The 56,760-nt window shown below is 66.6% G+C and carries 50 protein-coding genes (1 of these 50 only partly in view); 22 read left to right on the top strand and 28 right to left on the bottom strand.

Going from position 1 to position 56,760, the window contains the following annotated elements:
- Window positions 1–120: 120 nt before the first annotated feature.
- Entirely contained in the window at window positions 121–657 is a 537-nt protein-coding gene (locus ACQR1X_RS30340) for a hypothetical protein (protein WP_434900200.1), read from the bottom strand.
- Between the two features lies 1 nt (window position 658).
- Entirely contained in the window at window positions 659–1,384 is a 726-nt protein-coding gene (locus ACQR1X_RS30345) for a hypothetical protein (RefSeq protein ID WP_315802156.1), read from the bottom strand.
- 253 nt (window positions 1,385–1,637) lie between these two features.
- On the opposite strand from ACQR1X_RS30345, the gene ACQR1X_RS30350 reads away from it, so the two are divergent.
- The 3 genes from ACQR1X_RS30350 (at window position 1,638) to ACQR1X_RS30360 (ending at window position 4,301) form a co-directional block, all read left to right on the top strand.
- Window positions 1,638–3,335: a SulP family inorganic anion transporter gene (locus ACQR1X_RS30350; RefSeq protein ID WP_434900201.1), complete on the top strand. Its 1,698-nt coding sequence runs from the start codon at window positions 1,638–1,640 to the stop codon at window positions 3,333–3,335.
- 195 nt (window positions 3,336–3,530) lie between these two features.
- Window positions 3,531–3,761, top strand: coding sequence for a hypothetical protein (locus ACQR1X_RS30355; RefSeq protein ID WP_434880299.1), 231 nt, complete (start codon window positions 3,531–3,533; stop codon window positions 3,759–3,761).
- Window positions 3,762–4,028: 267 nt separating this feature from the next.
- Window positions 4,029–4,301 (top strand): GCG_CRPN prefix-to-repeats domain-containing protein, encoded by a 273-nt coding sequence (locus ACQR1X_RS30360; protein WP_315802153.1) that lies wholly within the window; start codon window positions 4,029–4,031, stop codon window positions 4,299–4,301.
- 176 nt (window positions 4,302–4,477) lie between these two features.
- On the opposite strand, the gene ACQR1X_RS30365 is transcribed toward ACQR1X_RS30360, so the two are convergent.
- Window positions 4,478–5,896: an FAD-binding oxidoreductase gene (locus tag ACQR1X_RS30365; RefSeq protein ID WP_316217705.1), complete on the bottom strand. Its 1,419-nt coding sequence runs from the start codon at window positions 5,894–5,896 to the stop codon at window positions 4,478–4,480.
- A gap of 72 nt (window positions 5,897–5,968) precedes the next feature.
- Between ACQR1X_RS30365 and ACQR1X_RS30370 the strand changes: the two genes are divergently transcribed.
- Window positions 5,969–6,475, top strand: coding sequence for a thioesterase family protein (locus tag ACQR1X_RS30370; protein ID WP_316181756.1), 507 nt, complete (start codon window positions 5,969–5,971; stop codon window positions 6,473–6,475).
- Between the two features lie 37 nt (window positions 6,476–6,512).
- On the opposite strand, the gene ACQR1X_RS30375 is transcribed toward ACQR1X_RS30370, so the two are convergent.
- Both ACQR1X_RS30375 and ACQR1X_RS30380 read right to left on the bottom strand, forming a co-directional pair.
- Window positions 6,513–7,730, bottom strand: coding sequence for an alpha/beta hydrolase (locus ACQR1X_RS30375; protein WP_316181754.1), 1,218 nt, complete (start codon window positions 7,728–7,730; stop codon window positions 6,513–6,515).
- Between the two features lie 282 nt (window positions 7,731–8,012).
- Window positions 8,013–9,512, bottom strand: coding sequence for an amidase (locus tag ACQR1X_RS30380; RefSeq protein WP_434880302.1), 1,500 nt, complete (start codon window positions 9,510–9,512; stop codon window positions 8,013–8,015).
- Between the two features lie 260 nt (window positions 9,513–9,772).
- Here ACQR1X_RS30380 and ACQR1X_RS30385 point away from each other — a divergent pair, with 260 nt between their 5' ends.
- From ACQR1X_RS30385 to ACQR1X_RS30400, 4 genes are read left to right on the top strand one after another with little or no spacing between them, the layout of a single operon-like run.
- On the top strand, window positions 9,773–10,612 hold the full coding sequence (locus ACQR1X_RS30385; protein ID WP_434900202.1) for a roadblock/LC7 domain-containing protein: 840 nt from the start codon (window positions 9,773–9,775) through the stop codon (window positions 10,610–10,612).
- Between the two features lie 60 nt (window positions 10,613–10,672).
- Window positions 10,673–11,434, top strand: a complete 762-nt coding sequence (locus ACQR1X_RS30390; protein ID WP_315802147.1) for an MBL fold metallo-hydrolase — start codon at window positions 10,673–10,675, stop codon at window positions 11,432–11,434.
- A 1-nt stretch (window position 11,435) separates the two neighbouring features.
- The gene (locus tag ACQR1X_RS30395; protein WP_434900203.1) at window positions 11,436–12,194 is read left to right on the top strand and encodes an OmpA family protein; all 759 of its coding nucleotides are present in this window, start codon (window positions 11,436–11,438) and stop codon (window positions 12,192–12,194) included.
- Window positions 12,191–12,835, top strand: coding sequence for a hypothetical protein (locus tag ACQR1X_RS30400; protein WP_315713402.1), 645 nt, complete (start codon window positions 12,191–12,193; stop codon window positions 12,833–12,835). The genes ACQR1X_RS30395 and ACQR1X_RS30400 overlap by 4 nt, the downstream gene beginning before the upstream one ends.
- Before the next feature lie 83 nt (window positions 12,836–12,918).
- Here ACQR1X_RS30400 and ACQR1X_RS30405 read toward each other — a convergent pair whose 3' ends face one another.
- Window positions 12,919–13,092 (bottom strand): DUF1328 domain-containing protein, encoded by a 174-nt coding sequence (locus ACQR1X_RS30405; protein WP_315802178.1) that lies wholly within the window; start codon window positions 13,090–13,092, stop codon window positions 12,919–12,921.
- 291 nt (window positions 13,093–13,383) lie between these two features.
- On the opposite strand from ACQR1X_RS30405, the gene ACQR1X_RS30410 reads away from it, so the two are divergent.
- The 6 genes from ACQR1X_RS30410 to ACQR1X_RS30435 all read left to right on the top strand — a co-directional run bounded on the left by ACQR1X_RS30410 (window position 13,384) and on the right by ACQR1X_RS30435 (window position 19,613).
- A complete protein-coding gene (locus tag ACQR1X_RS30410; protein ID WP_434880305.1) occupies window positions 13,384–15,966 on the top strand; it encodes an ATP-dependent helicase in 2,583 nt (860 codons plus the stop codon).
- A 75-nt stretch (window positions 15,967–16,041) separates the two neighbouring features.
- Window positions 16,042–16,458 carry a hypothetical protein gene (locus ACQR1X_RS30415; RefSeq protein WP_315802144.1) on the top strand — a complete coding sequence of 139 codons (417 nt, stop codon included), beginning with the start codon at window positions 16,042–16,044 and terminating at the stop codon, window positions 16,456–16,458.
- Window positions 16,458–17,129 (top strand): OmpA family protein, encoded by a 672-nt coding sequence (locus tag ACQR1X_RS30420; RefSeq protein ID WP_434839301.1) that lies wholly within the window; start codon window positions 16,458–16,460, stop codon window positions 17,127–17,129. Before ACQR1X_RS30415 ends, ACQR1X_RS30420 begins: the two co-directional genes overlap by 1 nt.
- Window positions 17,130–17,371: 242 nt before the next feature.
- Window positions 17,372–17,923, top strand: coding sequence for an Mpo1-like protein (locus ACQR1X_RS30425; RefSeq protein WP_315802142.1), 552 nt, complete (start codon window positions 17,372–17,374; stop codon window positions 17,921–17,923).
- Window positions 17,923–18,948: an NAD-dependent epimerase/dehydratase family protein gene (locus ACQR1X_RS30430; protein ID WP_434900204.1), complete on the top strand. Its 1,026-nt coding sequence runs from the start codon at window positions 17,923–17,925 to the stop codon at window positions 18,946–18,948. Before ACQR1X_RS30425 ends, ACQR1X_RS30430 begins: the two co-directional genes overlap by 1 nt.
- A 41-nt stretch (window positions 18,949–18,989) precedes the next feature.
- Window positions 18,990–19,613, top strand: coding sequence for a methyltransferase family protein (locus tag ACQR1X_RS30435; RefSeq protein WP_315752449.1), 624 nt, complete (start codon window positions 18,990–18,992; stop codon window positions 19,611–19,613).
- Between the two features lie 6 nt (window positions 19,614–19,619).
- Here ACQR1X_RS30435 and ACQR1X_RS30440 read toward each other — a convergent pair whose 3' ends face one another.
- Window positions 19,620–20,666 carry an alpha/beta fold hydrolase gene (locus ACQR1X_RS30440; RefSeq protein WP_434900205.1) on the bottom strand — a complete coding sequence of 349 codons (1,047 nt, stop codon included), beginning with the start codon at window positions 20,664–20,666 and terminating at the stop codon, window positions 19,620–19,622.
- A 121-nt stretch (window positions 20,667–20,787) separates the two neighbouring features.
- A complete protein-coding gene (locus ACQR1X_RS30445; protein WP_316217714.1) occupies window positions 20,788–21,522 on the bottom strand; it encodes a hypothetical protein in 735 nt (244 codons plus the stop codon).
- Between the two features lie 282 nt (window positions 21,523–21,804).
- Here ACQR1X_RS30445 and ACQR1X_RS30450 point away from each other — a divergent pair, with 282 nt between their 5' ends.
- Both ACQR1X_RS30450 and ACQR1X_RS30455 read left to right on the top strand, forming a co-directional pair.
- Entirely contained in the window at window positions 21,805–22,725 is a 921-nt protein-coding gene (locus ACQR1X_RS30450; protein WP_316181743.1) for an ABC transporter ATP-binding protein, read from the top strand.
- Window positions 22,722–23,483: an ABC transporter permease gene (locus tag ACQR1X_RS30455; RefSeq protein WP_316181742.1), complete on the top strand. Its 762-nt coding sequence runs from the start codon at window positions 22,722–22,724 to the stop codon at window positions 23,481–23,483. Before ACQR1X_RS30450 ends, ACQR1X_RS30455 begins: the two co-directional genes overlap by 4 nt.
- A gap of 28 nt (window positions 23,484–23,511) precedes the next feature.
- Here ACQR1X_RS30455 and ACQR1X_RS30460 read toward each other — a convergent pair whose 3' ends face one another.
- Window positions 23,512–23,862 carry a hypothetical protein gene (locus ACQR1X_RS30460; RefSeq protein ID WP_315802135.1) on the bottom strand — a complete coding sequence of 117 codons (351 nt, stop codon included), beginning with the start codon at window positions 23,860–23,862 and terminating at the stop codon, window positions 23,512–23,514.
- Between the two features lie 316 nt (window positions 23,863–24,178).
- On the opposite strand from ACQR1X_RS30460, the gene ACQR1X_RS30465 reads away from it, so the two are divergent.
- Window positions 24,179–24,973, top strand: a complete 795-nt coding sequence (locus tag ACQR1X_RS30465; protein ID WP_316181738.1) for a L,D-transpeptidase — start codon at window positions 24,179–24,181, stop codon at window positions 24,971–24,973.
- A gap of 63 nt (window positions 24,974–25,036) precedes the next feature.
- On the opposite strand, the gene ACQR1X_RS30470 is transcribed toward ACQR1X_RS30465, so the two are convergent.
- The 4 genes from ACQR1X_RS30470 to ACQR1X_RS30485 form a co-directional block, all read right to left on the bottom strand.
- Window positions 25,037–26,062 (bottom strand): ABC transporter permease, encoded by a 1,026-nt coding sequence (locus ACQR1X_RS30470; RefSeq protein ID WP_315802133.1) that lies wholly within the window; start codon window positions 26,060–26,062, stop codon window positions 25,037–25,039.
- A 12-nt stretch (window positions 26,063–26,074) separates the two neighbouring features.
- Window positions 26,075–27,577, bottom strand: coding sequence for a sugar ABC transporter ATP-binding protein (locus ACQR1X_RS30475; protein WP_434900206.1), 1,503 nt, complete (start codon window positions 27,575–27,577; stop codon window positions 26,075–26,077).
- 13 nt (window positions 27,578–27,590) lie between these two features.
- On the bottom strand, window positions 27,591–28,544 hold the full coding sequence (locus ACQR1X_RS30480) for a sugar-binding protein (RefSeq protein WP_410051968.1): 954 nt from the start codon (window positions 28,542–28,544) through the stop codon (window positions 27,591–27,593).
- Between the two features lie 514 nt (window positions 28,545–29,058).
- Entirely contained in the window at window positions 29,059–31,338 is a 2,280-nt protein-coding gene (locus ACQR1X_RS30485; RefSeq protein WP_434900207.1) for a spermidine synthase, read from the bottom strand.
- Between the two features lie 200 nt (window positions 31,339–31,538).
- On the opposite strand from ACQR1X_RS30485, the gene ACQR1X_RS30490 reads away from it, so the two are divergent.
- Window positions 31,539–33,140, top strand: a complete 1,602-nt coding sequence (locus ACQR1X_RS30490; RefSeq protein ID WP_434900208.1) for a phytoene desaturase family protein — start codon at window positions 31,539–31,541, stop codon at window positions 33,138–33,140.
- A gap of 181 nt (window positions 33,141–33,321) precedes the next feature.
- Here ACQR1X_RS30490 and ACQR1X_RS30495 read toward each other — a convergent pair whose 3' ends face one another.
- Window positions 33,322–33,486: a Flp family type IVb pilin gene (locus ACQR1X_RS30495; RefSeq protein WP_315802129.1), complete on the bottom strand. Its 165-nt coding sequence runs from the start codon at window positions 33,484–33,486 to the stop codon at window positions 33,322–33,324.
- A 267-nt stretch (window positions 33,487–33,753) separates the two neighbouring features.
- Here ACQR1X_RS30495 and ACQR1X_RS30500 point away from each other — a divergent pair, with 267 nt between their 5' ends.
- The gene (locus ACQR1X_RS30500) at window positions 33,754–34,650 is read left to right on the top strand and encodes a 50S ribosomal protein L11 methyltransferase (protein ID WP_434900209.1); all 897 of its coding nucleotides are present in this window, start codon (window positions 33,754–33,756) and stop codon (window positions 34,648–34,650) included.
- Between the two features lie 100 nt (window positions 34,651–34,750).
- Here the strand turns inward: ACQR1X_RS30500 and ACQR1X_RS30505 are convergent, their stop codons facing one another.
- Window positions 34,751–34,975 carry a hypothetical protein gene (locus ACQR1X_RS30505; RefSeq protein WP_434900210.1) on the bottom strand — a complete coding sequence of 75 codons (225 nt, stop codon included), beginning with the start codon at window positions 34,973–34,975 and terminating at the stop codon, window positions 34,751–34,753.
- Window positions 34,976–35,129: 154 nt separating this feature from the next.
- Here ACQR1X_RS30505 and ACQR1X_RS30510 point away from each other — a divergent pair, with 154 nt between their 5' ends.
- Window positions 35,130–36,953 (top strand): aminopeptidase P family protein, encoded by a 1,824-nt coding sequence (locus ACQR1X_RS30510; protein ID WP_434900211.1) that lies wholly within the window; start codon window positions 35,130–35,132, stop codon window positions 36,951–36,953.
- A 121-nt stretch (window positions 36,954–37,074) separates the two neighbouring features.
- On the top strand, window positions 37,075–38,352 hold the full coding sequence (locus ACQR1X_RS30515) for a multidrug effflux MFS transporter (RefSeq protein ID WP_434900212.1): 1,278 nt from the start codon (window positions 37,075–37,077) through the stop codon (window positions 38,350–38,352).
- Between the two features lie 181 nt (window positions 38,353–38,533).
- Here the strand turns inward: ACQR1X_RS30515 and ligA are convergent, their stop codons facing one another.
- From ligA to murC, 10 genes are all read right to left on the bottom strand, one after another.
- Window positions 38,534–40,681 (bottom strand): NAD-dependent DNA ligase LigA, encoded by a 2,148-nt coding sequence (ligA, locus tag ACQR1X_RS30520; protein ID WP_434900213.1) that lies wholly within the window; start codon window positions 40,679–40,681, stop codon window positions 38,534–38,536.
- Between the two features lie 106 nt (window positions 40,682–40,787).
- Window positions 40,788–42,461 carry a DNA repair protein RecN gene (gene recN / locus ACQR1X_RS30525; RefSeq protein WP_315802125.1) on the bottom strand — a complete coding sequence of 558 codons (1,674 nt, stop codon included), beginning with the start codon at window positions 42,459–42,461 and terminating at the stop codon, window positions 40,788–40,790.
- A 125-nt stretch (window positions 42,462–42,586) separates the two neighbouring features.
- Window positions 42,587–43,477: an outer membrane protein assembly factor BamD gene (locus ACQR1X_RS30530; RefSeq protein WP_315802124.1), complete on the bottom strand. Its 891-nt coding sequence runs from the start codon at window positions 43,475–43,477 to the stop codon at window positions 42,587–42,589.
- Window positions 43,478–43,870: 393 nt separating this feature from the next.
- Entirely contained in the window at window positions 43,871–44,830 is a 960-nt protein-coding gene (lpxC, locus tag ACQR1X_RS30535; RefSeq protein ID WP_315802123.1) for a UDP-3-O-acyl-N-acetylglucosamine deacetylase, read from the bottom strand.
- 345 nt (window positions 44,831–45,175) lie between these two features.
- Window positions 45,176–47,011, bottom strand: a complete 1,836-nt coding sequence (ftsZ, locus tag ACQR1X_RS30540; protein WP_315802122.1) for a cell division protein FtsZ — start codon at window positions 47,009–47,011, stop codon at window positions 45,176–45,178.
- 90 nt (window positions 47,012–47,101) lie between these two features.
- The gene (ftsA, locus tag ACQR1X_RS30545; protein ID WP_008964399.1) at window positions 47,102–48,421 is read right to left on the bottom strand and encodes a cell division protein FtsA; all 1,320 of its coding nucleotides are present in this window, start codon (window positions 48,419–48,421) and stop codon (window positions 47,102–47,104) included.
- A complete protein-coding gene (locus ACQR1X_RS30550; protein ID WP_434900214.1) occupies window positions 48,418–49,464 on the bottom strand; it encodes a cell division protein FtsQ/DivIB in 1,047 nt (348 codons plus the stop codon). Before ACQR1X_RS30550 ends, ftsA begins: the two co-directional genes overlap by 4 nt.
- A gap of 297 nt (window positions 49,465–49,761) precedes the next feature.
- Window positions 49,762–50,763 (bottom strand): D-alanine--D-alanine ligase family protein, encoded by a 1,002-nt coding sequence (locus ACQR1X_RS30555; protein ID WP_434900215.1) that lies wholly within the window; start codon window positions 50,761–50,763, stop codon window positions 49,762–49,764.
- 70 nt (window positions 50,764–50,833) lie between these two features.
- The gene (gene murB, locus ACQR1X_RS30560) at window positions 50,834–51,757 is read right to left on the bottom strand and encodes a UDP-N-acetylmuramate dehydrogenase (protein WP_434900216.1); all 924 of its coding nucleotides are present in this window, start codon (window positions 51,755–51,757) and stop codon (window positions 50,834–50,836) included.
- A gap of 214 nt (window positions 51,758–51,971) precedes the next feature.
- Window positions 51,972–53,375 carry a UDP-N-acetylmuramate--L-alanine ligase gene (murC, locus tag ACQR1X_RS30565; RefSeq protein ID WP_315802118.1) on the bottom strand — a complete coding sequence of 468 codons (1,404 nt, stop codon included), beginning with the start codon at window positions 53,373–53,375 and terminating at the stop codon, window positions 51,972–51,974.
- A 360-nt stretch (window positions 53,376–53,735) separates the two neighbouring features.
- On the opposite strand from murC, the gene ACQR1X_RS30570 reads away from it, so the two are divergent.
- Window positions 53,736–54,473: a carbonic anhydrase gene (locus ACQR1X_RS30570; protein WP_434900217.1), complete on the top strand. Its 738-nt coding sequence runs from the start codon at window positions 53,736–53,738 to the stop codon at window positions 54,471–54,473.
- A gap of 4 nt (window positions 54,474–54,477) precedes the next feature.
- On the opposite strand, the gene ACQR1X_RS30575 is transcribed toward ACQR1X_RS30570, so the two are convergent.
- The 3 genes from ACQR1X_RS30575 to ftsW form a co-directional block, all read right to left on the bottom strand.
- Window positions 54,478–55,200, bottom strand: a complete 723-nt coding sequence (locus tag ACQR1X_RS30575; protein ID WP_434900218.1) for a helix-turn-helix domain-containing protein — start codon at window positions 55,198–55,200, stop codon at window positions 54,478–54,480.
- A 161-nt stretch (window positions 55,201–55,361) separates the two neighbouring features.
- Window positions 55,362–56,465, bottom strand: coding sequence for an undecaprenyldiphospho-muramoylpentapeptide beta-N-acetylglucosaminyltransferase (gene murG, locus ACQR1X_RS30580; RefSeq protein WP_434900219.1), 1,104 nt, complete (start codon window positions 56,463–56,465; stop codon window positions 55,362–55,364).
- Between the two features lie 47 nt (window positions 56,466–56,512).
- Window positions 56,513–56,760: the 3' end of a putative lipid II flippase FtsW gene (gene ftsW / locus ACQR1X_RS30585; protein ID WP_315802115.1), read on the bottom strand. 904 nt of this gene lie beyond the right edge of the window; 248 of the gene's 1,152 nt are visible here — the last part of the coding sequence; its start codon lies off the right edge, out of view; its stop codon occupies window positions 56,513–56,515.

Here is a 56,760-nt window from a genome sequence, read left to right on the forward strand (position 1 = left end):
CGGCCCTTCGGACCGAGCGTGACCTTCACGGCATTGGCGAGAATGTCCACGCCGCGCAGCATGCGGTCGCGGGCTTCACCGGCGAATTTGATGTCCTTGGCTGCCATTCTCGACGACCTCCTAGGGCTTCAACATCGGCAGACTGATCGCTTTCTGCATATGCCTGATGTTGACGAGACGCAGCTTGGATATCTTGGTCAGGCAAGCCTGGTCGCTGACGACATCGACCCTGAGCCGGTCAGGATCGAAGCCTGCCAGGATCAGCCTGTCCTTGAACTCCATGGCACGATCGAGATCGCATTCCGGCTCCTGGTCGGAGGCCACGATGTAGATCTCGAATCCCAATATCGCGATTTTCTCCCTGTCCAGGCGGTTGCTGAACTCGACGAACTGGCCGTCGATGTAGCGCCTGTTCTCCGGCTTCAGGTATTTTGCGTCGATCAGACACCCGATGGTCTGCGACAGCGCTTCGTCCGGGATGGCTTCGTGCTTCTCGCACAAGATGGAGACGCTGAAATGCTTCAAATTGGAGTACTTCGACTGCACGATCTCCTTCGTGCAATCCTGCATCTGCCGCATCGGAACGCCGAAGGGGGACCAGGCACATGGCTGCTCGCCGTCGAGCGTGGCGAAATAGAGAGGAATGACTTCGCGCATCTTATCTAAGCCCCTGATTCAACACCGTCAGAGTTTCGACGAGCGACTCCTGACCTTGCGTCGCAGCCGCCATGAAGTCGGCATGGCTGGCCATCTTGCTGTAGGCAATGAAGGATCGGAGCTTCTTTTCCACCCCCCTGGGCAACCCCGGCTCGACAAGCTGCGAGGCGGCCTCCTTCAGCTCCTTGGCGAGCGACTCCACGTCTTCGACCAGCTCCGCCCGCTTCACCTTGAAATCCGTCTTTTGGACGTCCGTATCCTTGAGACGGCGGACATGGGCCTTTGCCCGTCGCCAGAGCACCCCGATTTTTCCGAGATCCGGTCCGCCCGACTGCACGAGCCGGCCGATCAGCGACAGGGCGGCGAATGCTGATACGCTGGCCTGCATCAGCGCGGCGTTCATGTCCGATCTGGGCCAGGTTCCGAGCAAGCTCAGCACAGTGACCACCAAGACCGTGACGAGGCAGGGAATGATCGCCGCGACGACCGAGATGTAGTCCGCTCTTGCGGCGTTGATGCATACGACCAGGCACAGGAGTAAGACGACGACCGTGATGCGCGCTTCGTGCCCCGCGGCCTGCGTGCCGAGCGAGGTGAAAATATCGATGGCCTTGATTGCTCCGGTTGCGGCCACCAAGAACAGCAGCGCCATCAGCAGCGGCCCCACCAGCGCATGCTCGGGGCGATACGGAAACCAGATCAGCCGGTGGAAGACGACCTTGTACAATGGCGTATCCCGTCGTGAGACGAAGCCCCGTCTCGCAGGCTGCAGGCAATGGAGACCTCGGGGGCCTCAAATCGAGTATCCAAACCAATCCGAATTAGAGAATAATGATGCCAACTCCAACGTTCTTGCAAGTCCGTCCTGCCGTGCGGGCAATTGCACCTGCGCTGTTGCGCTGCCCGATCCAGCCGTGCCATCGAGGATGATCGGGCTGTGGCTCTGCCGCCTGCAGCGACGTCCGGAGACGTAGAAACTCATGACAGACCAGACTGCGGCCGGGCGTCCATGGACGCTGCTCCGCTCCCTGCAATCCTACCGGTTGAGCGCCCTGCCCGCCGATCTCGCCGCCGGACTGACGCTGGCGGCGATCGCGATCCCCGAGCAGATGGCGACCGCCAAGCTCGGCGGCTTCGCGCCCGAGATCGGATTCTTCGCGTTCATGGCGGGCTCGCTCGGGTTTGCGCTGTTCGGCGCCAACCGCTTCCTGTCCTGCGGCGCCGATTCCACGATCACGCCGATCTTCGCCGGCGGCCTGGCGCTGCTTGCGGCCGGCGGCACGCCCGAATACGGCAGCCTGGCCGCGGCGCTGGCGCTGCTGGTCGGGGTCATGCTGGTGCTGGCCGGCGGCTTCAAGCTCGGCGGCATCGCCAACCTGCTGTCGGTGCCGATCACCGTGGGCTTCCTCGCCGGCATTGCCGTGCATATCATCGTCTCACAATTGCCGGGCGTGCTCGGACTGCCGTCACCGAGCGGGCCGACGCTGGCGCGGATCGCGACCCTCGCGGGCGAGCTCGGCAAGTCCAACGCGTACACGATGCTCATCGGCTTCGGCGTGCTCGCGACCATCACGGTCTGCGAGCGGATCAGCGCCCGCATACCCGGCGCGCTGATCGCGCTGACGGCCGCGACCCTGTTCGTGATGTCGGCCGGGCTGCAGGGCGGTGGCGTGCCCGTCATCGGCGAGATCGCCGGCACGGTGCCGATGCCGTCCGTGCCGCTGATCGGACCGGAACAATGGGCGAAGCTGGTCCCCCTCGCCTTCCTGATCGCCGTCGTGGTGATGGTGCAGACCTCGGCGACGACGCGCTCGTTCCCCTCCGATCCCGACCGGCCGGCCGACGTCGACCGCGACTTCCTCGGCGCCGGCGCCGGCAGCCTGCTGGCCGGATTGTTCGGCGCCTTCCCCGTCAATGCCAGCCCGCCGCGCACCGGCATCGTGGTCGAGACCGGCGGCCGGTCGCAGGTCGCGGGCCTGCTCGCCGCCGCGATCGTCCTGCTGCTCGTGCTGTTCGGCGCCCGGCTGCTTGCGAATGTGCCGGAGGCGGCGCTCGGCGGCGTGCTGCTGTTCGTGGCCTTGCGCATCATCCGCGTCGCGCAGATCACCAGCGTCTATCGTGCGTCGAAGGGCGAGTTCCTGCTCATCCTCGCCACCGCGGTGGCGATCATCGCGCTGCCGATCGAGCAGGGCGTCGCGATCGGCATCGCGCTGTCGCTGCTGCACGGCATCTGGAGCACGACGCGCGCCCACCTCATCGCCTTCGAACGCGTGCCGGACACGACGATCTGGTGGCCGGCGCATCCGCAGATCAGAGGCGAGGAGCTGTCCGACATTGCCGTGGTCGGCTTCCAGGCTCCGCTCAGCTTCCTCAATGCGGCGACGTTCCGCGCCGACATGCAGCGCCTGCTGCGCAGCCGCAAGCCGCGGCTGGTGGTGTTCGAGGCCAGTGCCATCGTCGAGATCGATTTCACCGCCGCGCAGACCCTGCGCGACATGATCCATATCTGCAACGAGACCGGCATCGTGTTCGCGGTGGCGCGGCTGGAGTCGCTGCGGGCCCAGGCGGCCTTCGAACGGTTCGGCCTGTACGACGTGCTGCCGCGGGAGCGCGTGTTCCACAGCGTCGATCACGCGCTGCAGAAGCTGCGCGGCAGTGCCTCGGATATGCACGCTTGAGGGAATGGCGGCACGAGCACCGCCGTGGTCGAACGACGTCTCCGGGACCAAGCGCACGCTTGCGCGCGGTGACCTCGTGATACAAACCGTTACACGTTGCGGCGACGCTCGACATATGCCTGCTAAATTGATCGGCGAGACAGCAGCCTCACAAGGCCCGGCGCGTCGGCCGCGGCAAGAGAGGAATCATCGATCATGCACAAGCTGTTTCCGCTGCTGTTGATAGTCATCTTCAGCGCTGCCGCCCAGGCTCAGGACAGGAGCGCGATGCGCCAGGCGTGCGGCGACGACGTGCGCACGCTTTGTACGGGAATCATGCCGGGCGGCGGCCGCATCAAGCAATGCATGATCGAGAAGTTCGATAAGCTCTCCGACGGCTGCAAGGCGGCGCTGAAGGACGCGAAGGCGCAGCCTGGCGGCAAATGATGCCGGCTGCGACGAAAGCCGGCGGCAGACGTCGCTCGTCGTTCATGTTCCTTGCAGCGAATGTCTGCTAGAATATCCTAAGATGGCGACGATGCCGTAGCGATGCGCTCCATGATCAGCAGAGCTGCATCGCGCGATCGGTGTCGTGGAGGTCTCTATGGTACTAGGAAGAGGTTTCGCGGCGTCGAAAAAATTGCGAAACCAAATCCTGTCCGAGGACGTCTAAGGACTGCACTGCTTCGAAACCAACGAGAGGACCGCACTGCAATGCGCAATCTGTTCACCTCCGCCCTGCTCGCCGCGACCGTCATGCTGGGCGCGTCGGCCGCGCAGGCCTTCACGCTGCCGGCCCAGCCGGCTGCTCCGGACGGCAATGTCGAGCGCGTCGCCGGCGGCTGCGGTCCCGGCTGGTTCCCCGACCGTTGGGGCCGTTGCCGGCCCGCCCCGCGCGTCTATCGCCCCTATGGTTATGGCGGCTTCGGCCCGCGCACCTGCTGGGTCCGGCCGACCCCGTGGGGGCCGCGCCGCGTCTGTCGTTGATCTGCACGGAAACAAAGCGCCGCCGCGTGTCGAACGCGGCGGCGTTTTTATGTAATGCTCTGCTGAAGAAGTGATCTCGTAGCTGTCGCCGCGCCGACAGTGCGCTCCCTCTCCCCGTAAGAACGGGGAGAGGGAGCGCAGCGTGATCGAGGAGAGAGTTGAGGCCTGATGCGGCTTCAGGCCGGGATGATCTTGCCGGGGTTGAAGATGTTGTGCGGATCGAGCGCGGCCTTCACCGCGCGCATCGCGTCCAGCGCTTCCTCGCCGAGCTCGGACTTGAGGTATTTCTGCTTGCCCTGGCCGATGCCGTGCTCGCCGGTGCAGGTGCCGTCCATGGCCTGGGCGCGCTCGACCAGGCGGTGCATGAACTCGTCGCCGCGCGCCATCTCGTCGGCATCGTCGACGTCGCACATCAAGGAGCAGTGGAAGTTGCCGTCGCCGACATGGCCGACGATCGGCGAGGTCAGCCGCAGACGCGCGAGATCCTCCTCGGTCTCGGTGACGCAGTCCGCCAGCCGCGAGATCGGCACGCAGACATCGGTCGCGACCACGCCGACGCCGGGCCGGATCGCCTTCACCGACCAATAGGCGTCGTGACGCGCCTGCCACAGCTTGGTGCGGTCCTCCGGCTTGGTGGTCCAGGCGAAGTCGCCGCCGCCGCACTCCCTGGCGATCTCGGCAAAGTTCTTCGACTGCTCGGCGACCTCGGCCTCACTGCCATGAAATTCGAGGAGCAGCAGCGGCGTCTCCGGCAGGGTCAGCTTGGAATAGGCGTTGCAGGCCTTCACCTGCGCCGCATTGAGCAGCTCGATGCGCGCCATCGGAATGCCGGTCTGAATCGCGAGGATCGTCGCCTGGCAGGCGCCGCGCACCGTCTCGAACGAGCACGACGCCGCCGCGATGGTCTCGGGAATGCCGCGCAGACGGATCGTCATCTCGCAGATGATGCCGAGCGTGCCCTCGGCGCCGATGAACAGGTGCGTCAAATCGTAGCCGGCCGCGGACTTCTTGGCACGGGTGCCGGTCTTGATGATCTCGCCGTCGCCGCGCACCACCTTCAGCGCCAGCACGTTCTCGCGGATGGTACCGTAGCGCACCGCATTGGTGCCGGAGGCCCGGGTCGAGGCCATGCCGCCGAGCGAAGCGTCGGCACCGGGATCGATCGGGAAGAACAGGCCCTGGTCGCGCAGATATTCGTTGAGGGTCTTGCGGGTGATGCCGGGCTGGATCACGCAGTCGAGGTCCTCGGCATGCACCTCCAGCACCTTGTTCATGTCGCGCATGTCGATGCAGATGCCGCCCGCGGGGGCGTTGACCTGGCCCTCCAGCGAGGTGCCGGTGCCGAACGGAATGATCGGCACGCCTCGGGGGGCGCAGATGCGGACGACGTCCTGGATGTCGGCGGTCTCCTGCGCCAGCACCACGCCATCCGGCGGCTGCGTCGGCAGCCAGGTCGTGGTATGGCCATGCTGCTCGCGCACGGCCTGCGAGGTGATGAGCCGGTTGCCGAAGCGGGCTGCGAGCGCGTCGAGCGCGCTTTTCAGCGCCTCCGGCGCGGGCCGCTTCAAATCGTGATGGGGGATCGTCGTCGCCACTGCTTCCTCCGAAAGTTGGGCGGACCGTGGCAAAGGACGCATCAGGGGTCAAGGGAGCAAACGGAAGAGCCGATGAGCGATAATGCAGTGCCCACGACGCAAGAGGCCGGGCCGTTCCTGTCACAGGTCATGCAGATCGAGCCGCAATGGATCGACTACAACGGCCATCTCAACATGGCCTACTACAACGTGATGTTCGACCGCGCGATCGACCAGATCTGGGCCGAGCTCGGTATCGGCCCCGCCTATATGAAGGAGCGCCAGGGCTCGACCTTCACCGCCGAATGCCACGTGCGCTATCTGCGCGAGATCCATCTCGGCGATCCCGTCCAGGTCGCGGTCTGGCTGATCGCGGCCGACGAGAAGCGGCTGCACACCTTCGAGGAGCTGCGCCATGCCGAGGAAGGCTGGGTCTCGGCGACCTCGGAGAACATGTCGGTGCACATCGACATGACCAAGCGCAAGGTCGCGCCGTTTCCGCCGGACATCCAGGCCAACATCGCCCGCGTGCTGCAGGCGCATGCCGCGCTGCCGCAGCCCGACGGGCTCGGCCGCGCCATCGGCATGCCGCGCAAGTAGGACCAGCGGGCCATGCGGGCGCGCCGGCGTCCCGCGCTCAGCTCCCGCCGGCCGCCCTCTTCTTCGCAGCACCTGACTTGGCGACGCGCGCCTTCGCGGCGCGCGGCTTGGGACTGGTGGCCCTGACCGCCAAGCGGGCCTGCGGCCGGATGCGGTAGCGCCCCGACCCGGCCGGATCGCGGTTGCCGACCTGGTTCTGCGGCACGCCGCTCAGGACCTGGACGATGTCGTCACGGACGACCGGAAAGATGCGATAATACTGGTGCTCCTGCGGGTCCTGCGCGAACGACGTGACGTCAGAGCAATCCACCGCGGTGACCTTGTCGCTGATGCTGCCCATGTTGTCGGGGCCGTCATTGCCGAGCCGCGGACCGTTGAATTTCGTGCCCGCGCTCAGCGTGTTCAGCACCCAATCCTTGGTCGAGTGATAGACCGTGACGCTGCTCGCGGTGCGCGGCAGATATTTCAGCTTCGCCGGGTCGTCGAACGCATCCGCGTCCTCGTCGGCTGCCGCGAGCACGATCTTGTCGAACGTCCTGCGCAGTCCGGTCAGCGCCGGCTGCGTGCCGTCCATCCGCACCATCGCCGGCACGCTGCCAGCCATGGCCGCGCCGGCCGCGGGATCCGGCATCTGCATCAAGGCCTGCAGCGCGCCGCGCAGGACATAGACGCCCATGCTGTGACAGATGAGATGAATGCTCTGGTTGCAGCGCTCGCTCTCCGGCAGCCCGTCGACGAAATCATAGAGACGCCGCAGCGTGCGTGCCACGGCCGGGCCGGATGCCGCCGCCGTCTTGCGATCGTGCTGGTAGTCCACAAAGGGCAGCGGCACGCCGACCGGCGAGGCCACCGACGGCCAACTGAACACGAACATGTTGGCGTCGATCCCGTAGAACGCCGATATCCACCCGGCGCGTTCGATCGAGTCGACGAAGCTGTTGCTGAAGCCGTGAATGAACGCGATCGTCGGCCGCGCCTTCGCCAGCATGTCGGTACGCAGGGCGCCGAAGATCGTATTGCTGCCGAGGACGGCTCGGGAGCCTTGCGGAAAGATCAGTTGCTCGTCCTCGACATGAAGCGATCCAGGCACCAGGCCATAGCTCGATGCCTGCAGATCGACGGCGATCTCGGCCCGGCCATACCTGATGTTCAAGCCGTTGACGGGACCGAGCTCGGAGCTGAACCCGGTAATCTGATTCGTGCCTTCAGCCGTGATCGGTTGCCTGTTGGTCGCGAAATAGACCGTGACGTTCATGATCCCGCCCTCTGAGAATATCGCCAGCAAGCATGGCACGGCACCGGACGAGCGGATCGTCGGAAGCGGCGCGAAATGGCTTCCGCACCACGGCAGTCACGCGCGATGGGCCGGATCCGAACAACGTCGCCGTCTGAACAACGTCGCCGAACCGGCGCGGCTTCCGCAACCGCGCTCCACCTCAGATAGAACACCACAAACAGCGCGCACGCAATCGCGATGGATGCGCACGGCGTCTTGCGACGCACGACCGCGCTGCGCAAACCGGCCCATCTCGTCTGGTCAGCCCTGCATCACCCAGTCGGGCAAGCGCGCGAACCAGGGCTGCGCCTGCTCGAGCTGGCGGGCGAGCTGCAACAGTCTCGTCTCGTCGCCGAGCCGGCCTGTGAACTGCACGCCGAGCGGCAGGCCGTCGGCGGTCCAGTGCAGCGGCACGCTCATCGCCGGCGTTCCCGTCAGATTGGCGAGCTGCGTGAACGGGACATATTGCAGGCTGTCGCGGGCGATCTTGTCGATCATGCCGTCGAGCAGGCCCCAGCGCGTCAGCAGCCCGAGCAGGCCGATGCGGTCGAGCATGTCGAGCAGGGTCTGTTCGGCCGTGCTCGGATCGCCCTCGCCGTGCCGGATCGGAGGGTGTGCGAGCGTCGGTGTCAGCAGCAGGTCGTAGCGCGCATGGAAGCGCGCGAGCGCGCGAGCGAACTCGTTCCATTTGAGCAGCTGCGTCGTCAGCGCGCCGGCCGAGATCGCGCCGCCCAGCGTCGACAGCACCCGCGTCAGCAGCTCGAACTCCTCGCGCCTGGCGCCCTTGCCGCGCGCGTCGGCGACCAGCGCCGCGACCTGGCCGAAATAGATGTGCAGGAACGAGGTCGCGAGCGCGGCGCCGTCGATGTCGGGGGTGGCCTCCTCGACCTCGTGACCGAGGCCCCGCAGCAGCTTCACGGCGTTGTCGACCGCAAGCTTCGCCTCGGCATGCACCTCGGTCCCGATCGGCGACGCCGCCGTGTAGCCGATGCGCAGGCGGCCGGGATCGCGGGCGACCGCATTGGCATAGACCACGCCGGGCTCGGCGGTGAGAAAGGGATCGCCGGGCTCGCTGCCCGCGATGACGTCGAGCGCGAGCGCGGTGTCGCGAACGCTGCGCGACAGCACGCCCTCGCTCGAGGCGCCGAACCAATACTCACCGAAGCCCGGGCCCGACGAGATCAGGCCGCGCGACGGCTTCAGCCCGAACAGGCCGCAGCAGGCGGCAGGAATGCGGATCGAGCCGCCGCCATCATTGCCGGCGGCCATCGGCACGACGCCCGAGGCGACCGCCGCTGCAGCGCCGCCGCTGGAGCCACCCGGCGTATGCGCGGGATTCCAGGGGTTGCCGACGCGGCCGAAAGCGCGGGAGTCGCTGACGCCCTTCAGCGCGAGCTCCGGCAGGTTGGTCTTGCCGAAAATCACGAGGCCGGCTTCGAGATACCGCCTGACGACCGAGGCATGCTCGGCGGCGGCGAAGCCGGACAGCGCCTTGCTGCCATAGGCCGTCGGCAGGCCCGCATAGTCCTGGGCACAATCCTTGATCAGGAACGGTACGCCGGTGAGCGGGCCGGTGGCGAGCTTGGCAAGCTGCGCACGGGCCTCGCCCTCCATCAGCCTGCAGACGGCGTTGGTCCGCGGCTGGGCCCGCTCGTTCTGTACCAGCGCGAGCTGCAGCAGCTCCGCCGCATGGGTCTCGCCGCCCTTCACCGCGGCGGCAAGCGCCGTTGCATCTCGCTGCACATAGTCCCCGAAGTTCACGCCGCCCTCCCCGCACCGCATTCGTTGCCGTGATCGTAGCTGATTCTGGCTGCAACCGAGGCGCAGTTGCGCCGAACGCGGCGTCAATGCGGCCCCATCGGGGCGATCATGGCGACATGATGATCAACCCCGGTCGACTCGAGGGCCGGATTGCGCAGCTTGGTCCCGATTTTAGTTAATTTGATTCAGATCATTCGTCGCGTCTCTTGTGCCGACCTAACCTTACGCATCGTTAGTTGCGTAGAGTTGACGAGAGAGCGATGGGACGCCTCGCAAGCCTGCTGAGCCGAGCGCACGGTCCGCATGAGGATGCGGCGGCCCTGCCCGTGACCACCGCCGACTACTTCATCCTGCTGTCGCGCGCGATGGAGAACCTGCCGGACTCATCCCCCGAACGCCGAGCCGAAGTCTACCAGTCGGCCCGCCAGGCGCTGGTGACCCAGTTGCAGGCGATGGATCCGCCGGTCTCGCGATCACGCATCAAGGCCGAGCAGCGCGCGCTCGACGACGCGGTTGATACGATCGAGACGCGCGCGCTGACGACACCGGACGGCAGTCCGGAACAGACGACGACGCTGGTCCCGGATGACCCGCTGTATCCCTCCGCCGTTACTGCACAGATCGACATTCCCGCCGTTTCCGTTTCAACAGCTCAAGATGATGACCAGGACCCCGCCATGGCTCAAAGTCAGTTTCATTCCAAGTTTGCCCCGCGCGCCGTCGAGGAGAAGCCGATGTCACGACTCGATGAAATCAACCGCGTCCTGCGCAAGCTGCAGAGCGACTCGTTCGGGGTCGAGGCCTGCGCGCTGATCTCGGAGGACGGGCTGATGATCGCGAGCGTGCTCGCGGCCGACATGGAGGAGACGCGGGTCGCCGGCATGACCGCGACCTTGCTGTCGCTGGGCGGCCGCGCCGCCATGGAGCTCGGCCGCAGCCATCTGCAGGAGGTCATCATCCGCGGCGAGTCCGGCTACGCCGTGCTGGTCAGCGCCGGCCGCGGCGCGCTGCTGCTCGCGCTCACCAACGAGAACAGCAAGCTGGGCTTAACCTTCTTCGACATGCGCGAAGCCGTCCGGTCGCTGCAGAAGGTGCTGTAGCGCATCGTCGTCAATGAGCCGGCGCGCGGCGATCGCGCGGCGCCGGCGGGGAGTCATTTCATGGCCAATACCGTCCTCTATGACGACGGCGTTCACAAGAACATCCTGCTGGAGGATTTCGGCGCCGGCGACCTCGCGGTGCAGGCGAACCAGCATCTGATCATCCACGACCGCATCGGCATGCTGCTCGATCCGGGCGGCCACAAGGTCTATTCCAGAGTGCTCAGCGAGACCTTCAGCGAGCTCGCGGGCGGGCGGCTGAAATATCTGTTCCTGTCGCACCAGGATCCCGACATCGTCGCGGCGATCAACGGCTGGCTGATGACGACCGACGCCGACGCCTACATCTCGGAGCTGTGGACCCGCTTCGTGCCGCATTTCGGCTTCGACCACATCGTCGCCGACCGGCTGAAGCCGATCCCCGATGAAGGCATGGTGTTCGATCTCGCCGGCAGCAGGCTGTATGCGCTGCCGGCGCACTTCCTGCACAGCGAGGGCAATTTCCAGCTCTACGATCCGATCTCGAAGATCCTCTACAGCGGCGACCTCGGCGCTTCGATCGGCGTCGACTACACCGTCGTGCGCGACTTCAAGGCGCATACGCGCTTCATGGAAGGCTTTCACCGCCGCTACATGGTCTCCAACCGCGTCATGAAGGCGTGGGCGCAGATGGTGAGCACGCTCGACATCGAGATCATCGCCCCACAGCACGGCGCGCTGTTTCCGGATGCTGCAATGTCGCGCCAGTTCATCGCCTGGTGCGCGGGGCTCGAATGCGGCATCGACCTGATCACGCCGAAGTTCAAGGTGCCCGTGGGCTGAGATGCTGGCGCCCTCCCCGAACTCCGTTCCGCCCTCGCCCGCGATGCGCGTCGATGCGTGCACCGTGGCCGGCGAGGAGGCGCCGATCTGGCTCGCCGCGGCCTTCGCCGTCGCCGGCACCCTGATCGCCGTCATGTCGGCAGCGCTCTGGCAGCAAGGCAGCGCTACGCCGCCGGTCGCGACGGCGGCAATGCCGGTGATGGCCGTGCCGCAGCGCGACGACCGCATTGCCGACGCGGCGCCCAAGCGACGGGAGGCGCGGATCGTCGACCCGGCACCGGTCGCGGCGCCGCCGACGCCGCCCGCTCCCGTCGTAATCGCGCCACCGGCTCCGCCCGTCGTTCCCGCAGCGATTCCTGAGCCCCAGAGCCCCGCGAAGCCTTCCGCCGAGTGCTTCGCCCCGCTGGCGGTCGGCTTCGAGCGCGGCAGCGCCCGACCGAACCCTGCCGACATGAAGCGGTCGCTGGCGATCCTGCAACGCACGCTCGCGCGCCACGGCGATGCGACCATCATCATCGAGGGCCATACCGACGCCAGCGGCACCGAGGATCTGAACGTGCTGCTCAGCTATTCGCGCGCCAAGGAGATCGCGGCCCAATTGAAGCGCGAGGGTCTCCCGGCGCAGCGGATGTCGGTGCGCGCCGCCGGCGCCGGCGAGGCGCGCGGCGATGCCCTGGCGGTCGCGGGCGACCGCAAGGCCGTGCTGCGCATTGCGGGCGTCGATGATTGCAGTCAACTCACAGCGACGAAGCGACCATGACGATCTATGCCATCGTGAGCGGCCTCGGCGCCGCCATCCTGCTGCTGACCTCGGGCTATCTGTTCGGCGCCCGCCAGGGCGCGCTGTCCCGCGAGCTGCTGCGGCGGCAGGTGCAGATGCAGGCGGCCAGCCTCGACCAGTTGCAGGAGCAGAGCAGCCACGACGCCATTGAGCGGGAGACCAGCCTGCGCAGCGCGATCGAGGACGTGCTGGCGCCGCTGGTCGAGCGCGAGCGCATCTCGCTGGATCTCGCGCAGCTCGCGAGCCGGCCGGGCCGGCGCCGCGAGCTGGTGCCGCTGCTCGACCGCATCGCCGAGGTCGGCCGCTTCCAGACCGTGCTGCTCACCAACGAAGAAGGCCTGCCGCTCGCGGCCAATACGACCGCCCACCGCACCGAGCAGCTTGCGGCGGCGGCGACCCGACTTGCGCTGGTGGCGGAGAAGATCGCCGACGAGACCCACATCGCGCCGTTGTCGGTGATGCTGCGCGACGCCTCCGAGGCGACGACGCTGTGCCGGATCTTCCGCGTGCAGGACCAGACGCTCACTCTGACCGCGCTCTCCAACGATACGCGCCTCGCCTCCGTGGCGCTCGATCCGGCGCTCGCCAAGGTGCAGGTCGCGCTGACGGCGCCGGCCTGACACCTCCTCAAAACGCAAAGAGCGCCGCACCTCTTGCGAGGCACTGCGCCCTTCGCCGACCTCATTGTCAGGGATGAGGCCGACTACACGCGGCTGCGGCCGCGGGCGAGGCCCACGACGGCCGAAACCAGAAACAGCACGACGGCGATGAAGAAGATGATCTTGGCGATCTCGATGGAGGCACCGGCGACGCCGCCGAAGCCGAGAATGCCGGCGATCAATGCGATAACCAGGAAGGTGACAACCCAGCCTAACATGACACGACCTCTGTCTCTCGATTGCGGTTCAAAGCGACGCGGAGCTTGCGCCGTTGCCAGGACAATCGTGGCTCGGAACAAAGGTTCCGGCCGCGCGGGCCGGTAAAAATTCGCCATTTGCCGGAACAAATGCCCACCGAGGCTGGAGCGGCGTCCGTCTGCCCCGATTTAGGGCTGTAAAACGCCGCCGCCGGCCCCATATAGCCGTCAATCCCTGCTATGAGGGCTCCTTCCTGCAGACCTCGTGATGCCGTCATATGATGCCATCCGAGGGACGAGACTGATTCGCTGATGACCGAGCCCAACCGCGTGAGCCCTTTTCCTGCGCCCGACCACCAGCCCGTTGCCGGCGGCATTGCCGCGCGCGCCCGCGCCGCCGCGACCGGTGGTGCGCGCTATCTGGCGGGTCTCAATCCGGAGCAGCGCGAGGCGGTCGAGACGCTCGATGGCCCGGTGCTGGTGCTCGCCGGCGCGGGCACCGGCAAGACCCGCGTGCTGACCACGCGCATCGCGCATATTCTGAGCCAGGGCCGCGCGAGGCCGAGTGAGATTCTGTCGGTGACCTTCACCAACAAGGCCGCGCGCGAGATGAAGACGCGGCTGGCCGAGATGCTCGGACAGGCGGTCGAGGGCATGCCGTGGCTCGGCACCTTCCACTCGATCTCGGGCCGCATCCTGCGCAGCCATGCCGAGCTGGTGCAGCTCAAGTCCAATTTCACCGTGCTCGACGTCGATGATCAGATCCGCCTGCTCAAGCAATTGCTGCAGGCCGAGAACATCGACGACAAGCGCTGGCCGGCGCGCATGCTGGCCGGGCTGATCGACGGCTGGAAGAATCGCGGCCTGGCGCCGTCCCAGGTGCCCTCGGGCGAGGCCGCGGTGTTCGCCAACGGCAAGGGCGGCAAGCTCTATGCGAGCTATCAGGAGCGGCTGAAGATTCTCAACGCCGCCGATTTCGGCGACCTGCTGCTCGAGAGCATCCGGCTGTTCCGCGAGAACCCGGACGTGCTCAGGCAATATCAGAGTCGCTTCAAGTTCATCCTGGTCGACGAGTATCAGGACACCAACGTGGCGCAATATCTCTGGCTGCGGCTGCTGTCGCAGGCGCCCTCGTCCTCCGGCTCGTCATTGCCGGGCTCGACCCGGCAATCCATCACGTCTTCGGAAGAAGATGGATCACCGGGTCTCGACGCTGCGCGTCGGCCCGGCGATGACGACAGAAGTGTTGCCGCGCCTAGCTCCGCCCCCGCCCTCAAGAACATCTGCTGCGTCGGCGACGACGACCAGTCGATCTATGGCTGGCGCGGCGCCGAGGTCGACAACATCCTGCGCTTCGAGCACGACTTTCCCGGCGCCAAGGTCATCCGCCTCGAGCGCAACTACCGCTCCACGGGGCACATCCTCGCCGCCGCCTCGCATCTGATCACGCACAACGAAGGCCGGCTCGGCAAGACCTTGCACACCGAGGACGTCGAGGGCGAGAAGGTCACCGTCACCGGCGCCTGGGATTCGGAAGAGGAAGCGCGCGGCATCGGTGAGGAGATCGAGGAGCTGCAGCGCAAGGGCGAGCATCTCAACGACATCGCGATCCTGGTGCGCGCGTCCTACCAGATGCGCGAGTTCGAGGACCGCTTCGTCACGCTCGGCCTGCCCTATCGCGTCATCGGCGGTCCGCGCTTCTACGAGCGCGCCGAGATTCGCGATGCGCTGGCCTATCTGCGCGTCATCAACTCGCCGGCCGACGATCTCGCCTTCGAGCGCATCGTCAACGTGCCGAAGCGCGGGCTCGGCGATGCCACCGTGCAGATGCTGCACGACCACGCCCGCAAGCGCCGCATCCCGCTGTTCGAGGCGGCGCGCGCGGTGGTCGAGACCGACGAGCTGAAGCCGAAGGCACGCGGCTCGCTGCGCGGGCTGATCCTGCAGTTCGAGCGCTGGCGCGCCCAGCGCGAGGTGACGCCACATACCGAGCTCGCCGAGATCGTGCTCGACGAGAGCGGCTACACCGAGATGTGGCAGAAGGACCGCTCGGCCGATGCCGCCGGCCGCCTCGACAACCTCAAGGAGCTCGTCCGCTCGATGGAGGAGTTCGAGAACCTGCACGGCTTCCTCGAGCACATCTCGCTGGTGATGGACCGCGAGGGCGCAGCCGACGAGGAAGCGGTGTCGCTGATGACGTTGCACTCGGCCAAGGGGCTGGAGTTCGACAACGTGTTCCTGCCGGGCTGGGAGGAAGGCCTGTTCCCGAGCCAGCGCACGCTCGACGAACAGGGCCGCGCCGGGCTGGAAGAGGAGCGCCGCCTCGCCCATGTCGGCCTGACCCGCGCGCGGCGTCGCGCCAAGATTTATTTCGCCACCAACCGCCGCATCCACGGCACCTGGACCACGACCATTCCGTCGCGCTTTCTCGACGAGCTGCCCGCGGCGAGCGTCGAGATCACCGAATCGAAGGGCGGCTCGGGCTGGGGCGGTGCTGGCGGCTACGGTCCGTCGCGCTTCGACAACGTCGAATCGTTCGGATCGAGCTATTCCACGCCGGGCTGGCAGCGCGCACAGGCGCGTCGGCCGGGCGCGGCACGCGGTTCGTCGGAGAGCGGCTTCAAGGAAGAGCCGTCGCCGTTCTCGGGCCGTGATCCGTTCGGCAGCGGCTTCGGCGGTAATTTCGGCCGCGGCAAGCGCGGACCGATGACCATCGAGGGCGAGCTGGTGGCGAAATCCACCGGCACGACGTCGGAATTTGCCCTCGACGACCGCGTCTTCCATCAGAAGTTCGGCTATGGCCACGTCGTCAAGATCGACGGCAACAAGCTGACCATCGCGTTCGACAAGGCCGGCGAGAAACACGTCGTCGACAGCTTCGTGCAGCGGGCGTGACCCGGCGGCCACGCCGCCGCACTTCGCCTTGGTTAGGCCTTGACCATGGCAGCGTGCATCGTATGAGATGCAATCATGGTCCGAGGATACATTCTGTTGAGTGTTGCGGTCGCGCTGTGTGTGCCCTCGCTGGCGGCGGCGCAGACGATGAGCTTTGGCGATTCCGCGGGGCTGATCGCCTCGAGCTGCGGCGCAGACATCACCGCCAATTGCCGCGGCGTCAACCTCGACTCCAACCGCCTCAAGGAATGCCTCTCGCGCAACCAGGACGTGGTCTCCGCGCAGTGCAAGGCGACCTATTTCAAGGCGTTCGAGGCGATCCAGAAGCGCATCGCGGCGCGGGTCACGGTCGCCAATGCCTGCCAGCGCGAGATCGTCAAGCTGTGCGGCGGCTCCACGAAGGAAACGAGCAAATCGATCCCGTGCCTGTTGACGGCCAATGGCGTGAGCGCGCGGTGTCAGCAGGCGATGGGCGAAGCGGGGTATCGCTGATGCGGCGGACCGCGAGATCACTGCTGTCGGGGCTGATCGCTGCTTCGCTGGTGGCCGCGAGCGCGCCCGCGTGGTCGCAGGAGCTGAGTCGCGAGGACATCGTGCGCCAGCTCGGCCGCTTCGAAACCGCGCCTGCGCTGGATCTTCCGGCGCTGAAGCAGCAGACGCAGGAGCGTTCCAGGTCGCGCGGGCGCAACGAGCCGCCGCCGCAGAAGCGCCCGCCGATCGCGCCGGAGCTGGTGAATCTGCCGGCCTTCAACGTCGACATCCAGTTCGACGTGGACACGCCGATCGTGCGTCCGGAATCCTACCAGACCGTCGGGCGGATCGCCGATGCGATGGTGTATTCCGACCTGCTGCCCTACACGTTCCTGATCGTCGGCCATGTCGAAGCCAACGGCAAGCGCGAGTCCAACGTCATCCTGAGCCAGCGCCGCGCCGACGCGATCCGCGACATCCTGGCAAACACCTTCAAGATCTCGGTCAAGCGGTTGCAATCGATCGGACTTGGCGAGGAGCAGTTGCTCGACCCGTCCAAGCCGACCGCCGCCGTCAATCAGCAGATCCAGATCATCCCGATCGCAAAAACCGTCGAAGAGGCCGCAGCGCCGCCTTCGCCCCCTGCTCCGACGACGCCCGGCAAGCAGGGCCCCCGCAAGCATCGCAATTGATGCAATTGGGACCCGCGCGCAGGCCATGAACCCGGAGCGCTGCGGGCGCGACTGTTGTTTCAGCAGGTACCGATGCGCTCTTCCCGACAGGCGCGAATGGAACCGGTTTTCAAGTCGGGTTGCGCGGCCATGCGGATGGGCCGCGATTGCCGGGTTTGTCGATGCAGCCGCTTGATGGTATAGCCCCCTCTTTGCGGCCGTCGATTGAGCGGCGGTGGATCTCATTGACGAGCGAGCCAGCCATGAACGCCATGTTCCGACGCCAGATGGTCGACTACGTCGAATATCATCGCGATCCGCGCAACGGCCTGATGCATGTGTTCGGGATCATCCTGTTGTTCCTGGGCGCCGTGCTGCCGCTGAGCTTGTGGCATTTCGACGCGTTCGGCATCCGGATCGGCCTCGGCGCCGTGCTGGCGCTGCCCGTCCTGCTCTACTGGCTGCTGCTCGATGCCGCACTCGGGGCCGGCATCCTGGCCTTCGCGGTACTGTTCCTTGCTGCGGCCATGATGATCGCCGATCACGTCCATGGTGTCGCCTTCTGGGCGCTGTTTGCCGCGCTCATCATCTTCGGCTTCGTCTCGCAGGCCGTGGGCCACAAGGTGTTCGAACGCAACAATCCGTCTTTGCTGGATCATCCGGCGCATCTCTTTCTCGGTCCGATGTTCGTGATGGCGAAATTGTACATGGCGTTGGGTCTGCGGCCTTCGGTGGCCGACCTCATCGCGCCGAATTGGTCGCCGGATCGGCTTGCATCGGACCGGCTTCAAGGCGATCAGCACTCGCGTCCCTAATGAAGATCCTCGTCACCGGCGGCAGCGGTTTCATCGGCCATCACCTCGTCTCTGCGCTCGTGACGCGGGGCGCCGAGGTGCGTGTGCTCGATATTCGCTGCCCCAGCCACATGATCGCTGACGTCGAGTACATCGAAGGCTCGGTGCTCGATGCGGGCCTGGTGAAGCAGGCGGTCGCCGGCGTCGATCAGGTCTATCATCTCGCCGGACTGCCCGGCATGTGGATGCCTGACCGCGAGGACTTCTATCGCGTCAACTGCATCGGCACGGAAACGGTGCTGGCGGCCGCACGCGCCGGCCGGGTGCGCCGGTTCCTGCACTGCTCGACCGAATCCATCCTGTTCGACTATCCCCGCTCGACCGGTGCCGCATCGGCGCCAACAGCACCGCCGGCCGAGGCGATGCCCGGGGCCTATACGCGCTCCAAGGCGCTGGCCGAGGCGCGCGCCATGACAGCCGCCGCGGAGGGCTTCCCCGTCGTGGTGGGCACGCCGACGATGCCGATCGGGCCGCATGACAGCAATCTGACACCGCCGTCGCAGATGCTGCGGCATTTCCTGGACAGCCGGGTCCAGCTCTATCTAGACTTCATCGTCAACCTGGTCGACGTCCGCGACGTCGCGGCCGGCCTGATCCTGGCGATGGAGCGCGGCAAGGTCGGTGGCCGCTACGTGTTCGGCGGCGAGAGCCTGCGCCTCAGCCGCATCCTCGATCTCATGGCGGCGATCAGCGGCAGCAAGCATGTCGCAGTCGCCGTGCCCGGCCGGCTGGCCGAGCTGTCGGCGGGCATGCTGGAGTTCGTCTCCGATCACCTCACCAAGCGCTGCCCGTCCGGCACCGCCGAGGGGGTGCGGATCGCCCGCGCGGCCTCGGATCTGTCGATCGACAGGGCCAAGCGCGAGCTCGGCTACGTCCCGCGCCCGATCGAGCCGACCTTGCGCGAGACCATCGCCTTCCTGCTCGGTTCCGAGCCGGGAAAGCGGCTCGACGGCAAACAACACCCTTTTCGCACCGCGGCCGAATAGCTAAGAGCAGCCGGTCCCAGGTCTCATAACGGTTCCAAGACATGTCCGGCGATGCCAGCCCCATCTCGTCGTTTGCGTTCAGCGGATGGACCACCACTTGGCCCACCTCGCTGCTGGCCATCATCTGGCTGATCTGGCTCGCGAGCTGGGTCGGCGCCTCATTCTGGTCGGGGCAGACCCGCAAGCATGTGACGGTGATCAAGACCAGCCGCTATCACGCGCTGATCGTGCTCGGCGGCATCCTGTTCACGCCGTGGACCTCGCGCTTGCTCGGCGAGAAGCCGTTCTGGACTCCCGGCGAGACCGGCGTCTACCTGCTGACCGTCGTGACCCTGGCCGGCATCGCCTTCACCTGGTGGGCGCGCATCCATCTCGGCCGCTTCTGGTCCAACGCGATCACCCACAAGGAGGGCCACAAGGTCATCGACACCGGCCCCTACGGCATGGTCCGTCACCCGATCTATACCGGGCTGATCCTCGGCATGATCGCCACCGGCATCGCGGTGGGCACGGTGACCGCCGTGCTCGGCGCCGTCCTGATCTCGCTCGGGATGGCCTGGAAGGCGAAGATGGAAGAGGTCTTCCTCGCTCAGGAGCTCGGGCCGGATTACGTCACCTACCGGCAGCGCGTGCCGATGATCATTCCGTTCCTGCCGCCGGGCTAAGGCCGCTCAGCGCCTGGCCTGGGCTGCCGAAGGCGGCTGCGGCGCCTGGTTTGCCGCCTGCGGCAACAGGTGGCGCGGCAGGATGACGCGCTGGCCCGGGACCAACGGCTGGGTGGCGAGGCCACGGTTGGATTGCTGGAGCGCCCAGAGCGGCACGTGATAATTGGCGGCGATCTGGTCCAGGGTCTCGCCCGGCCGCACCGCCAGAGCAGTGCCGCTGTCCCACAGCTCCACGGAGGCTGTCGGCGGCACCAGATATCGCAGCGGCACCGGATCCGCGTCGGCAGTAGCCGAGGTCTGCGACAACTGGCTGATCATGGTGACCAGCTGGGCGTGCACATCCTCCATCTTGTCGATGTTGATGTGCGTGACCTCGTCATGATCCTTCATGTCGAAGCTGGCGTAGTGACCGCGAAAGCCGGGCACCGGCTTGACGTCGCCGCCGCCGAGAATGTTGTCGGACAGGAACAGGTTGATGAAGCGCTGCACGTTGGACGGCACGCTCTTGGTCGCATGCGCCGGATCGACGGTGACGACGAGGGCGACCGGGATGTTCTGCTCCTGCAGCGTGATCGCGATGCGCACGCTGCACAGCCCGCCCATCGAATGGCCGATCAGCACGATCGGGCCCGGCTCCTGGCGGTAATTCTTGGCCACCTGGAGCGCGATCAGGTCGCACAGCGTGAATTCATAGACACTGGCCCGGTAGCCGGCCGCCTCGATCTTTTCGGCCAGACGATCCATCCCGGTCGAGAACAGCGGCCCGAGCGCGCCGCGGAACAGGTACACCCGCGGCGGCGGCAGCGGCTGGCTGATCTCGGGCGGCGCAGCGGGTACGGCGCGGATCGCCGCGGGGGTTACTGCCGGGGATGCCTTCGCGGATCTGGTCGGCGCAGGGGCGGAAGCAGCGCCGGGCTGGGCGGCCTGCGAGATGCTCGGCGCCGCAAGTCCGGCGAGGAAAGGTGCGGCGAGGAGGATCGCAAGCCGTCTCCTGCCGGCAGCCGCCTTGGCTGGGCCGAGCCACCGTCTCGCGATTCGCGCCACGCTGGTCATTCGCGCTCCCGGAAAGCTCACAAGCTCAGATCGAGCAGGGTCTCATCTCCCCCCTGCCATACCGCTTGTCGCCACTGAATGGGAGCATTTTGGGGCGCGCGCCCAGTGGCGCGGTCGTCGATTACCGGTAGCCGGCGACGTTCGCAGCGCGCTGCGGAGCGGCCATGCGGGTCGGCGGCGCCGCCGCCGGGCGGCCCCGCCCGCCGAACACCACGCCATCGATGGCACCGATCACCTTCTGCTGCATGATCTGGTTCTTCTCGATCGTGACGTGGCCAACACCGGGAACCGATTGGACGTCGACATTCTCGAGCTTGCCGCGGAAGCCGTCGTCGCGGCGGACCGGCTCGCCGGCGCCGCTGGCGATGTAGAAATTGATGTAGCGCTCGGCGTTGCCGCCGACGAGCTTGGTCTTGAACACCGAGTCCAGACCGATCGCGAGCTTCACGGGCACGCCGAGCTGGCCGAGCTTGTTGATCATGTCCGGCAGCGCGGTCGCGCCCGAGGAATGCCCCACCAGGATGATGGTCTTGATCCGGCCGGCGCGGTAGGCCGCCGCCGCCTCGTCGGCAAGCGACGACCACGACACGAAATTGGCGACCGTGTTCGGAATGCCCTGCGAATCCAGCTTGGCGGCGATGTCGTCGAGCCCGAGCGAGAAGATGTTGAGCACGCCGCGCAGCAGATAGACATGCGTCGTGCTGGCGGTGCTTGCGGCCGCCGGGCTCGGTGCCGCCCTGACCGATCCGGTGCCGAGCGGCAGAGCCAGCGCAACGGCCAGGGCCACCATGCCAAAGCAGCGCGCCGACAGGCTGCGCTTGAAGGTGGGTCGAACGGTGCTGGCGCGTGGCGTCATCGGTCCTTCTCCGCGGCGGAAATGTCGAGACGGCGCGACCGTACCCAAGATGCTCGCGGACGCAACATTGTCGGACATCGCGAGGCGGCGATCCTCGCCAGCCGTGGCTGAGCGGCAACACCTAACCATATTGGCCACGGAAAAGCCCAACAAGCGACACGATCGAGGGTCGCGCGCATGATTGCGCGAACGCCCCCCCGTTCCTATCTGAGCGCTTCGCCTGCGCCCCTCCTCCGCGCAGCTCCCCCGCTCTTTTCGAATCCCTCGCATCGAATCCCCGTGATGGCTCCCGTCATTTCCGTTACCGGCCTGTCGAAGACCTATTCCTCGGGCTTCACCTCGCTCAACAATGTCGATCTCGCGATCGAGCGGGGCGAGATCTTCGCGCTGCTCGGGCCCAACGGCGCCGGCAAGACGACGCTGATCAGCATCATCTGCGGCATCGTCAATGCGTCCAAGGGCAAGGTCGCGGTCGGCGGCCACGACATCAACCGCGGCTATCGCGCCGCGCGGGCGCTGATCGGACTGGTGCCCCAGGAGCTGCACACCGATTCATTCGAGACCGTATGGGCCACGGTCAGCTTCAGCCGGGGGCTGTTCGGCAAGCCGAAGAACCCGGCGCTGATCGAGAAGATCCTCAAGGACCTGTCGCTCTGGGACAAGAAGGACGCCAAGATCATCACGCTGTCCGGCGGCATGAAGCGCCGCGTGATGATTGCGAAAGCGCTGTCGCACGAGCCGCAGGTGCTGTTCCTGGACGAGCCGACCGCGGGCGTCGACGTCGAGCTGCGCAAGGGCATGTGGGACGTCGTGCGCGAGCTCAAGGCCGCCGGCGTCACCATCATTCTCACCACGCATTACATCGAGGAAGCCGAGGAGATGGCCGATCGCGTCGGCGTCATCAACAAGGGCGAGATCGTCCTGGTCGAGGACAAGGCCAAGCTGATGGCGAAGCTCGGCCGGAAGCGGCTGAGCCTGCATCTGCAGCACCGGATCGAGACCATCCCCGAGGCGCTCGCGCCCTATCAGCTCGCGCTGTCCGACGACGGCTGGCGGCTCGCCTACGACTACGACACCAAGGGCGAGCGCACCGGAATCACCAGCCTGCTCGGCGATCTCAGGACTGCCGGCATCCGCTTCGTCGATCTCGAGACCAAGCAATCATCCCTTGAAGACATCTTCGTGAGCCTGGTGCGGCAATGAATTTTCGCGCAGTCGCCGCAATCTACAAGTTCGAGATGGCCCGCACCTGGCGCACGCTGCTGCAGAGCATCGTGTCGCCGGTGGTGTCGACCTCGCTCTATTTCGTCGTGTTCGGCGCCGCGATCGGCTCGCGCATCAGCGAAGTGGACGGCGTGAGCTACGGCACCTTCATCGTGCCCGGCCTCGTGATGCTGTCGGTGCTGACCCAGAGCATCTCCAACGCCTCGTTCGGGATCTACTTCCCGAAGTTCATCGGCACGATCTACGAGATCCTGTCGGCGCCGATCTCGCATTTCGAGATCGTGCTCGGCTATGTCGGCGCGGCCGCGACGAAATCCATTATTCTCGGGCTGATCATCCTCGCCACCGCCGGGCTGTTCGTGCCGCTGCACGTCCAGCACCCGGTGTGGATGCTGTCGTTCCTGGTGCTGACGGCCGTGACCTTCAGCCTGTTCGGCTTCATCATCGGCATCTGGGCCGACGGCTTCGAGAAGCTGCAGATGGTCCCGATGCTGGTGGTGACGCCGCTCACGTTCCTCGGCGGCAGCTTCTACTCGGTCAACATGCTGCCGCCGACCTGGCACTCGATCGCGCTGCTCAACCCGGTGGTCTACCTGATCTCCGGCTTTCGCTGGAGCTTCTATGAGATCGCCGACGTCAGGGTGGAAATCAGCGTCGGCGTGACGCTGCTGTTCCTGGCGATCTGCATGGCGATCATCTGGTGGATCTTCAAGACCGGCTACCGGCTCAAGCATTGAGCCGGCGCCTCAGCTTGGTGGTGACCGCTCAGCGGTAGCAGTGAAAGCGGCCGTAGCCGTCGCGATATCCGCGGCAGTGATAGTGCCGGTGGTAATACGAGCGGTGCGGGACGCCGAGCACGCCTTCGACGGCGCCCACGGCTCCGCCGACACCGGCACCGACCGCGCCGCCGACGACGCCGCCCACCGGGCCGGCGATACGGTTGCCTTCGTGGGCCCCCTCATGGGCGCCACGGATGATGCCCTGGGCGTGGGCGAATTGCGGCAGCGCCAGCCAGGCCAACGCCAGGATGAACAGTGCGAGCGCAGCCAGCAGATAGGTCAGCTTATGCGGCGCGCGATCGTCGAGCACCGCCGTCTTGGCCTTCATCGTCAACATTTTGAGTCCTGGGAACCGCATGGAGGAATCCTTGAAACGCGGATGCGGCCAAAAAGTTGCGCGGTCATGACAAATTGGACCGATTAGAGAAGTCCCAAACGCCGGAATGAAAGACCGTCCGCGGTCGCGAAAATGTCAGCGCGGATGAACAGGCCGAGCCTTTGTCCGGCCCCCGCCCGCCATTAAGGTTGAAGCCGCCCTTGGCTGGAACAAAGCGCGCTATTCCGACATAGTGCATGCCGAGGCGATGACCTGGGCGTTGAAGTCCCGTTTTGAGGTCTCTCCACAGTCGAGAGCCCTGGAGGCCAGAGGTTAGATGCGTACCATCCTTTTTGCCGTTGCCGGCTTCGCCTTTCTGTCGGCCACGCCGGCTCTGGCCAAGATCGACATCACCGTCGACAAGAACAACCAGATCATGACGGTCGCCGTCGATGGCGTCGAACGCTATCGCTGGCCGGTCTCGACCGGCATTCCCTCACGGGAAACGCCGAATGGCTCGTTCCGCGCCTTCCGCATGGAAGCCGATCATTTTTCCAAGGAATTCGACGACGCGCCGATGCCGCATTCGATCTTCTTCACGAAGGTCGGTCACGCGATTCACGGCACGGATTCGGAAAGCCGCCTCGGGACCCCGGCGTCCCACGGCTGCGTCCGGCTGTCCAAGGCCAACGCGACGACGCTCTATGACTTGGTACAGAAAGACGGCGTACTGAACACCACGGTGACGCTGACCGGATCGGCCGAGGTGGCGCTGGCGCGCAATCCACGCCGCGGCACCGCTGTTGCCCGGCGCGAGGCGCCGCAGCAGTATGATGACAGTGGCGAGCCGGTCGTGCTGACGCCGCAGCCGCAGATGCTGCCGGGACGCCCGGTCGTTCCGCAGCAGCGGCCCGATGACGGCTACATCTATCCCGCCGACGGCAGCGACAACGGTGCGCGCTATCCGGCACCGCCCGGCACGGCCCGCCGCGTCTATGACGCCCAGGCCTATCCGCAGCAGCAGCCGCAGCAGTACTATTACGACAACGGCAATCCGAGCTACGCCCAGCCGCGCTATTACCAGCCGCGCTCCTACTACCAGCCGCGCGGCTATTACACCTATCAGGACTGATCGCGCACTGATCCCAGCAACCGGGCGTCGCCACCAGGCGGCGCTCGGTCCGTTGCGATCTTCTCACTCGGCGTTGACGCGCCCGAGCGAGGCCGACGCGCGATCGGCGCTGGCCTGCCCGCGGGCCGTTGGCATGCGCTTGCGCCGCTGCACGAGATACTGGTCGGCCAGCACGCCGATCAGGATCACCGTGCCCATCACGGCGAAATTGAGCGAGCTGGGGATGCCCAGCAGGTTGACCAGGTTCTGCAACACTTGCAGCAGGACCGTGCCGAGCACGACGCCGATGATCGAGCCTTCGCCGCCGCGCAGCGAGCAGCCGCCGAGCACCGCGGCGGCGATCGCATAGAGCTCGTAGAACGAGCCGTGCACCGCCGGCGAGATCGAACGGGTATACATCGCCAGCAGGACCGCGGCGAGCGCGGTCAGGGCCCCGCAGATCACATAGGCCGCGATCGTCACCCGGTCGGACCGGATGCCGGAATAGCGCGCCGCCTCCTCGTTCTTGCCGACGGCGTAGAAATAGCGGCCGTACACCGACCGGTGCAGCACCAGCCAGGCGATGCCGGCGACGATCGCGAGGGCCACGACGCTGTGCGGCAGCGGAAAGCCGAGGACATCGGTGCGGCCGGCGGCCAGCCATTCCAGCGCCGGGAAGCTCGCGCCATAGCCGAAGCCGGCCGTGGCATCCTCGGTGTAGTAGCGCGCCGCGCCGCGATAGATCAGAAGTCCGCACAGGGTCACCACGAAGGGCTGGATGCGCATCTTGGTGACCAGCGTGCCATGGACCAAGCCGATGGCGATGCCGCCGGCGAGGATGAGGAACAAGGCAGCGACCCAGTCGACGTCGCGGTTGACGATGAGGTCGATGAACAGCACGCCGAGCAGCGCGATCACCGACCCCACCGCGAGCTCGATGCCGCCGACAATGATGACGAAGGCCTCGGCGATCGAGAAGATGCCGAACATGCCAACCTGGTTGGCGGTGTTGGAGAGGTTGCCGACCAAGAGGAAACGTGGGTTGATGAAGGCCACGACGGCGCCGACCACCAGGATCAGGATCAGCAGGCTGAGATCTTTCTTCTGCACGGGCGCCCTCGCTCAGACGGTATGGCCGACGGCGAGCTGAAGCACGTTGTGCTCGCTGAACTCGTCTCTCGCCAGGAAACCTGAAATCATGCCTTCATGCATCACGGCGATCCGGTCGCTCACCCCGATCACCTCCTCCATGTCGCTCGAGATCATCAGGATCGCGACACCGGAATCCGCCAGCCGCCGCAGCATGTCGTAGATCTCCTGCTTGGCGCCAACATCGATGCCCCGGGTCGGCTCGTCGAAGATCAGGACCTTCGGCCGCATCGACAGCCATTTGGCGAGCACGACCTTCTGCTGATTGCCGCCCGACAAGGTGCCGACCGACACCTTGACGTCGGACGCCCGGATCTTGAGCCGTTCGCGCTGTCGATCGGCATTCTCGGCCTCGCGCCTGATGTCGACAAGTCCGAAGCTCAGATAGGAGGCGAGATCCGGCAGCGAGACGTTCTCGGCGATCGACAGGTCGAGCAAGAGGCCGCAGGCCTTGCGGTCTTCCGGAATGAGATAGATGCCGCGATCGATCGCCGCGCGCGGCGTCGAGATGCGGATCGGCTCGCCCTCCAGGCTGAGGCCCCCGGCCAGCAGCGGCTCGACGCCGAAGATGGCGCGCGCGAGCTCGGTACGGCCGGAGCCGACGAGGCCGGCAAGTCCGAGGATCTCGCCGCGCCGGAGTTGCAGGCTGACGGCCTGGTTGGGATAGGTCGCGGTCACGGCCTCCATGACGTCGAGCACGGCCTCGCCAGGCGGCGCGGCCGGCGGCACGTAGAGCGACCGCAGGTCCCGGCCGATCATCAGCCGGATCATCGCTGCAGGATTGAGCTGGTCTCGCGTCAGCGCGCCAACCATGCGACCGTCGCGCAGCACGATGGCGCGATCGGCGCATTGCATCACTTCGTTCAGGCGATGCGTGATGAAGATGACGCTGACCCCGTCCGACTTCAGGCCGCCGATGACATGCATCAGCCGCTCGGTTTCCGACAAGGTGAGGCTGGAGGTCGGCTCGTCCATGATGACGCAGCGCGCATCGAGCGACAAAGCCTTCATGATCTCGACCAGCTGGCGCTGCGCCAGGGACAGTTCGGCAAGCGGCGTATCCGGCTCGAAATCGGCCCCGAGACGCGCGATCAGCGGGCGCACCCTGGTCCGCAGCGTCGCGCGGTCGATCAGCCGCAGCGGCCCGCCATAGACCGGCTCGCGCCCGATGAAGACGTTGCCCGCGACGTCGAGATTGTCGAACAGGTTCAGCTCCTGGTGGACGAAGGCGATGCCGGCCGCGATCGCGTCCGCCACCGCATAGCTGGCCCGCGCCACGCCATCGATCCGGATCGTGCCGCTGCTCGGCTCCACCACGCCGCCGAGCACGCGCATCAGGGTCGACTTGCCGGCGCCGTTCTCGCCGACCAAGGCGATCACCTCGCCGGGCGCGACCGACAGGCTGGCGTGGTCGAGCGCGACCACGCCAGGATAGGTCTTGCCGATGTCGATCAGCTCGAGGAAGGGCTCGCGCACGCCGGCCGTCGCGTCACTTCTTCAGCATCTGCTTCATCTGCGCCATGAAGTCGTCGACGTTCGACTTCTCGATCACCTTGCCGGGCACGATGATGATGCCGTTGGCCGGCACACCCGACTTGTCGCCCTCAACGACCTTCGCCATCAGCTTCATGCCCTGATAGCCCCATTCGAACGGCTGCTGCACCACCGTGCCCTCGATCGCGCCGTCCTTCACGCCGCCGAGCGTGATCGGATCCTCGTCGAAGCCGATGATCTTGATCTTGCCGAGCTTGCCGGCTTCCTTCAGCACCTCGTAGATGCGCGGTGTGTTGTAGGAGTAGAAGCCGACCAGGCAGCTCACATCGGGCATCGCCGCCAGGATGTCCTCGACATTGCGCTTGGCCCGGGTCTGGTCGATCTCGTCGCCGCGCACGTCGACCAGCTCGACCTTCGAGCCCTTGATGGTCTCCTTCACGCCCTCGATGCGCTCGCGGGCGTTGTCGGCGCCGAGCAGGCCGACAAAGCCGACGCACTTGCCCCCGTTCGGCAGCGCCTTCAGCATCAGCTTGCCGGCGTCCTTGCCGAGCTCGGTATTGGAGGAGCCGATATAGGCGATGCGCTTCGATTGCGGCGCGTCGCTGTCGGTGGTGAAGAGCACCGTCTGTGCCGCGATCTTGTTGAGGTGCTCGGTCTGGTTCTTCGGATCGACGGCGCTCACCATGATTCCGGCGGCGCCGGCCGCGACGAGGTCATCCAGCATCCGCTGCTGCACGGCGGCGGCCGCCTGCTCGGGATATTTGAGCTGCAGGTTGTAGTTGGGCAGCTCGCCCTGCGCCTTCTTCACGCCGGCCTCGGCGATCTTCCAGAAGTCGGACGCGCCGTTGACGACGAAGGCGAGGACCTTCTTGTCGGCCGCTCCCGCCGAGCCCACACCGAGCGCCATCGCCAACAGAGCAGACGCGCCGACCATCCAAAGACGCTTCATCAAACCCCTCCCATGTCAGCCGGCCTGCTTGATGCGACCGGCGTTTTGTACTCATTGAAGACACGTTCCGCGCCCGGGACGAGGCCTGCACCCGCACGGCACCGCAGGTCTCGACGTGAACTCGACAAAACCCGAGGCGCACGGGCGTCGCCAAAATCGACGTCACCCCTCGAGTCGTGAAGATGTCGTGTGAGACTTACCGCGCCGCGTACCGAGCCGCCGCTTTCCTCCCGAGAGCCTCATCGTCGTGGAACCTTTATGAGGCACGCACCTCAAGGTAGCATGATCGTGACAGCTCCGCAACAAAGCCGCTGAAGAAAGCAGATCGTGCTATGTTCTGCGATGCAATATCGCTCCATCGCGATGAACCAAGCGGCGAACATTTGACGCGACGCAACCGGCGCCGATTCGGAATCGAGGAGCGCACCTCTTTCCGAACGCGCATGCCGCATGGCGCGCGCCACCCGAATCCTGACGGCCGCCCAACCGGCGGGAACGCGGCGTGCGCCCTCGCCTACTCGCCGTCGCGAAGCCGCCGATACACCGCGCCGAGAATATTCGAATAGTCGTCGGTCCAGACCCGCTCGCCGTCGGTCGGCTCGGTCTCGGTCCACTTGTCCGAGGAGGCGAGCTTGCCGACATCGGCATCGTCGCGCGCGCTGACGACGACGTCGGTCGGGAAGATGTACTCGTCGTCGCGGCCGGAGTCCTCGTTGTAGACCCAGCTCTTCAGGTCGTTGGCGTCGGCGATGCCGACCACGACGCTCTCCAGCTCCAGATGGCGATTGGAGACGTGCATCACGACAGCGCCCTGTGGCGCCAGCTTCGCCTTGTAGATCGCCATCGCCTCCTCCGTCGCGAGGTGGATCGGAATCGCATCAGACGAATAGGCGTCGACAATGATCAGATCGTAGACGCCGTCCGGCTCCTTGGCGAAGGTCAGCCGGGCATCGCCGATGACCGGCTTGAAGTCCGGCGCGCAGCTCTTGATGTAGCTGAAATATTTCGGATCGCTGGCGGTGTCGACCATGGTCTGGTCGATCTCGAAGTAATTCCAGCTCTCGCCGGGCTGGGCCGCGCAGGTCAGCGTGCCCGCGCCGACGCCGATCACGGCGACCTTGAGCGGCGCGCCCTTGCGCTCCCGGATCGCGGTGATGGCGCGGCCGATGCCGCCGTCCTTGTGATAGTAGGTGATCGGCTCGGGACGCCCCGTCACCTTGGAGCCGTCGGCGTTGAGATATTTCTGCGCGCCGTGGATGGTCGTGCCGTGCATCAGCACGTGGTAGTGCCCGTCCGATGTCACCACGATCTTGTGCACGCCGAAGAAGCTGCGCACCGTTTCGACGCGGCCGTCATCGGCCGGATAGGCGCGGATCAGGACGAGCGCGAGTGCGGCCGTCGCGAACACCTTCCAGCGGCCGCCGTTCAGCAGCAGAGCGAGCAGCGCGGCGAGCACGCCCACGGCGCCCGCGACATAGACGCGGTGGTCCTCGAGATAGGTCGTGACCTTGCCGGTCATGCCTGAAGGCACCAGCAGCGCGACCGCAATGACCGCGAGCAGGAGCCAGTACCAGCGCGAGAGCCCGGGCAGGCGCTCATTGGCAGCCGGGCGGCACAACGCCGCCAGCGCCAGCAGGATCGGATACTCGGCGACCCAGGAGAAGGTGAACGGCGCGATCAGCCCGGCGAACAGGCCACCGACCATGCCGCCGAACGACAGCGCGACATAGAAGCCGGTGAGATACTTGGCCGGCGGGCGCGTGCGCGCGAGCTCGCCATGGCAGGCCATGGCGATGATGAAGAAGCAGAGCTGATGACCGCCGAGCGTGAGCGCGAGATTCTGTTCGCCGCCGAAGGCGAGCAGCACGATCACGCCGGCGATCGCCAGCGGCTGCAGCGCCAGCATCCATTTGTGCGGCAGCAGCGGCCGCGACTGGAACACCAGCACCCAGGTGAGCAGATAGAGCGACAGCGGCAGCACCCACAGCAAGGGCGCGGCCGCGACGTCGGTGGAGATGTGCGCGGTCACCGCGATCAGCAGGCCCGAGGGCACCGCGGCCAGGAATATCCAGCGCAGGCGCAGCAGCCAGCGTGGCGCCGGGGCATGGCTGTCGTCGGTGTGCAGCAGGCTCGCGACGATCACCGGCGACCGCAGCAGCAGGACGCCGCAGCCGGCGATCAGCGCGATCAGGAGGCCATAGCCGCCGGTCCAGATCAGGTTCTGCATGCGCAGGCTGAAGATCGGCTCGATCAGCAGCGGATAGGACAGCAGCGCCAGAAAGCTGCCGATGTTCGACGACGCATAGAGGAAGTAAGGGTCGGGCGCGGCTGGATGGCCCGTGCGTACGAACCACGCCTGCAGCAGCGGATTGTTGGCGGCGAGCGCGAAGAACGGCAGGCCGATCGACACGGTGAACAGGCCGAGCAGCCACAGCCCGTAGCCTGAGGTCGGCGGGTCGCCCCAACTGCTCGCGATCGACAACGGCAGCGTCAGCAGAGCGAAACCGAGCAGCAGCAGATGAATCGCGATCGGCAGCACCCGGCTGGGCAACTGGGTGAGAAAATGCGCATAGGCATAACCCGCCAGCAGCAGGGTCTGGAAGAACACCATCGCCACCGACCACACCGCCGGCGAGCCGCCGAGCCGCGGCAGCACCATCTTGGTGAACAGCGGCTGCACCGAGAACAGCAGCAGCGCGCTGACGAAAATGGCGGCGGTATAGACGACGAGCACCGCCCGGTTGCGTGCGGCGGAGGGCTGAGCGACGGCGGCGGGCGAGGCTATTGAGGTCATGACAACTCCGGCAGCAGCGCGGCCGGCATCAGATGCCGAGGCCGGACCGCGATGAGCAGACGAGACATAGCGGATCGCAGGGCGGTATGGCGAGCAGCTGAGGCAAAATGGAGTTTTCCTTGACGTCGCAGCCTTCCGGCGCGACAGCACCAGCCGAGGTTCCCGGTGCGGGTGATTAAACAGGGCTTTTTGAAGCTGACATGAATGAAACCGACGTCATCATCATCGGCGCTGGCCACAACGGCCTGACCTGTGCGGCCTATCTCGCCATGGCGGGCCTGCGCGTGCATGTGGTCGAGCGCCGCAAGGTGGTCGGCGGCGCCGCGGTGACGGAGGAGTTTCATCCGGGCTTCCGCAACTCCGTCGCGTCCTACACGGTGAGCCTGCTCAATCCGCGCGTCGTCTCCGACCTGAAGCTGCATGAGCACGGGCTCGAGATCGTCGAGCGCCGGACGCAGAACTTCCTGCCCTCGCCGGATGGTCGCTATCTGCTGACGGGCGAGGGTCGCACGCTGGCGTCGGTTGCGCGGCTGAGCCCGCGGGACGCCGACGCGATCGGCCCGTTCTCGGCCCGGCTCGAGGCGATCGCGGACGTGCTGCGCAGCCTCGTGCTGCGGGCGCCGCCGAACCTGGTCGCCCAGTTCGGGCTATCGGCGATCCGCGAGGCGTTCAACGCGCTCGGCACCGCCAACACGTTGCGCGCGCTGTCGCTGGAGCAGCAGCGCGACCTGCTCGACCTGTTCACGCGCTCGGCCGGCGAGATGCTCGACGAGATCTTCGAGACCGACCTGGTGAAGGCGCTGTTCGGCTTCGATGCCATCGTTGGCAACTATGCCAGTCCCTACGCCGCCGGCTCGGCCTATGTGATGCTGCATCACGCCTTCGGCGAGGTGAACGGCAAGAAGGGCGTCTGGGGCCATGCGATCGGCGGGATGGGGGCGATCACGCAGGCGATGGCCGGGTGCCTGAAGGAACTGGGCACGCTGGTCGAGCTCGAGGCCGGCGTGCGCGAGGTGATCGTCGAGCGTGACCGCGCCGTCGGCGTCGTGCTCGAGGATGGCCGCACCATCCGCGCCCGCCACGTCGTCGCCAACGTGAACCCGAAGCTGCTCTACACGCGCCTGGTGCCGGCCGGCGCCGTGCCCGAGCCGTTCCTGAACCGCATCCGGAACTGGCGCTGCGGTTCGGGCACGTTCCGCATGAACGTGGCGCTCGACCGGCTGCCCTCGTTCAGCGCACTGCCGGGCGACGGCGACCATCTCTCCGCCGGAATCATCCTCGGCCCGAGCCTCGGCTACATGGACCAGGCCTATCTCGATGCGCGGGCGCATGGCTGGAGCCGCGATCCCGTGGTCGAGCTGCTGATCCCGTCCACGCTCGACCCGACGCTGGCGCCGGCAGGCCGGCACGTCGCCAGCCTGTTCTGCCAGCATGTCGCGCCCGAGCTGCCGGACGGCCGCTCATGGGACAATCACCGCGACGAGGTCGCCGACCTCATGATCGCGACCGTGGACCGCTATGCGCCGGGCTTTGCCGCCAGCGTGCTCGGCCGGCAGGTGCTGTCACCGCTCGATCTCGAGCGCCAGTTCGGGCTGATCGGTGGCGACATCTTCCACGGCGCGCTGACCTTGAACCAGTTGTTCTCGGCCCGCCCCATGCTCGGTCACGCCGACTATCGCTCGCCGCTGAAGGGGCTCTACCATTGCGGCTCGGGCAGCCACCCCGGCGGCGGCGTCACCGGTGCCCCCGGCCACAATGCGGCCCAGGCGATCCTGGCGGACCATCGCGCTCTGTTCGGCTGAGGATAAGGGGTGGAAAGGCGGCGGACGTCCGTGTGGACAAGCTGAGGACGCACTGTGGATCGACTGCCAAAGAATCAGTGCACGGCCGTGTGGATATGCTGTGGACCCGGCGGTTGATATGGCCTCAAGCAGAAAAACCGGGCGCAGGGCCCGGTTCTTCGAGAACGCCGCGTCGGGCGGATTACTTCAGGGACGTGTTGATCGAGTCGAACTTGCTGCTGAGCGAGCTGCCCAGGCCGTTGACGGCGGCGATGATCGCCAGCGAGATGCCGGCTGCGATCAGGCCGTATTCGATGGCGGTGGCGCCGGATTCATCACGCAAGAACTTCGACAGAATGGACTTCATCTGAACCTCGTTTCCCAACCCAGGAACCGAGGATCATCCGGTTCCCATGGCGGGAACATTAGGGGCCAAGACCCTAAAGTCGGGATAATCCCCCCAGGTCAAGTTGCAGAGATTCTTCGCTGCAATTGAACCTCAACTTTTATTCGGATGAGGAAAGGCATTATACAACCGCTGGATGCGCAGATCCGGCAGAATTGCGGTCCTATCGCTTGCGTTAGCAGGCAATTCCCTTAACCACGCCGTCAAATCTCGCCAGGATCCACCTTGATGACCTCAACGACCACGCCCGCCACCCACAAGGCCAGCTTTACGGTTGCCGATGAAGCGACCGCCCGCCCGGCGGTCGACGTCCTGACCGAAGTGTTCTTCGAGGGGGACGCGGCGGTTGCGGCGTTCGAGCGTCCGGACGGGCGCTGGGACGTCACGGTGCATTTTGCCGATCCGCCCGACCAGGCGCTGGTGCGCGAGCTCGTCGGCGGGGCGGCGGGCGCCGACGTGGCCCGGACCCTGACGTTTGAGGTCGTCGAGGCCAAGGACTGGGTCAAGGCCAGCCTGGACGACCTCGTTCCGGTCCCGGCCGGTCGTTTCATGGTCCACGGCAGCCACGACCGTGAGCGCGTACCCGGCAACAAGCTCGGGATCGAGATCGAGGCGGCGCTCGCCTTCGGCACCGGCCATCACGGCACCACCCGGGGCTGCCTGCTGCTGCTCGATCACGTGCTCAAGACGCGCGCGCCGCGGCGCGTGCTGGATCTCGGCACCGGAACCGGCGTGCTCGCCATTGCCGCCGCCAAGGCAACGCGCCGGTCCGTGCTGGCGAGCGACATTGATGCGCCCTCGGTCATGGTGGCGCGGGAAAACGCCCGACTCAACGGCGCCGGCCCCCTGGTCCAGGTGATCCGGGCTACGGGCTTCGCCGCCGCGGAATTTGCCGAAGCCGGCCCGTTCGACCTGGTGCTGGCGAACATCCTGGCCAATCCGCTGCGCCAGTTGGCCGCGCCGATGCAGCGCCATCTCGCGCCCGGGGCCTTCGTGATCCTGTCGGGCCTGTTGACCCCGCAGGCACGCGCCGTCCGCGCCGCCTATCGTGCCCGCGGCCTGGTTCCGATCCGGCATTTGAGAATCGAGGGATGGAGCAGCCTGTTGCTGCAGAAGCAGCAGTGAGGCGGATCAGCTCACGGCATGGATCGAACCCGCACACTGGGTGCGGCAAGCTCGCGATTACGTCTTCGGTTGGCTCTGCTGCGAGGTGGAGTCGGACTGATTACGCGGCGCACGTCGACCGCGCGGCGCGACAAGACGATTGACGAGATCCGCCAGCGCGCTGCGCGGCTTCTCGGCCGGTGCGGACGCCGGTCCGCTCGGCGCGGGCGCCGATAATTTTTCGAAGGTAAAAGCAGGCATCGTGCATCCCCTCGCCGTTGAGTTGAGGCACTCCCCGGATCATGCGACCGTGGATGATCTTTACGATCGTGGTCGTCACGTCCATACGTTTCCTCGCCGCCGCACCTCTTTCGGATGACTGGCATGCGACAGCAAATCTTTTTGCACAGGCGAATGCAAGGAGATTCTTCGTGCACTGCACTGTCTGCTGAAGGAGTATTCGCCGACGCGGCAGGATTCACTTCTAAAGTATGAGACCGATGTTCGAAGCTCTGTTCCAGACGTTCGAAGAACCCGAAACCGGCGTGGCACTGACCGCGCGGCTCGCCGCGCTCCGCGAAGAGCTGGCCAGACGCAAGCTCGCCGGCTTCATCGTGCCGCGCGCCGACCAGCAGCAGAACGAATATGTGCCACCCTCGGAGGAGAGGCTGGCGTGGCTGACCGGCTTCACCGGCTCGGCCGGCCTTGCGATCGTGCTGTCGCAGGCGGCCGCGATCTTCGTCGACGGCCGCTATACGCTGCAGGCCGGCAAGCAGGTCGACGGCAAGGCCTGGATGGTGGAATCACTGATCGAGCCGCCGCCGGAGAGCTGGCTAACGCGCCATTTGCAGAGCGGCGACCGCGTCGGCTTCGATCCGTGGCTGCATACAACGGCCGCGGCCGAACGACTGGCCGCCGCCTGCGCCAAGGCGGGCGCGGAGCTGGTTCCGGTCGAGCGCAACCCGGTCGACAGCATCTGGACCGAACGGCCGCTGCCGCCGCTCGGCGCCGTCGCCATCCACGGCGCGGAATTGTCCGGCGAGAGCGAGGCCGACAAGCTCGGCCGGATCCGCCAGGAGATCGAGCGCCTCGGCGTCGAGGCGCTCGTCCTGTCCGATTCCCACAACGTCGCCTGGACCTTCAACATCCGCGGCGCCGACGTCTCGCACACGCCGCTGCCGCTGTCCTATGCGCTGGTGCCGAAGACCGGACGCCCGACGATCTTCATCGATTCCCGCAAGCTCTCGAACCTGACGCGCGATCATCTCGAGCAGAGCGCCGAGGTGGCGGAGCCGGACGCGCTGACACCGCGCCTGTCCGAGCTCGCGCAATCCGGCGCGGCCGTCGCGCTCGACAGCGCCACGGCCGCCGATGCCCTGACGCGCCTGATTCAGGGCGCCGGCGGCAAGGCGGTGCGCGGCGCCGATCCGGTCAGCCTGCTCAAGGCCGCCAAGAATGCGGTCGAGATCGACGGCACGCGGCGCGCCCATCAGCGCGATGCGGTCGCGCTGGCCCGCTTTCTCGCCTTCATCGATCGCGAGGCGCCGAAGGGCTCGTTGACCGAGATCGATGCGGTCGAGGCGCTGGAGAGCTTTCGCCGCGACACCGGCGCGCTCAAGGATGTGTCGTTCCCGACCATCTCGGGCACCGGTCCCAACGGCGCCATCGTGCATTATCGCGTCACCCGCAAGAGCAACCGCCGCATCATGCCGGGCGATCTGCTGCTGATCGATTCCGGCGCGCAATATCAGGACGGCACCACCGACGTCACCCGCACGATCGCCGTGGGCGCGCCGACCGAGGAGATGCGCGATCGCTTCACCCGCGTGCTGCGCGGCCACCTTGCGATCGCGCGCGCGATCTTCCCCGACGGCACCACCGGCGCCCAGCTCGACACCCTGGCGCGGCAGTTCCTGTGGCAGGCCGGCATCGATTTCGAGCACGGCACCGGCCACGGCGTCGGCAGCTATCTGTCGGTGCACGAGGGACCCGCGCGGATTTCGAAGCTCGGCACCACGCCGCTGAAGCGCGGCATGATCCTGTCCAACGAGCCCGGCTACTACAAGACCGACGCGTTCGGCATCCGCATCGAGAACCTTGAGCTGGTGGTGGCGAAGGACGTCGCGGGCGCCGAGAAGCCGATGAACGGCTTCGAGGCGCTGACCCTGGCGCCGATCGACCGCCGCCTGATCGAGGTCGCGATGCTGAGCGCCGAGGAACGCGCGTGGCTCGACGCCTATCATGCCCGGGTCAGGGACGCCGTCCGAGCGGCGCTCGACGAGGGCGACCAGCGCTGGCTCGATCAGGCGACAGCGCCCCTGTAGTCAGCCGTACGGTCCGGCTGCGCGCCGTCCCGCTGCCTGCATGGGCGCATGCCGAAACAGGCATTTCCGCGAAATGGAAGACCGCTACAGTCAGGACTGTTCACCTGATTTGAGCGGCACCATGCATGGAATGATCAGCAGACCGCCTGGAGCGGCGCCACCGCGCGCCGTTCCGTCGCGCACGATGCTGGTCCTGCTGGTCGTGATGACCGGGCTGGCGCCGATCTCGCTGTACCTGCTGGTACCGGCGCTGCCGATGCTCGCGACCACCTTTGGCCGCGACGCCTCCGTCGTGCAGATGACGGTGTCGTTCTACATGGCCGGCATTGCGATCTCACAACTGCTGCTCGGGCCGCTGTCGGACCGCTTCGGCCGCCGCCCCGTGATGCTCGCCGGGCTTGCGCTGTCGATCGTCGCGAGCGTCAGCTGCATCTTCGCCGACACCCTGCCCCAACTGATCGCGGCACGGTTTTTCCAGGCGCTCGGCGGCGCCAGCGGCATGGTGATCAGCCGCGCCATCATCCGCGATCTCTATCCGCGCGAGCGTATCGGGGCGATGATCAGCCTTGTCGTCGCGGTCATGATGATCGCACAGATGCTGTCGCCGCTGACCGGCGGCCTGATCGAGATCGCGCTCGGCTGGCATGCCATCTTCTATGTCGTCGCCGCGCTGTCGATCGTGATCGCGATCGCCGTGACAATGGCGCTGCCGGAGACCCGCCCTGCACGCATCGAGGGCGCGAGCTTCCGCCGCGACGTCGCGATGCTGGTGAAGAGCCGCGCCTTCCTCGGCTACATGCTGTGCCAGGTGCTGGCGTCGCAGATCATCTTCGCCTTCGCCGGCGGCGGGCCGTATATCGTCGAGGTGCAGATGGGCCGCTCCTCGGCGGAGTATGGCGCGTGGTTTGCGACCACCGGCTTCGCCTATTTCGTCGGCAACCTGTTCTGCGTGCGCTACGCGCCGCGCCATTCGCTCGATCGGCTGATCTGGTTCGGCCTGGGGCTGCAGCTCACCAGCGCCGCGCTGAACTTCACGTGGAGCCTGTTCGGCTTCAACCAGGTGCCCTCGGTGCTGTTCGGCACGCAGATGCTCTTGATGTTCGCCAACGCCGCCGTGATGGCGAACTCCGCGGCCGGCGCGATCAGCGTCCGGCCGGGCGCGGCGGGCACAGCTTCCGGCGCGATGGGGTTCCTGCAGATGGGCGTGGGCGCGCTGACGTCGCAGCTCGGCGCCTATCTCGGCGGCCACTACGCAACGACGCTGCCGCTGACGTCGGCGATGCTCACGTTGTCGCTGGCCTGCGCCTGCAGCATGATCTTTCTGGTTCCTCGCACGCAGATGAAGGTGACGAAGGAGCTGATCGAGACGGCGGAAGAGGATGAGGCCGGGGTGATGTGAAGGGCGGATGTCAGGGATTGTACGCACGCGCGGCACTTTCGCTGTCACGCAGGCGGGTATCCAGTACGCCGAGACGGATCGGTCGTATAACAACTGCCTCTGGAATACTGGATCATCCGCTTTCGCGGATGATGACAGTTGTGGTGCCACAACCACCTTCTGCACCAGACGAGCGCGCGAGCTACTCCCCGATCAGTTGCAGCCACTCGTCCTCGGTCAGCACCTGGACGCCGTGCTTCTGTGCGTCCTTCAGCTTTGAGCCCGCGCCGGGACCGGCGACGACGTAGTCCGTCTTCTTCGACACCGATCCGGAGACTTTCGCACCGAGCCGCTCGGCCGTCGCCTTGGCCTCGTCGCGCGTCATCTTTTCCAGCGTGCCGGTGAACACCACCGTCTTGGTCGCGATCGGCGAATTGCGCTTCGGCTTCTCCGCGTCGAGGATCTTCACCTCTTTCGTCAGCCGCTCGACGATGCCGCGATTGTGGTCCTCGCCGAAATAGGCGGCGACGCTCTTGATCACGGTGTCGCCGATCTGGTCGAGCGCATCCATCTCCGCGATCGCCTCCTCGTCGCCGCTGGCGACCTTGAGACAGGCTTCGTGGAACGCATCCCATGAGCCGTAGCCGCGCGCGAGCGCCAGCGCCGTGGTCTCGCCGACATGGCGCATGCCAAGCGCGTAGATGAAGCGCTCCAGCGCGATCTCGCGCCGGGCGTCGATGGCATTGAAGAGATTGCGCACCGAGGTCTCGCCATAGCCCTCGACCTCCTCGAGCTTCAGCCTGGCGTTGCGCGCGGCCAGCGTGAAGATGTCGGCGGGCTCCTTGACCCAGCCCTGGTCGAAGAAGAACTGGATCTGCTTCTCGCCGAGACCGTCGATATCGAAAGCGCGGCGCGAGGCGAACAGCTTGAGGTGCTCGATCTTCTGGAACGGACAGGCGAACTCGCCGGTGCAGCGGGCGCGCGAGCCCTCCTCGCCGGTCGCGATCTCCTCCCGCACGACGTCGGTATGCAGCGGGCACGGGCATTTCTTCGGGAAATGGAATTCCTTGGCGTGCTTCGGCCGCTTGTCGATGAGGACGTCGACCACCTGGGGGATGACGTCGCCGGCGCGCTGGATCACCACGGTGTCGCCGATCCGGATGTCGCGGCCTTCACGCAACACTTCGCCCTTGTTGCCGATGCCCTTGATGTAGTCCTCATTGTGCAGCGTCACATTCTGCACGATGACGCCGCCGACGCCGACCGGCTCCAGCTTGCCGACCGGCGTGAACGAGCCGGTGCGGCCGACCTGGATCTCGATGTCCTTGAGCACGGTCATGGCGCGCTCGGCCGGAAACTTGTGGGCAATGCCCCAGCGCGGCGTGCGCGACACGAAGCCGAGCCGCTCCTGCCAGTCGATGCGGTCGACCTTGTAGACGACGCCGTCGATGTCGTAGTCGAGCTCGGCGCGCTGCTCCTCGATGTGACGATGGAACGCGATCAGTTCCTCCACCGAGTGGCAGAGCCTCGTGAGCGGGTTGGTCGTGAAGCCGCAGCGTTCGAACCATTTGATCATGCCGCTTTGCGTCTCCGCCGGCATCGCGCTCATCTCGCCCCAGGCGTAGGCAAAGAAGCCCAGGGGACGCGAGGCGGTGATGGTCGGATCCTTTTGCCGCAGCGAGCCGGCGGCGGAATTGCGCGGGTTGGCGAAGATGGTGTCGCCCGCTTCCTTCTGGCGCTCGTTGAGCGCGAGGAAGGCCTGCTTGGTCATGTAGACCTCGCCGCGGACCTCGCAGATGTCGGGCAGGTTGCGGCCGTGCAGCCTGTGCGGTACGTCCTTCAAGGTACGGATGTTGGCGGTGACGTCCTCACCCTCGGCGCCGTCACCGCGGGTCGCGGCGGTGACCAGCTCGCCGCCCTCGTAGCGCAGCGACATCGACAGCCCGTCGATCTTCGGCTCGGCGGAGAAATCGATGCGCTCGTCAGCAAGCTTGAGAAAGCGCGCAATGCGGCCGACGAAGTCGCGCACGTCCTCCTCCGCGAAGGCGTTGTCGAGCGACAGCATCGGCACCGGGTGCCGCACTTTCTTGAACCGGCCGGAGGGCGCAGCGCCGACCTTCTGCGACGGCGACTCGCTGCTGACGAGCTCAGGGAAACGCTTTTCGATCGCATTGAAGCGGCGACGCAGCTCGTCGTAGGCGGCGTCCGAGATCTTCGGCGCGTCATCCTGATAATAGAGCCTGTCGTGGGTCTCGAGCTCCAGCGCCAGCCGCTTCCACTCCACCTTGGCCTGCGCCTTGGTGAGATCGGCAACGTCGACGGGCTGCTTCGGTTTTGCTGTCTTGGGCATGCGTATGATCTGCTCGTCATTGCGGGACGGCCCGGAGGCCGTCCCGAGACGACGGTGTACACAATGCGCGCGCCGGAGCCAAAGCGTTCGGCCGCTCCGTTTCCAGCTATGCCGCCGCAGCCTCCAGCAGGCGGTCGGCGGCGGCGCGGGCTTCGGCGGTGACCTCGGCGCCGGCCAGCATGCGGGCGATTTCCTCGCGGCGGTGCAGGGTGGCCAGCGTATTGACCCGGGTGACGACACGCTTGCCGCGATCGAGCGCATCTTTGGAGATCAGCAGATGCTGGTCCGCCCTGGCCGCGACCTGCGGCGCGTGGGTCACGGCCATCACCTGAACCCCGTGCGCGAGCCGCGCCAGCCGGGCGCCGATGGCGTCGGCGACCGCGCCGCCGACGCCGGTGTCGATCTCGTCGAACACCAAGGTCGGCGCCGAGCCGCGGTCGGACAGCACGACCTTGAGCGCCAGCAGGAACCGCGACAGCTCGCCGCCGGAGGCGACCTTCATCATCGGGCCCGGCCGCGTGCCCGGGTTGGTCTGAACCCAGAACTCGACACGGTCGATGCCTTCCGGCCCCGGCGCCTCGGCGTCGCTGTCGACCTGGGTCATGAACTTGGCCCGCTCGAGCTTGAGCGGGGCGAGCTCCGCATGGACGGCCCGGTTCAGCTTCTCGGCCGACTTGGTCCGCGCTGCCGACAGCTTGGCCGCCGCGGCGGCATAGCGCCCATCGGCTGCCGCCGCCGCTGCTTCCAGCTTCTTCAGCTGCTCGGCGCCGGCATCGATCAGGACGACGTCGGCGGCATATTTGGCAGCCAAGGCAGCCAGACCGTCCACCGGCGTCGAATATTTGCGCGCGGCCGCGCGCAGCGCGAACAACCGCTCCTCGATGCGCTCCAGCTCCAGCGGATCGAAATCGGTGGCCGCGAGTGCCACCGTCAGATGCTGATCGGCCTCCTCCAGGGCGTTGATCGCCGAATCGATCGCCTTGACCGCCGGGTCGACCAGCGCGGGCGAGCTGACCGCGCGGCGCTCCAACCGGCGGACCGCCGCGGCTAGCGCGGCGATCGGCGACTGGTTGCCGCTGACGGCATCCTGCGCGTCGCGCAGATCGCCCGCGATCTTCTCGCCCTGCATCATCGCCGTGCGGCGGGCGGCGAGCTGCGTCTCCTCGCCCTCCTTCGGCGCCAGCTTCTTCAGCTCGTCCGAGGCATGCCGCAGATAATCGGCCTCGCGGGCCGCGCGCTCCATGCTCGCCCGATGCTCGTCGAGCGCCGTGACCGCAGTCCGGCGCGCTGCCCACAGCGCTTCCACCGCGGCGACGTCCTTCTCCAGGCCCGCAAAGGCATCCAGCAGCCGGCGGTGGGTGGCGGCGTCGACCAGCGCACGTTCGTCATGCTGGCCGTGGATTTCGACCAGTGTGGCGCCGATCGCCTTCAGCGTCTGCACGCTGACCGACTGGTCGTTGATGAAGGCGCGGGTGCGGCCATCGCCGAACTGAACGCGGCGCAGGATCATCTCGCCATCGGCATCCAGGCCGTTGGCAGCGAGGATCCGGGCGGCCGGATGATCCTTGCCGATCTCGAACACGGCCGTGACCTGCCCCTGGTCGGCGCCATGGCGCACCAGGCTGGCGTCGCCGCGGCCGCCGAGAGCCAATGCAAACGCATCGAGCAGGATCGACTTGCCGGCTCCGGTCTCGCCGGTCAGCACCGCAAGTCCATTCGAGAATTCGAGATCGAGTCGTTCGATCAGGACGATGTCACGGATCGACAGTCGCGCCAGCATGGAACCGAAGTCCTTCGTAACGGGGCGGATCGCCCCTGAGCGAACGACTCGATGCTAGCAGCAAAAAGAGAACAAAACAAGAATATAGAACAAAGCAAGATCAGACGAGTGATCCGGCCGATCGCTCAGCCCAGGCCGAGCTTCTTGAAGGCGCGCGAGATGTAGGAGCCCTTGTTCTCCTCGGGCTCGACGCCGCCCGACTTCACGAGATTATAGGCGTCCTTGTACCACTTGCTGTCGGGGAAATTGTGCCCGAGCACGGCCGCCGCGGTCTGCGCTTCGCCGACGATACCGATCGTCATGTAGGCCTCGGTCAGGCGATACAGCGCTTCCTCGACGTGCCGCGTGGTCTGGTACTGAGTCACCACCGCCTTGAAGCGGTTGATGGCGGCGGTGTAGTCGCGCTTCTGCATGTAATAGCGGCCGACATCCATCTCCTTGCCGGCGAGCTGGTCGCGGGCGCCCTCCAGCTTGGCCTTCGCATTGGTGGCGTATTCGGAGGTCGGATATTTGCGCACCACCTCTTCGAGCGAGGCAATGGCCTTCTCGGTGCGGCCCTGGTCGCGGCTGATGTCCGGGATCTGGTCGTAATGCGAGGCGGCAATCAGGTACTGCGCATAGGCCGCGTCCGGGCTGCCCGGGTGCAGGGTCACGTAGCGGGTGGCGGCGCCGATGCAGCCGTCGTAGTCGCCGGCCTGATAGGAGGCGTAAGCCGACATCAGCAGCGATTTGCGGGCCCAGTCGGAATAAGGATGCTGGCGATCGACCTCCTCGAACTTCTTGGTCGCGCCTTTGACGTCCTTCTTCTCATTCATCAGGTACAAGCCCTCATTGTAGAGCTTGTCCGCGGGCTCATCGACGAAGGTGTCGTCCTTGGCCAGGAATTTGTCCCAGAGTCCGCCCGTTCCGCAGCCGCTCAGAGGCAGCGCCAGCAGGATCAGCGATGCGGCGAGCCTAAGCCGGCCGATGCTTGCTGCGGGATGACGGAGGTCGCGCGTGAGACGCTGTATCGACATGCTTCTTTGGAACCCGATGCCTGTGATCTGATCTACGCCGCGCACCATGAAGGTCGCTTCATGACCGCGAGGGAAGAGCCCCGCCGGTGGCACGCATCACGCGGCCCCGGCCTCTCTAGCCGAAAACACTTCATCAACCAACCGCATAGGAAGCCAATCCGCCCGGATTAAGGCAACACCGAGGCTGCCGCCACGCATCATGGTTACCGCTGAAGAAGCCGTTGGAAAACATCGAAATGCCGAGGGTCCAGCCGCTGAGAAGGACGCGGCCGGCAACAAACATTGACAAAAAAGCAGACGGAAAAATCTGAACCACGCCGAAAGCAAAGCTCCCGGCGATGTCGCGCGTTGCGTAGGTCAGCCGACGGAATCAGCCGATCGGGGCGACGCCGCTCAGGACACGTCCGGGCCGTAGGCCGGGGCGACCATGCCACCGACCATGCCGCCGACGACCTCCGCGGCCACGCGGGGACGACGCACGGTCTCGCCTTCGACGATCCGCCAAGCGGTGCGATCGGCCATCAGAGCAGTCAGCACCGCATGGTTGAGCTTGTGACCGCCACGGACCGAACGATACGTTCCGAGCATCGGCAGGCCGGCCAGCGCCAGATCGCCGATCGCGTCCAGCACCTTGTGGCGGGCGCATTCGTCGGCGTAGCGCAGACCTTCGGGATTGAGCAGGCGGTCCTCGTCGAACACCAGCGTGTTGTCGAAGGAGGAACCGAGCGCGAAGCCGGCGCTCCACAGCCGCGACACGTCGCTCATGCAGCCGAAGGTGCGGGCGCGGGCGATCTCGCGGCGGAAGCGCTCGGGGCTGAGTTCGAAATGATAGGCTTGGCGGCCGATCACGGGGTTGGTGAAATCGATTTCAGCTTCGACCCGGAAGCCGGAGCTGTTCGGACGCAGCTCGCCCGTGGAGGCGCCCATGGTCACCTGGACCGGCTTGAGCACCTGAAGGTAGCGCCGCGGGGCCGACTGATTGACGATTCCGGCCTGGTCGATGGCAGCGACGAACGGCGCAGCGCTGCCGTCCATGATCGGAACCTCGGGGCCGTCGACCTCGATCAGGGCGTTGTCGACACCCATGCCGCGCAGCGCGGCGAGCACATGCTCGGCAGTGGACACCAGCGCACCGTGGCGGTCACCGAGCACCGTCGCCAACTCGGTGGCGATCACCGAGCCGAAGGACGCCTGGACCTCGCGGTCAGCGCCATCGAGGCCGGTGCGGAGGAACACGATTCCCGCATCGATCGGCGCAGGCCCGATCGTCAGGCTGACAGGCGCGCCAGAGTGGACGCCTACACCGGTGACGGTGGCTTGCGAACGAAGCGTTGTTTGCCGGCTGAATTTCATCGACGATCGCCCAAGACCCCGCCTGATCCCTTATCGGCCGCCCCTCGCGAACCGACTCAGTTTTAGGCATCCCCAAGTCACGGCAGAACTTAACGAGAGCCCCAAAGAGCGCCAACTCACGCTTCTTTACGGATTGTTACCCCATCTCTGCCGTATTCGCGCCAACCCTTAACCAAACTGGAACGTGGCCTTAACCCTCCTGGTTCCCGATCTAAACACCGAAAGAATAATTAATCATTTAAAATCAGTTAGTTGAACGGCGATCAACGAGCCCCGGACAGCCATGGAAAAGGCCCGGCTCTCGCGAGCCGGGCCTGTTCAGCACCATCAGGGCTGTAACAATTCTCAGGTGGCCTGCCGGCGCAGGAAGGCCGGGATATCCAAATGGTCATCTCCCTGTGGCGCCGGGGACACAGGCGCGGGACGGCCATGGACGTCCAGACCCTGGGGTGCGGGACGGCGGGCATATTCCGAGACAGGCGATTCGTGGCTCGCAACCTGCTGAGCAACGTTCCGCTGCGGCTTCCGTTCCGGCAGCGGCGGCATCTGCGGCATGGCAGGACCCGCGGTCCGCACCGGCAGCGGCGGCTCGGCATCCTCGTCGCGGCGGCCGAGACCGACATTGGCGAGACGCTGCAGCAGCGACATCCGGGTCTTCTGCGGATGCTCATCGCCCTCGTCGCCGCGCGCCTGCCGGATCTCGGCCTGGGCCGGCATCGGCAGGTCCTCGAACTTCGGCATGCGCGGCGCGCGCGACGGAACCCGCTCCGCGGCCTGCGGGATGAACGTCTCCGGCGGGGCCGCCGGCTCGATCGGGGCCGCGCGCTGCGCCTCCGGTTCCGGGAACAGCGACGGCTTCTGCGCGATCGGGCGCACCGTCACATCGCCATAGGAGGCGGGCTGGACCGGCGCCGACGCGGGCGCGGGCTCGCTGGCCATTGCGGCGGCAACGGCGGCCAGCGTGTCGCGCTCGAGGTTGGGAGCCGGACGCGGCGCAGGCGCCATCGGCGCGGGCGCGGCGACGGCCGGAGCCTGCGACGCCTGCTGCTCGAGCTTGGCGGCGCGTTCAGCCAGGCGCTGATTGTCGGCGCGCAGGCGCGCAGTCAGATCGGCGAGGCGGCTTTCAGGGAGACCCGCGGCAGCGGTCGGGGCGGCGGCAATCGGAGCGACAGCCGCCGCCGGCTGTGCAGTCGTCGTGACGCCGCGGTTGAACTGCGCCTGCTCGATGCCGGTGGCGACCACCGAGACCCGGATCAGCCCGTCGAGCGATTCGTCGAAGGTGGCGCCGACGATGATGTTGGCGTCCTGGTCGACCTCCTCGCGGATGCGGGTCGCAGCTTCGTCGACCTCGAACAGCGTGAGATCCTTGCCGCCGGTGATCGAGATCAACAGGCCACGCGCGCCCTTCATCGAGGAATCGTCGATCAGCGGGTTGGCGATGGCGGCTTCGGCGGCGGTCAGCGCGCGCTTGTCGCCGGAGGCTTCGCCGGTGCCCATCATCGCCTTGCCCATCTCGCGCATCACGGCGCGAACGTCGGCGAAGTCGAGGTTGATCAGGCCTTCCTTCACCATCAGGTCGGTGATGCAGGCGACGCCGGAATACAGCACCTGGTCGGCCATCGCGAAGGCGTCGGCGAAGGTGGTCTTCTCGTTGGCGACCCGGAACAGGTTCTGGTTCGGGATGATCAGCAAGGTGTCGACGACCTTGTGCAGCTCGGAGATGCCGGACTCCGCGGTGCGCATGCGGCGCGCGCCTTCGAAGTGGAACGGCTTGGTGACGACGCCCACCGTGAGGATGTTCATCTCGCGCGCGGTCTTGGCAATGACCGGGGCTGCACCGGTGCCGGTTCCGCCACCCATGCCGGCGGTCACGAACACCATGTTGGCGCCCGAGAGATGATCGCGGATCTCGTCGATCACCTCCTGCGCGGCGGCAGCTCCAACGTCCGGCTGCGAGCCGGCGCCGAGGCCCTGGGTCACCTGCGTGCCCATCTGAATGATGCGCTGCGCCTTGGACATGGTCAGCGCCTGCGCGTCGGTATTGGCGACGACGAAGTCGACCCCCTGCAGGCCGGCCGTGATCATGTTGTTGACGGCATTGCCGCCCGCGCCGCCGACACCGAACACGGTGATCCGGGGCTTCAGCTCGTGGATATCAGGAGGTGTAATAGTGAGTGCCATGATTGCCTCTCGATCACGCGCGGGTGGGTTCGCCCCGGCCGCCGGCCGCGGTTGGTGTTGTTGAAAATCGCATGGGGTGGAAACCGGTCATCAGAAGCCCTCGCGTAGCCATCGTCCGACCTTTCCGAAGTAGCCGTCGGTTCCTGTCCCGACCTGCCGCGTATGCCGCGGTTCGACGTGTTCGAGGTGCGCGTATTGCGGATAGACCAGCAGCCCCGTCGGCACCGCGAAGGCGGCGTTCTTGGCCTCGTTGGGAAGACGGCCGAAGCCGAGCGGGCGGCCGACGCGCACCGGGCGGTCGAGGATCCGGGTCGCAAGCTCGACCAGCCCCGTCAGCTGAGAGGCGCCTCCGCTGAGGACGACGCGCGCCTTGGGTTCTGCCGCAAAGGGCGAATCCTTCAGCCGGTCGCGGACCATTTCAAAAATCTCCTCTGCGCGGTGCCTGACGATGTTCGCGATGGTGGCGCGGGACACGATCTGCGGAACATCCCGCTCGTTGTCACCGGCCGTCGGAACAGACATCAACTCACGCGCGTCGGACCCGCCAGTCAGCACCGTGCCATATAACGTCTTGATTCGCTCGGCATCTGCAATGCACGCTGATAGTCCGCGCGCAAGATCCATGGTCACGTGATGCCCGCCGAGCGCAAAACCGGAGGCATGGACGAAGCGGCCGCCGGAATAGATCGCGATCGTCGTGGTGCCCGCCCCCATCTCGACCACGGCGGCGCCGAGATCGGCCTCGTCGTCGGTCAGCACCGACAACCCGGCAACATACGGGCTTGCCGCCATCGCCTCGACGTTGAGGTGGCAGCGCTCGACCACGAGCATCAGGTTCTTGGCCACGGTGGCGTCCGTCGTGACGACGTTCATGTCGACGCCGAACTGCCGCGCCAGCATGCCGCGGGGATCCCGGATGCCCTTCACGCCGTCGAGCGTGTAGCCGACGGGCAAGGCATGCAGCACCGCGCGCCCGTCGCCGGTGGCGTGGTGCATGCCGGTCGAGGTGACGCGGCTGACATCGGCCTGGGTGACGGCGCCGCCGCGAATGTCCGAGGTGGCCTCGATCAGGTGGCCCATGACGCGGCCGCCCGCGACCGGCAGCAGCACGGATTCGACCCGCACCTTCGCCATGCGCTCGGCCAGCGCGACCGCCTGCCGCACCGCCTGCTCGCATTCGACGGGATCGACGACGGCGCCGGCCTTGACGCCGCGCGACTGGATCTGGCTGTAGCCGATCAGCTCGACGGCGTGGGTGCGGCCGCGCAGCGCGTCGCTCGGCGGCGCCGGCTTCAGCCGCGCGATCATGCAGGCGATCTTGCTGGTGCCGACGTCGAGCGAGGCCACGAGCGCGGTGCGCTTCTGGCCCATCGGGCGCGTCTTCGGAGTCTGGCGATCGAAGCCGGTCATGCGTCACCGGCCTTCTTCTTGGACTTCTTGTCCTTGAACAGCTCGTCGCGCGCCTTGCCCGCATCCTCGGAGAGCTGCACCGTCAGCCGGTCCGGCAGCCGCAGGTCGATGGCGACGATGTCGCGCGAGAACAGCTTGTCGTCCTGATCGAGCTGGGTCAGGGTCGCGAGCGCGTTGCCGACATCATGTTCGGGCAGGCGAATGTCGAGGCCGTCCTTGGTCCGCAGGTTCCAGCGCCGCTCGCCGACGAACACGGCGGCCTTGGTGATCGCGCGCACCTGCGGGTAGCGGGCGAGCAGCGCCAGGAAATCGCGCGCGCGGCTCTCGGCTCCCTTGCCGACCACGAGCGGCAGCGTCAGGAAGCGGCGCGAGACATATTGCTCGAGCACGGCGCCGTCCTCGGCTATGACCGAGAGGCGGCCGTCCTGCTGCCAGAGCGCGAATGCCTTGCGTTCGACGACGTCGATCTGCAGTTGGTTCGGAAAGAACTTCTGCACCGTGGCGTCGGCGATCCAGGGGTTGGCTTTGAGCCTGTCACGCACTGCGGCGGCATCCAGGAACAGCAACGAGGAGCGGCCGGTAACGCCGCCGACCGCGAGGATCTCGTCCTGGGTAAGCTGCTTCCGGCCGTTGATCGCAACAGCCGTGATGCGGAACCCGGCCGCATTGGCGAGCGCGTTGCGGGTGTCGGACAACGCCACACTGACGTCCTGCGCATGGCCGCCCTTGACGATGCCGAGCCAGACACTGCCGAACAAGAGGACCACCGTCGCCACGGTGCCGAGCCGGCGCGGCAGATAGCGCTCGACGAGTTCGACCACGCGCGGCGGCGCCTCGCGCTCGACCATCGGCGCGAGCGCTGCCTGCGCCGGCGCAAGGTCTCGTCGGATGGATCGCCTGCCTTGCTTCGTGCCTCGCGCAAAGCGGACACGCGGAAGACGGGCCGAGACATACTCGCGCAGCAGGATTGCCGCGCCAAGGGCAGCGGCTTTCAGGTCAGCTTGAGGCCTCTGCGATCGAGCGAGGCGTCCTGCACCATCCATTGCACGAGCTCATCAACTGTTGCGCCCGCAGATACTCGCGGACCCACGCCCACGGTCCCGGCCGACCGGATCCCTTCCGACCATCGCGACGCGGTTCGTCACGATGGCCCGACCTGGCAGCCGAGCACCACTGAGGCGCCAGCGTTAACCTTCGGACGTCCTGGTAAACAAAAAGTAAAATCGGTCCGAGGAGACGAATTTTTTCTCCGATTTATGAGGACCTTGCCCGGAATTCTTAAGCATTTTACGGGTTACAGGAACCACCGGGGGACGCCGGGCCGGGTTCCTCCGGTGCGCCTACCGCACGCCGGATCGGCGGCTGCGCCTCTCGGCCAGGGCGATCTGCTGATTGAGGAAATCGACAATGGCGATGCCCTGGGCCGCCAGAGCCTTCGGGTAGAGCGAGGCGGCCGTCAGGCCCGGCAGGGTATTGGTCTCCAGATAAACCGGACCGTTGGCCGCGACGATGAAGTCGGTGCGCGAGTAGCCACCGCAGGACAGCGCGCGATGCGCCTTGATCGCCTCAGCCTGGAGCGCCGCAGTGATCTCCGCACTGAAGCGGCCCGGACAGATTTCCTTCGTCGCCGCCGCGAGGTACTTCGCGAAATAGTCGAAGGCGCCATCGGCGGGGAGGATCTCGATCGGCGGCAGCGCGATCAGCGAGCCGTCGGCCTGCTCGAGCACGCCGCAGGTCGCCTCGGTCCCGGTGACGAACGGCTCGATCAGATATTCCTCGGTCGCGGCCGCTGCCTTGACGGCGACGAGGTCCTGGCTGGCGTTGACGAAGATGAGGCCGAAGCTCGAGCCATCCTTCACGGGCTTCGCGATCAGCCGGCCGTAGCGCGCGAGCGCAGCCTCGGCATCATCCAGCGCGACACCCTCGGCCGCCGTGACACCGCCGAGCACGGCGAAGCGTTTGGCGGCAACCTTGTCGAAGGCGAGGTGCGAGGCCGCCGAGCTCGAGCCGGTGAACGGCACACCACGAAGCTCGCACATCAGTTGAAGCTCGCCATTCTCCGCCCGGCCGCCATGCAGGCCGAGCACCAGGACCCGACCCTCGGCCCCGGCGCGATCGAGCGCCTCGCCGAGCGCGCCGATCCTGGCGCCATCGGCGGTGAACGGCTCCTCGAACGGCTTGGCATGCGCGGCCAGCGCTTGGCCGCTGGCCTGATGCACGGTGTCATCGACGTCCCAGAACCACAGCTCAGCCTCGGGCAACGCGGCGTGCAGGGCTTTCGCGCTCGCGACCGAGACGAGGCGCTCCTTGTTGGAGCCGCCGAACAAAATCGTGGTGCGCATCAATGTCTTCTCGATTGATCTCACAATCGCGGTCGCGATTGCGCTGACGTCACGTGAGCAGGCGGCTCGATCAGCTCGCCTTGATTCCAATCCGCTTGATCTCCCACTGCAGCTCGATCCCCGAGCCCGCCTTGACCCGCTCGCGGACGGTCTCGCCGAGCGTCTCGATGTCGTCGGCGGTGGCGTTGCCGAGGTTGATCAGGAAGTTGCAGTGCATTTCCGAGACCTGGGCGCCGCCGACCCTGAGTCCACGACAGCCGGCGGCATCGACCAGCTTCCAGGCGGAATGTCCCGGCGGATTCTTGAAGGTCGAGCCGCCCGTCTTCTCGCGGATCGGCTGCGCCGTCTCGCGATGCGCCTGCACCTCCGCCATGCGCGCCCGGATCGCCTCCGGCGCCGAGGGCGTGCCGCGGAAGCGCGCGGCCGTGAAGATCAGCGCCGGATCGACGCCGCTCGCGCGATAGGTGAACTTCATCTCGGCATTGTTGAAGCGGTGCGTCTCGCCGTTTCGGTCGACAGCGATCGCTTCAATGAGAATGTCTTTAGTCTCGCCGCCATTGGCGCCGGCATTCATCCGCAGCGCCCCGCCGATGGTGCCGGGAATGCCGAACAGGAATTCCAGGCCCGCGAGGTTGGCCGACGCGGCGACCTCCGCGACGCGCTTGTCGAGCGCGGCGGTGCCGGCCGTGACGATGTCGCCTTCCGCCTTGACCTCGCCGAACGCGCGCGGCGCCAGCCGGATCACGACACCGGGGACGCCACCATCACGCACGATCAGGTTGGAGCCGACGCCGATGACATAGAGCGGGATATCCGTTGGGAGGTGCTTCAGGAAATAGGCGAGGTCGTCGGCATCCGCCGGCGTGAACAGCACCTGCGCCGGTCCGCCGACACGAAACCAGGTCAGCGGCGCGAGACTCTCATTGGCGAGCAGCCGCCCACGCAGCTCCGGCATGGCCGTTTTGAGATCGGGGGTGATGTCGGAAAAGGTCATGCGGCGGCCTGCCTCGTTTGGGCCGACGTCGTTGCGACGTAGCACGCTCCGTTCCCTCCCCCCTTGTGGGGGAGGGCTAGGGAGGGGGGAACCACGCACTCCGGAGTCTGCGGCTCACCCCCCTCCCTGCCCCTCCCCCACAAGGGGGGAGGGAACGGAGAGGCTACGTCGAGTGGCCTGACTTTCTCGGTGAACCGCTGGTTCAACACCGCCCTCACCCCAGTGCCTTCAACTCGCCGGGCAGCGCGTAGGCCCATTGCGTGATGTTGCCGGCGCCGAGGCACACGACGAGGTCACCGGGCTTGGCGAGGTCCTTGACGATACGAGCGAGATCGGCGGCCTTCGGCAGCGGCACCACGTCGCGATGGCCGTGGGCGCGCAGGCCCAGAACGAAGTGGTCGCGATCGATGCCCTCGATCGGCGCCTCGCCGGCCGGATAGACGTCGGCCACGACGACCGCATCGGCGTCGTTGAAGCAGGTGCAGAACTCCTCGAACAGCGATTGCAGCCGGGTGTAGCGATGCGGCTGCACCACGGCGACGACCTTGCCGTTGGTCGATTCGCGCGCCGCCTTCAGCACGGCGGCGATCTCGACGGGGTGATGCCCGTAGTCGTCGATCACGGTGACGCCGTTCCACTCGCCGGTGCGGGTGAAGCGGCGCTTGACGCCGCCGAAGCCGGCAATCGCCTTGCGGATGGCCTCGTCGGACAGGCCGAGCTCGCGCGCGACCGCAATGGCCGCCGTTGCGTTCGAGGCATTGTGCCGGCCTGGCATCGGCAGCGCGATGTCGGCAATCTCGTGCGTCTCACCGCTCTTGCGGTCGCGGAACACGACCTTGAACGACGAGCCGCCGCCCATCGGCGCGAGGTCGACGAGCCGGACATCGGCCTGCGGGTTCACGCCATAGGTGATGATGCGGCGGTCCTCGATCTTGCCGACCAGCGCCTGCACCACCGGATGATCGATGCACATCACCGCGAAGCCGTAGAACGGCACGTTCTCGACGAAGGCGCGGAACGCGTCCTGCACGGCCTCGAAGGTCTTGAAGTGATCGAGATGCTCGGGATCGACATTGGTGACGATGGCGACATCCGCCGGCAGCTTCAGGAAGGTGCCGTCGCTCTCGTCGGCCTCGACCACCATCCATTCGCCGGCGCCGAGCCGCGCATTGGTGCCGTAGGCATTGATGATGCCGCCATTGATGACGGTCGGATCGAGGCCGCCGGCATCGAGCAGCGCCGCGACCATCGATGTCGTCGTGGTCTTGCCATGGGTGCCGGCGATCGCGACGCAGCTCTTCAGCCGCATCAGCTCGGCCAGCATCTCGGCACGCCGCACGACCGGGATCCGCTGGGCGCGCGCGGCCATCAGCTCCGGATTGTCGCGCTTGATCGCGGTCGAGACCACCACGACGTCGGCGCCCGCGACATTCTCGGCCTTGTGCCCGACGCTGACGGTGATGCCCTTCTCGCGCAGCCGCGCGACATTGGCGTTGTCGGAGGCGTCGGAGCCCTGCACCGTGTAGCCGAGATTGCACAGCACCTCGGCGATGCCGCTCATGCCGATGCCGCCGATCCCGACGAAGTGGATGGGTCCGATCTCGCGCGGCAGTCTCATGGGGCGTCTCGTCTCAAGGGTTCCGGGCGTCCCCACCGGAGGGAGCGGCCGCGAATCATCAGCCCTTCTTGCAAGACATGGCCGACCTGGACAAGTCCGCCCGGGCAGTAAGAAGTGCCAAATTCGCAGGCGTTCGCCCGGTTTTAGCCGATTTTGGCAGCCCGGCCGGCGGCGATCGGCCAGGAGTTCCCGCTCGATCCCTCCCTTCACGAATTATTAAGCGCGATCACATGCCGCCCCCTCCCAACGGGATACCTGCAATTTTTGCGCGCTCACTGCGTCAGTTCGCGTGGCATGAGTAGCCGTGCGGCCGGCGTGCCGGGCACGCATATTTCAATCTTTGATGGAGAACCCTCGCCGATGTGCTCGCTGTGTGAAACGCACCCTCCCGTATTGTCCCGCCGCCGGCTGCTCGGCGGCGGCGCAGTGCTGGCTGCCGCGGCGGTCGGCGCACTTCCGGCGTTTGCCAAGGAAGCCAAGCAGGCGAACGACAGCGCAATGCCGCCCAACGCCATCTCTCCGGATGACGCGATGAAACGCATCGTCGATGGCAATGCGCGCTACGTCGCCGGCAATCTCGACAACAAGGATTTTTCGGCCGGCCGGGCGGCGCGCGCCGCGGCCCAATACCCGATCGCCGCGATCGTGAGCTGCGCAGATTCCCGGGTCGCGCCCGAGCTGGTGTTCGATCAGGCGCCCGGTGAGCTGTTCGTGGTCCGCGTCGCCGGCAATTTCGTCAATGACGACGGCCTCGCCAGCCTCGAATACGGCGTCAAGTTCCTCGGCACGCCTCTCGTGCTGGTGCTCGGTCACAGCGGCTGCGGCGCCATCGATGCGACGATCAAGGTGCTCAAGGACGGCACCAAACTGCCAGGCCACCTGCCCGCATTGATCAATGCGCTCAAACCCGGCGTCGAGGCAGCGATCGCGAAGAAGCCGCAGGATCTGCTGGCCGAAGCCACCGCGGAGAACGTCCGCAACAATGTCCGGCGCCTCTTGACTGCCAAGCCGATCGTCGGCCGCATGGTCGCCGAGGGCAAGGTGAAGATCGTCGGCGGCATCTATGACATCGGCACCGGCCGGGTCACCATGATCTGACGCCTCAAGCCGGCCGCAGCGCGCGATCCGCACGCGCGGCTGCGGCCGCGAGCCAGCATACCTGATGGCAGAACCAGGCTTCCACGGAAGCCACGAAACCCGGCGTCAGCGTCAGATGCCGGCGCCCGTCGCCGAAGCGCAGCAGACCACGGCCCTCCATGGTCGCCAGCAGATTGCGGATATGGGAGCGCGAGACGCCGAGCGAGGTCGCAAGCTCCGCCGTCGAAATCGCGATGGCCTCGCGCCCAACCGCGGACCGGGCGACGAGCGTCAGGGCCAGATGGATGCCGCTGTCGTGCTCGTCGGTCCAGGCGAGATCGGGAAAGCCCGTCAGCGGCCGGTTGTCGCGGCAGAGCCAGCCCGCACATTGCCGGATCGTCTCCGCAAATAACGCGGCGTCGTCCTGCAGACGAAGGCTCAGTCCATCGGACTGCGTCAACCGCGCGTGGCAATCCAGGTGCATGGCAAGCCAGCCTCGCAGTCCCTCGAGGATGACGGGGCCAGGCACCAGATAGCGGATACGAGCGTCCTCGGGATCTCGCTCGACGGTCACCAGCGACAGACCGCGCAACACCGCGACGAACGCCGCCGTCTGCCGCGGACCCGGCAGCCGCATCTGCAGACGCGTCAGTGTCGGCCGCTCGACCGGCTTGCGCGCCGACATATGCATCATCACGATATGCGCAGCGATTTCCGTCGGAGCGCGCTGACCGAACAGCTTGATCATCAGGCGCTGGCCGCGCAGCGGCGCAATCAGCCGGTCGCAGAATTCCACGAGCACAGGCACGAAGGACGGATGCCGCCGCAAGCGCATCGGACGATCGTCGGGCAGGATGCCGCCATCGTCGGAGCTCCGGTTCATCTTGGGATCACCATGCGCTCGCGCGACTAGAGCGCCGCCGTCCTGATCACGAGATCGGCCAGACGTTCCGCGGCATCGAGCCGGCCGGCCGCGCGCGCGGCCTGCGCCATGGCGGCGAGGCGCGCGGGCTCGGCGGCGAGCGCCGAGATCTCGGAGGCCAGCCTGTCGGAGGTGAATTCGGTCTGCACGATCCGGATCGCGGCGCTCGCGTCCGACAGCACGCCGGCATTGGCGAACTGGTCCTGGTCGATGGCGCCGGGCAGCGGCACCAGGATCGAGGGCCGGCCGATCGCGGCGAGCTCGGCCACGGTACCGGCGCCTGAGCGCGAGATCACGAGATGATTGGCGGCGAGGCGCGCCGGCAGGTCGGTGAAGAACGGCTGCAGCTCGGCGTTGATCTTCAGCCGGTCGTAGACCGCGCGCACCCGCGCCATGTCCTCCTGGCGCACCTGCTGGGTCAGCATCAGCCGGCCCCAGAGCGCCGGCTCCAGCCGCTCGATCGCGCCGGGCACGATGTCGCTCATGATGCGCGCGCCCTGGCTGCCGCCGACCACGAGCAGCCGCAGCGGCCTGGCGGTCTCCGGCGGGACATAGGGCACGCCCGCGGCTTCGAGGATGGCAGGTCGCATCGGGGTGCCGACCGTGGTCGTCTTGGCCGACAGCGCGGGATCGCGGTCGAGCACACCCGGCAACGAGGTCGCGATCGCCTTCACATGCGCGGACAGGAAGCGGTTGGCGCGGCCGAGCACGGCATTGGCGTCGTGGATCAGGCTGGGCACGCCGGCGAGGCGTGCCGCCAGCAGCGGCGGCACGGTCGGATAGCCGCCGAAGCCGATCACGGCCGCGGGCTTGAGCCGCCGCATCAGGTTGAAGGCCGCGAGGGTGCCGGTGCCGAGCAGCAGCGCGGTCCGCGCGAGTGCGACCGGCGAGCGGCTGCGCACCGTCTCGCTCGGCACCACGTCGATCATGTCCTTGGTGAACAGGCCACTGTAGCGCAGCGCGCGCGCATCGGTGACGAGACGGACGCGATAGCCGCGCCTGATCAGCTCGACGCCGAGCGCTTCAGCAGGAAACAGATGGCCGCCGGTGCCGCCGGCCGCGAGCAGAATGAGAGGCGCGGTTGAGGTCATGCGGGCTTGTTTACAGGCAATGTGTCGTCATTGCGAGCAAGGCGACCTCAAGCGTAATTGCGCACCGCGCCGGCTGCGTCGCCTGCCTCGACCTCCATCCGCGGCCGCTGCCGGGTCAGCGCCAGCATCATGCCGACGCCATAGGCGAGCGACACGATCGAGGAACCGCCGTAGGAGATGAAGGGCAAGGTCATGCCCTTGGCCGGGATCAGCTGCAGGTTGACGGAGATGTTGATGGCCGCCTGGATGCCGAACAGGATCGCGAGGCCCGACGCTGCGAAACGCGCGAAGCTGT

The sequence above is a fragment of the Bradyrhizobium sp. HKCCYLRH3073 genome (assembly GCF_051167995.1).
GTDB lineage: Bacteria > Pseudomonadota > Alphaproteobacteria > Rhizobiales > Xanthobacteraceae > Bradyrhizobium.

Excerpts from the sequence above, each read along its gene's own strand:
- ACQR1X_RS30340 (WP_434900200.1), bottom strand. The coding sequence starts at position 657 with ATGCGCGAAGTCATTCCTCTCTATTTCGCCACGCTCGACGGCGAGCAG.
- ACQR1X_RS30350 (WP_434900201.1), top strand. The coding sequence starts at position 1,638 with ATGACAGACCAGACTGCGGCCGGGCGTCCATGGACGCTGCTCCGCTCC.
- ACQR1X_RS30355 (WP_434880299.1), top strand. The coding sequence starts at position 3,531 with ATGCACAAGCTGTTTCCGCTGCTGTTGATAGTCATCTTCAGCGCTGCC.
- ACQR1X_RS30360 (WP_315802153.1), top strand. The coding sequence starts at position 4,029 with ATGCGCAATCTGTTCACCTCCGCCCTGCTCGCCGCGACCGTCATGCTG.
- ACQR1X_RS30370 (WP_316181756.1), top strand. The coding sequence starts at position 5,969 with ATGAGCGATAATGCAGTGCCCACGACGCAAGAGGCCGGGCCGTTCCTG.
- ACQR1X_RS30375 (WP_316181754.1), bottom strand. The coding sequence starts at position 7,730 with ATGAACGTCACGGTCTATTTCGCGACCAACAGGCAACCGATCACGGCT.
- ACQR1X_RS30385 (WP_434900202.1), top strand. The coding sequence starts at position 9,773 with ATGGGACGCCTCGCAAGCCTGCTGAGCCGAGCGCACGGTCCGCATGAG.
- ACQR1X_RS30390 (WP_315802147.1), top strand. The coding sequence starts at position 10,673 with ATGGCCAATACCGTCCTCTATGACGACGGCGTTCACAAGAACATCCTG.
- ACQR1X_RS30395 (WP_434900203.1), top strand. The coding sequence starts at position 11,436 with ATGCTGGCGCCCTCCCCGAACTCCGTTCCGCCCTCGCCCGCGATGCGC.
- ACQR1X_RS30400 (WP_315713402.1), top strand. The coding sequence starts at position 12,191 with ATGACGATCTATGCCATCGTGAGCGGCCTCGGCGCCGCCATCCTGCTG.
- ACQR1X_RS30405 (WP_315802178.1), bottom strand. The coding sequence starts at position 13,092 with ATGTTAGGCTGGGTTGTCACCTTCCTGGTTATCGCATTGATCGCCGGC.
- ACQR1X_RS30410 (WP_434880305.1), top strand. The coding sequence starts at position 13,384 with ATGACCGAGCCCAACCGCGTGAGCCCTTTTCCTGCGCCCGACCACCAG.
- ACQR1X_RS30415 (WP_315802144.1), top strand. The coding sequence starts at position 16,042 with ATGGTCCGAGGATACATTCTGTTGAGTGTTGCGGTCGCGCTGTGTGTG.
- ACQR1X_RS30420 (WP_434839301.1), top strand. The coding sequence starts at position 16,458 with ATGCGGCGGACCGCGAGATCACTGCTGTCGGGGCTGATCGCTGCTTCG.
- ACQR1X_RS30425 (WP_315802142.1), top strand. The coding sequence starts at position 17,372 with ATGAACGCCATGTTCCGACGCCAGATGGTCGACTACGTCGAATATCAT.
- ACQR1X_RS30430 (WP_434900204.1), top strand. The coding sequence starts at position 17,923 with ATGAAGATCCTCGTCACCGGCGGCAGCGGTTTCATCGGCCATCACCTC.
- ACQR1X_RS30435 (WP_315752449.1), top strand. The coding sequence starts at position 18,990 with ATGTCCGGCGATGCCAGCCCCATCTCGTCGTTTGCGTTCAGCGGATGG.
- ACQR1X_RS30440 (WP_434900205.1), bottom strand. The coding sequence starts at position 20,666 with ATGACCAGCGTGGCGCGAATCGCGAGACGGTGGCTCGGCCCAGCCAAG.
- ACQR1X_RS30445 (WP_316217714.1), bottom strand. The coding sequence starts at position 21,522 with ATGACGCCACGCGCCAGCACCGTTCGACCCACCTTCAAGCGCAGCCTG.
- ACQR1X_RS30450 (WP_316181743.1), top strand. The coding sequence starts at position 21,805 with ATGGCTCCCGTCATTTCCGTTACCGGCCTGTCGAAGACCTATTCCTCG.
- ACQR1X_RS30455 (WP_316181742.1), top strand. The coding sequence starts at position 22,722 with ATGAATTTTCGCGCAGTCGCCGCAATCTACAAGTTCGAGATGGCCCGC.
- ACQR1X_RS30460 (WP_315802135.1), bottom strand. The coding sequence starts at position 23,862 with ATGTTGACGATGAAGGCCAAGACGGCGGTGCTCGACGATCGCGCGCCG.
- ACQR1X_RS30465 (WP_316181738.1), top strand. The coding sequence starts at position 24,179 with ATGCGTACCATCCTTTTTGCCGTTGCCGGCTTCGCCTTTCTGTCGGCC.
- ACQR1X_RS30480 (WP_410051968.1), bottom strand. The coding sequence starts at position 28,544 with ATGAAGCGTCTTTGGATGGTCGGCGCGTCTGCTCTGTTGGCGATGGCG.
- ACQR1X_RS30485 (WP_434900207.1), bottom strand. The coding sequence starts at position 31,338 with ATGACCTCAATAGCCTCGCCCGCCGCCGTCGCTCAGCCCTCCGCCGCA.
- ACQR1X_RS30490 (WP_434900208.1), top strand. The coding sequence starts at position 31,539 with ATGAATGAAACCGACGTCATCATCATCGGCGCTGGCCACAACGGCCTG.
- ACQR1X_RS30495 (WP_315802129.1), bottom strand. The coding sequence starts at position 33,486 with ATGAAGTCCATTCTGTCGAAGTTCTTGCGTGATGAATCCGGCGCCACC.
- ACQR1X_RS30500 (WP_434900209.1), top strand. The coding sequence starts at position 33,754 with ATGACCTCAACGACCACGCCCGCCACCCACAAGGCCAGCTTTACGGTT.
- ACQR1X_RS30505 (WP_434900210.1), bottom strand. The coding sequence starts at position 34,975 with ATGGACGTGACGACCACGATCGTAAAGATCATCCACGGTCGCATGATC.
- ACQR1X_RS30510 (WP_434900211.1), top strand. The coding sequence starts at position 35,130 with ATGTTCGAAGCTCTGTTCCAGACGTTCGAAGAACCCGAAACCGGCGTG.
- ACQR1X_RS30515 (WP_434900212.1), top strand. The coding sequence starts at position 37,075 with ATGCATGGAATGATCAGCAGACCGCCTGGAGCGGCGCCACCGCGCGCC.
- ligA (WP_434900213.1), bottom strand. The coding sequence starts at position 40,681 with ATGCCCAAGACAGCAAAACCGAAGCAGCCCGTCGACGTTGCCGATCTC.
- recN (WP_315802125.1), bottom strand. The coding sequence starts at position 42,461 with ATGCTGGCGCGACTGTCGATCCGTGACATCGTCCTGATCGAACGACTC.
- ACQR1X_RS30530 (WP_315802124.1), bottom strand. The coding sequence starts at position 43,477 with ATGTCGATACAGCGTCTCACGCGCGACCTCCGTCATCCCGCAGCAAGC.
- lpxC (WP_315802123.1), bottom strand. The coding sequence starts at position 44,830 with ATGAAATTCAGCCGGCAAACAACGCTTCGTTCGCAAGCCACCGTCACC.
- ftsZ (WP_315802122.1), bottom strand. The coding sequence starts at position 47,011 with ATGGCACTCACTATTACACCTCCTGATATCCACGAGCTGAAGCCCCGG.
- ftsA (WP_008964399.1), bottom strand. The coding sequence starts at position 48,421 with ATGACCGGCTTCGATCGCCAGACTCCGAAGACGCGCCCGATGGGCCAG.
- ACQR1X_RS30550 (WP_434900214.1), bottom strand. The coding sequence starts at position 49,464 with ATGGATGGTGCAGGACGCCTCGCTCGATCGCAGAGGCCTCAAGCTGAC.
- ACQR1X_RS30555 (WP_434900215.1), bottom strand. The coding sequence starts at position 50,763 with ATGCGCACCACGATTTTGTTCGGCGGCTCCAACAAGGAGCGCCTCGTC.
- murB (WP_434900216.1), bottom strand. The coding sequence starts at position 51,757 with ATGACCTTTTCCGACATCACCCCCGATCTCAAAACGGCCATGCCGGAG.
- murC (WP_315802118.1), bottom strand. The coding sequence starts at position 53,375 with ATGAGACTGCCGCGCGAGATCGGACCCATCCACTTCGTCGGGATCGGC.
- ACQR1X_RS30570 (WP_434900217.1), top strand. The coding sequence starts at position 53,736 with ATGTGCTCGCTGTGTGAAACGCACCCTCCCGTATTGTCCCGCCGCCGG.
- ACQR1X_RS30575 (WP_434900218.1), bottom strand. The coding sequence starts at position 55,200 with ATGATCAAGCTGTTCGGTCAGCGCGCTCCGACGGAAATCGCTGCGCAT.
- murG (WP_434900219.1), bottom strand. The coding sequence starts at position 56,465 with ATGACCTCAACCGCGCCTCTCATTCTGCTCGCGGCCGGCGGCACCGGC.